The following is a 55,161-nucleotide window of genomic DNA, read 5'->3' on the forward strand; positions in this document are numbered from 1 at the left end:
CCTCTTCGGCGGGCTGCTCGGCATCGGGCTCGGTGTCTTCCTCGGCTGGGGGATCGGCGAGATCGTCGCCGCGATCGGCATCGACACCTGGACTCTCGTGCTGCCCTGGGGCCGTCTGGCGCTCTTCGTCGCCGTGTCCGCGCTCGTCGGCCTCGTCGCCGCGCTCTGGCCCGCCCGCCGCGCGGCGCGGACCGACGTGCTGACCGCGATCAGCGCCGAGTAGCTATCCGTCCGCGTCGTCGACGAGCCCCGCCTGGTACGCCAGCACCGCGGCCTGCACCCGGTTTCTCAGCTCCAGCCGGCTCAGCATCGCGCTCACGTACACCTTCACCGTGCCCTCCACCAGGAACAGGCGCTCGGCGATCTCCGCGTTGGACAGGCCGGCGCCGACCAGGGCGAGCACGTCCCGCTCCCGTGGGGTCAGCGTCGCGGCCCGCTCCCGGGCCGCCGCCTCGCGGGTCATCACGCCACCGCTCAGCCGCCGGATCACGTGGTGGGCGACCTGCGGTGACAGGAACGCGGCACCCCCGTGCACGGCCCGCACCGCGGCCATCAGCTCGTAGGGATCGCCCGACTTGAGCAGGAAGCCGCTCGCCCCGCTGTCCAGGGCACCGGCGATGTACTCCTCCTCGGAGAAGGTCGTGAGCATCACCACCGAGACCTCGGGGACCGCCCGGCGAAACTCCGCCGCCGCGGCCAACCCGTCGAGCACCGGCATCCGGACGTCCAGCAGCGCCACGTCCGGCCGGCGGGCCCGGGCTAGCTCGATCGCCTCCCGCCCGTCGCCGGCCTCGGCCACCACCTCGATGTCCGGCGCGGCGGCCAGGATCGCCTTCACCCCGGCCCGGACGATCACCTCGTCATCGGCGAGCAGGACCCGGATCACTCCCAAACCGTATCCCGAGTGGCGGGTCGACCGGACCGCGCGCCCGGCCGCGAAATCCGTGTGTCGCGGCGCCTGGGTACGATGTCGCCGAGCACATTCGGGACATTGGCGTCGCGAGGGTACGTCCGAGGATCAATATCGGCTTAGGTGAGCAAACGCCTCCTCATGTCAGGGGATCACGGTAGTGCCGGACGAGGGTGACGACACCGCACAGGGGCCATCCGGTACGGCGGGCGGGGTGCGCCTCGCCGGGCGTTTCCGGGTGGCGAACGGCCAACCGGTCCGGGAGGGGCGCGGCGAGGTCCTCTACGCCGACGACGAGAAGCTGGGCCGGCAGGTCGTCCTCAAGCGGACCAGCCGGGGTGAGGCGCGGGCCTGCGCGCGGGTACGGCACCGCCACATCGTCACCGTCTACGATGTACTGGAGATCGACGACGGGGCATACCGCGGGGTCTGGCTGGTCATGGAGCGACTGCCCGGCGGCAGCCTGTCCGGCCAGCGGTTCGGCGTCCAGCAGGCGGCCAGGATCGGTGAGCAGCTCGCCGATGCGCTGGTCGCCCTGCACAGCGCCGGTCTGGTCCACTGTGATGTGAAGCCGGCCAACGTGGTCCGTGACCGGGACGGCACGGTGAAGCTGGCCGATTTCGACGCCGCGCAGCGGATCGGTGGGATGGACACGATCTCCCCCGATGTCCCGATCGCGTACACCACCAACTACGCCGCGCCGGAGCTGATCAATGGCTTGCCGGTGGCCGCGTGCGACGTGTTCTCCCTCGGTGCCACGGTGCACGCCCTGGTCACCGGCGTGCCGCCGCGCCCGTGGGCGGATGCGAATCCCGACGGTGCCGGGATGGCCGGCCTGGCCGCCCGCCCCGACGGTATCCAGATCCACGACGCGGCCGGCCCGCTGCGCCCGATACTGGAAAAGCTACTCAAAGCCGCGCGGCAGGACCGCCCGACCGCCGAAGAGGCCAGGCGGATGCTCGCCGAGTTCGCGCAGACCTCGGGCGCACTCCCTCTGCCGGCGCCGGCACCGCCGCCGGCCGATGGACCGGACGCGGGCAGCCCGCCGGCTTCCGCCCCACGATCGCCCGCGCCGGTCGGCGAGGCCGTCACGCCCCTGTCGCCGGCCCAGGCCGGCGAGATGTCGACGGTCCGCCGACGGGGGCGTGGGCGGGCGCTCACCGCCATCGCGGCCGCTATGGCGGTCGCGCTGATCGTCGGTATCCTCGCGTGGCCCGAAAAGGGCGATGAATCCGGCGCCGGCCCACCGGCCGCGACGCCCAGTCACACCGCGAACGCCAGGCCGGAGGCGAGCCGGACCGCGCCGCCGACGCGCACGGCTACGGCACCGACGGCGACCCCGCGGGCGGCCGGGGCGGTGGGCCAGAACGGCGGACCGGCGAGCAGCCGGGCGGTGCCCGCGCAGGGCGGAAGCACCCGGTCCGGCTCGGGCCAGGGCTCGGGTACCCCGGTTGGGCCCCGAATCGAGGTCTCCGTCGGGCCGCGGACCTCCGCCGACGGCTGCTCGGGAAACTGCTTCTTCGTCGAGTTCCTCGCCACCGGGCTCAAGCCCGACACGGACTACCACTTCGAACCGTGGTCCGACACCTGGGGCCAGGCGAACCCCGGCGTGACCTTGAACTCCGGCGGCGACGGCAGGATCCATTCCGACGACCGCTTCCCGTTCGACGGCGACAACCACCGGGTGTGGGTGATCGGGGAGTCCAAGGACGGCGGCGACCCGTTCAGGTCCAACACGATCACCTGGCCGAGCGACTAGGCCCTGTTTCAAAGAATTGTCGAGGCGAGCCGGAGTCCAGGCGGCGATCCGGCGCCGCCGGTCGTCGTCTGGGCCCGGCGCAGCCCGGCAAGGATTTTCGAAACAGGGGCTAGCTACACCCTATTCGAGGTCATCGATCATCTTGAGGTCGTTGGGGGTGAGTGTCGCGGTCTTGACAGTCAGTTCGACCAGCAGGTTGTGGCTGAGCTTGGTGCCGACCGGCTGATCGACCTCGGCCTCCACCAGGCCGCGAACCCCTTTCGCGTGCAGGTGCAGCCGGACCGGCTCGATGACGTGGTCGATCTTCCGCAAGGTCCACTTCTCGTCCGGCCACAGCTCGTTGAGGTGGTCCACCGTGCCTTGCCTGGTCAGCGGCTGCGGGTCCGGGTCGCCGCTGCGCAGGTAGCGCTGGCCGAGGACGGCCAGGACCCGCCGCTGCCGCGGGGTGAGCGGCCAGACGTGCTGTTCCACTGTGCGCCCGTCCGGGACCGGGTACGGCTGCCGGCCTCCGTGCGGGCCGTTGATGTACAGGTGCAGGATGTGTTTCCGGTCGTTCGACCCGGTGATGACCAGCGTGGTGTGTCCCGGATCCAGCGGATGCTCCTCGTCCGCCTTGTGGATTCGGCGGCCGCCGGAGATCTCGATGGGCAACGATCCGGTGTTTCGCAGCCACCACCACTGCTGTCGATGCACCAGCACACCGTGGGTGCGGCTGACCCGCAGGTCGTCCTCGCCGAGCCGCAGCCCCTCCGTGGCCGGGTCCGGGGCGCGTCCGAAACACAGCCGTGCCCCGGGACCGGCCTCCACGGCCACCGCGCCGTTGAACCCCCGCACGACGAGTGCGTCCGGGCTGGTCCACGGCTCGCCCTGGCGCGGGACACCGCTACCGTCGATGCGCGCGATCGCCATGATCTCCCCTATGACTCCGCACAGTGTACGGAGCGGCATCCCGACCGCGCCCCGCCGGTGAGCTCGTAGAGACGCCGAACCCCGTACCGAGTGGTGCCAGCCGGTCAGCCCGACACCAGGCGCAGCACGGCCGCGCCGTCGGCGGACCAGCCGACCAGCTGCATGTGCTGCGCCCCCGGCTGCGGAGTCGGCCGCACGGGCACGCCAGCGGCCGGACATCCGGTGAAGCCCGCGCCACCGCCGGCCCGGTAGAACGTCACGACGGACCCGCACGTGCCCTTCAACGTGCCGGAGCCTTCGTAGCCGGTGCTGAAGGTCAGCTTGAAGTCCAGCGAGTCGTCGCGCCGCACCTTGGTCACCGCGAGGGTGCCACCGCGCACCTTGATCCGGACCGGCCGCGGCACGTACACCTCGCAGGTGCCGTCCGCGCAAGCCGCGTACCGGCGCCGGTCGGCGGCCGTGGGGCGGGGAGCGGGCGACGGTGAGGCCGTCGCGACGCTGGGGGACGGGCTGGCGGACGCGGCGACCGCGGTCCCCGCCGGCGTCGCGGTCCCGGTCGCGGACGCGCGACCGCCGCCGGACGAGCCGCATCCGGCCACGAAAAGGGCCGCGACCACAGCGGCGGCAGCTCGCCACGGAGCCTTCCGGGGCCGCGCGAGGGTCAACTGGGCAACGGTCATCGGTTCTCCTCCGCACTCGCCGGAGCACTCGCCGGACCCGCACGTTCTAGCGCGAACGTCCTGGGACCCCTCCCGCCGCCGACCGGATACCGTGCGGTCGGGCTGATGGCAGGGGACGCCGTCATGGCCCTCGGCGGCGCGGGGAGGGGACAACTGGCCTTGGACGACGTAGAGGTCACGTACACACCGCCGCCCAGAAGGCTGGACGACGACAAGGCCGGCGCCCTCGGCAAGATACGCCGCTCCATCTACACGCTCTACCGCCGGCTCTCCGCGGCCACAATGGACGGCTACTCCACCAGCGTCGATCCCGGCGATGTCCACCTCGGCGACCGGGAGGATCCGCCGGCCGGGATCGCGCGCATCGTCCGTGCCCTGGTGAAGCATCTCCGGCTGCCGGACACCCGGATGACCGTCGCGATCCAGGCGATGCCGCCTGGCCACGCCGGGCGGGTCACGCTCGGCGCGTGGCAGCGCGACGAGTACTTCGTGGAGATCGACTCGGGGATCGTCGCGCGGCGGCGGGACGTCGGCGCGGTCCTCGCCCACGAGGTGACGCACGTCTTCCTTCAGTACCACGACCTCCGGTACGAAGACGAGATCCTCACCGACACCGCCGCCGTGTACCTCGGCGTGGGCTGGCCCCTACTCAACGCCCACCGCACCGATTACACCTACTCGTATTCGTATTCACAACGGCTCGGCTACCTCAGCCTGGGGGAGTACGGCTACATCCTGGGCAGGCGGGCCATCCGCTTCGGGGAGGACCCACTGCCGTTGCTGACCGGCCTCCAGGGGCAGCGGGCCTACGAACACGGATACGGCCGTGCGTTGGGCGAGTGGGGCGTACCACCGCTGGCGTCGGCCACCGCGGCCGGCCGGCGCCGGTACGAGAAGGATCGCGACCGCGTGCGGCGCCGCCTGGACCGTGGCGTGCCGCGGCCCTACGACGCGGCCCGCGGCGACGGCTACACCTTCTCCGGCCGCTCCCCGCTCAAGGTCGCGTTTGCCTGCCCGGGGTGCGGCGTGCACGTCCGGCTGCCGGCCTACACGAGCGTGGAGGTCCGGTGCGAGGTTTGTGACAGCCTCCTCGACTGCGACGCGTAGGGGTACCGGGCCGTTACCCTCGTCGACGTGCTCGTCTCCCTTCTCGCCAGCGGTTCGCCGGCTGGTGACCGGCTGCGGGACTCGCCATGACCGCGGCGGAACACGACCGGCCGGCCGCGTCGGTCGGGCAGCTTCGGGCCCTGGCCCATCCGCTGCGGCTGCGGATCCTGCGGCTGTGCCGTGACCGTGAGCTGACCAACAAGGAGCTCGCCGACGCGCTGGGGATCGCTCCCGGTACCGCGTTGCGGCATGTGCGGGAGCTGGTTCAGGCCGGGTTCCTGGTCGCGGGCGAGGCCCGTACCGGCAACCGGGGCGCCCGGGAGCGGCCGTACCGGTCTACCGGCATCTCGACCGCCCTGGCCGTGCACCACGTCGGTCACGCCGAGCTGTCCCGCCAGGTCGAGTTGGCCACCGTCGCCGCGTACCACGCCGAGCTCGCCGCGGCACCGCCCGAGGCCATCCGCAGCCACCTGCGATGGACTCTGCGCCTGCCGCCGGCCGCGCTGGCCGAGATGACCGAACGGATCGAGGCCATCCTTGGCGAGTACGCCGACCTCGCCGATCGCCACGGCGGCGGCGAGGCGATCACCACCAACCTGCTGTGGAGCCTGCACGACGTACCGCCGCCACCGTGACCACCCGACCGGCCGGGCGTTACCCACGCTGTCCACTGTGGACGAGTTTGCCGTCCTGGTGGACCGAGACGATGCGGTCGGCGAGAGTGGCGACGTCGAGCGGGTCGCCGTCGACGACGACGAGGTCGGCGCGTTTGCCCGGTTCGACGGTGCCCAGATCGGCGTCGAGCCCCATCAGCTCGGCCGCCGACCGGGTCGCCGACCGGAGCGCCTGCGCCGGCGTCATGCCGCAGTCGACCAGGAGCCCGAGCTCCTCCAGGTTACGGCCGTGGGCGGTGACCCCCGAGTCGGTGCCGAACGCGATCCGGATCCCGGCGGCTATCGCGCGGCGTACCGATCGGGTCTGGCTCTCGTGGAGCACGCGTGCCTTCTCCAGCATGTGCTCGGGGTAGGAGATGCCGTGCGCGGCGGCGGTGAGCACGCCGCTGTTGGCCATCAGGGTGGGCACCAGCCAGGTGCCCCTGGCGAGCATCAGGTCGATCGCCTCGTCGTCGAGGAGGTCGCCGTGCTCGATCGACCTGACCCCGTTTCGGACCGCGACCTTGATGCCCTCGGTCGACCGGGCGTGGGACATCACCGAGATGCCGGCCGCGGTCGCCTCCTCGACCATGACGGCGATCTCGGCGTCCCGGAAGTGACCCAGCAGCGGGTTGGCCCGCGCCGGCGACACAACCCCGCCACTGGTGGCCACCTTGATGACGTCGGCACCGGCCCGGATCAGCTCCCGGACCTTGACCCGAACCGCGTCCGGGCCGTCCACCACGCACGCCGGCCGGCCCGGATGCGGGGTGAACACGCCGGTCGGGCAGCAGCCGGACGGCTCCCAGTGATCGCCCTGGCCACCGGTCTGGCTTACCTGCCCGATCGAGACGTGCACCCGCGGCCCGGGGATCATGCCGCGCCGCTGCGCCTCCTTCACCCCCAGGTCCGCGCCGCAGGCATCGCGCACGGTGGTGATGCCGACCCCGAGGGTGGTGCGCATGTTCAGCGCTGCCCGGTAGAACTGGATCGAGAACGGCTCGTGCAACTGGGCCGCCTGGTCGTACGGCCCGACAATCAGGTGAACGTGGCAGTCGAACAGGCCCGGCAACACCGCACGGCCGGCGCAGTCGACGACCTCGTCGCCGTCCAGGCCGGTGCCGACCGCGACGATCCGGCCGGCCTCCACCGCCACGTCCGCCGGTGCCGGCGCGGCACCCGTCCCGTCGAACACCTGCCCGCCCGCGAACACCACCCTCGCCACGCCAGGAGTCAACCAACTGATTGCAGAAAACGCAATGAGTTGGTGGCTGGCCAGCGTCGTCCCAGGGCCTCGAGTTCGCGGCAACCCCTTGCCGGCCGCGGCCGGCGCCGCACACATGGTCCACAGGACCGTGGCAGGATTTCCCGATGGCCCCACACCGCCGAGGACTCCTGGGATCGGATCGTGAGCTGGCTGTGCCACCACGCGCCCGTATCCGCAGCCCACATCGGCCAGCCGGCGACCCAGGACGACATCGCCGTTGTGGAAGCCCTGTTGGACCGACCACTGCCTGCCGACCTGGTGGCATGGTGGCGTCGATCCTGTGGCGCGACCGGATTTGTGCAAGGACGGCTGATACCGGGTTACACCCCATGCACCGTCGACCAGGCGGTGGATCACCGTGAGCTGATGCTGGACATCGCCTCCTGTCAGGACAGGGCGGAAACCGCGACACTCGTCGCCACGCCCGCCGGCTCTCCCCGCACCCCGTACTGGTTGCCGGTGTGGCTGCCCATCGCGCACGACGGCGGCGGCTGCAACCTGTTCATCGACCTGCGCCCCGGCCCGCTGCACGGATGCGTCATGCAATGGGACAAGTACGAAGCCGCCGGCCTGAAGCCACGCTGGCCGAGCGTCGCGACGATGCTCGCCGAGATCGCCCACGCACTCCAGCACCACACGGACGTCGACGGCTACCAGCCCGAAGCCCTCGACGACGGCACTCTCGACTGGGTCTGACCACAGCAGAGTTCGAACCGATACGTTCAGGAACATTCAGGCTCGAACACGAGTAGCGGCGATGTGCGATGAGTCGCCACAAGGCGGATGCGACGGCTGCCAGAGATCGGCGATGGTCGACGGGTTGACAGTCCGGCCTGTTATCGCTAACACTCCTCCGTAACACCAAATTAACGGGCGATCACAAGCGGCGGCGCCGACACCACCGGTACGCGGCTTTGCGGTTGATCGCTGCCACCCGTGGTGGCTTCCGTGGGCGCACGTCGCGGCCCCATCCACGCATTGATCCCAACTCGGGGAAGGCGGCTAGGAATGTTAGCGTTCACATTTTCTCGCTCCGGCGCAGATCCCCATGAAAGGAACCCGATGTTCGTGAAACGCAGGCTGAAAACGGCGCGACGGCTGCTCGTCGTCGCCGCCGTCGCCGTGCTCGCCTCGGTCCCGGGCGTAGCCATCCCCGCCGCGCCGGCGCTCGCGGCGCCCGGACCGTCGTTCACCAACCCCCTCGTCGGCACGCCCAACAGCGCGGATCCCTCCATCGTGTACAGCGGCGGCAACTGGTACTACATGGCCACGACCTGGTCCTCGAGAATCGTCATGCGCACATCGTCCACTATGGCCGGTCTGAAGACCGCGCCGGAGCGGACGGTGTTCACCCTGACCGCCGGACCTGGCTGCTGCACGATGTGGGCACCGGATCTGCAATGGATCAACAACCGGTGGTACATCTACTTCTCGGCAGAGCCGTCGCCGGGCCAGGGCCAGCGCCGGACCGGCGTGCTGGAGAGCTCCGGCACCGACCCGCTCGGGCCGTACACCTATCGGGGCATTCTCAACCTGGAACCCAACGGTGGGTGGGCGATCGACGGCAGCGTGGTCCGGTTCAACGGCTGGGTGAACCACTTCGTCTACTCCGCGTTCCGCGGCGGGGAGCAAGGGCTGTTCATCGCCCCGATGTCGTCGCCGGTACAGGTTTCCCGCAACGGGGTTCGGATCTCGTCGCCGACGCTGTCGTGGGAGCGGCAGGGCGGTGCGGTCAACGAGGGCCCGTACGCCGTGTACAACGGCGGGAGGACGTTCCTGACGTACTCGGCCAGTTCCTGCAACACGCCTGACTACAAGCTTGGCACGCTGACCTGGACCGGTGGCGACCCGATGTCGGCCAGTTCGTGGACGAAGAGGTCGACCCCCATCTTCCAGCGCAGTGACGCCAACGGCGTCTACGGCCCGGGCCACGCCTCCTTCGTCAGGTCGCCGGACGGGGCCGAGACGTGGATTGTCTACCACGCCAACTCCTCCACCAGCCAGGGCTGCGGCACCACCCGCACGACGCGGGCCCAGAAGATCGGCTGGAACTCCGACGGCACGCCCAACCCGGGCGTCCCGGTGCGCACCGGGACCTCGATCGCCGGCCCCTCCGGCGACTCGTGAAGACTCCTGACCGGCTCGGCCTCGCGAGGCCGGGGCTCGCACGCATGGAACGGACGCCGGTGAGGTTCAGCTCCGCTTGGTTTCCCAGAAGATTTTCGAGCTCTCGTCGATCTTCGTGAGCGGTTGCTCGGCGACGGCCGGGCCGGCGGAGCCCTTGGCGCCGCCGGCGCCGGCCAGCTCGGTGGCCTCGTTGGAGAGCGCCTGCTACCGGGGGTACCGCCGGGTTGCGAGCCCCCTCGGCCGACCGGCGGCCGCGTCGTGGGGCGAAGACGCCGTGACCTCAGCCCGCCTCGACGAGGTCGGTGGCGACGGTGAGGTCGGTGATGAGCACGTTGACCCGCTTGCCGAGCAGCGCGCCGCGGATCGCGGTGGTCTTTTCCGGACCGCCGGCGACGGCGATCCGGCGCGGGATGGCCTGTAGCTCTTCCGGGCTGACGCCGAGGATGCGGTCGTCCAGGGGAGTGTTGACCGCTTGGCCGGCCGCGTCGAAGAAGCGGAGGCAGACGTCGCCGACGGCGCCGCCGTTGTTGAGGGCGTCGCGGTCGGCCTCGGCGATGGCGTTGCCGCTCTCGCGCAGCAGGGGGGAGGGCTCGAGGCTGCCGATGCCGACGAGCGCCATGGTCAGTTTCGGCCAGGTCTGGACGACCTCGGCGACGGTCGGGTCGCGCAGGAGGGCGTCGCGGGCCGCCGGGGTGCCGAGCATGGCGGGTGCGGGCATGAAGAGCGGGTCGGCCCCGGTCATGCTGGCGAACCGGCTGATCAGGTTGTTGGCCCGGATCTGGACGCGCGGGTTGCCGACGCCGCCGACGATCTGGACGACCTGGTCGACGACGCGGTTGCGGGACGGTCGCATCCGCTCGACCGCGGCCAGGAGGCTGGCGCTCCAGGAGGAGATGCCGACGCTGTCGCCGCCGGTGAGGGTGGTCTCCAGGTAGTCGGCCGCGGCGGCGCCGAGGGCGGGGAGCAGGTCGTCCACCCCGGCGGCGTCCACCACGACGGCCTCGCGCAGGTCGAACCGCTTCTCCAGGGCCTCTTCCAGGTCGGTGTGCACGCCGGGGGGCAGGGAGACCGTGGTGCGCACGATGCCGATCTCGGTGGCGCGCTTGAGCAGGCGGGACACGCGCGCCTGGGAGATGTGCAGCTCCTCGGCGATGGTGGTCTGCCGCAGGTTGCGCTCGTGGTACATGCGCGCGACCTTGGCGACGAGCCGGATCTGGTCGTCGCTGTACGCCGGTCGTCGGGTCGTGCCGACGTTGTCGTCTTCGACCACGGCTATGGTCACGCCTCCGCGTAATTCTTCGTCATTGGCTACCTATTCCAGGATGAGATCCTAACGCCGGGTGGCCAACCGCCGGGGTGACCCGCGTGGCCACCCCGGTGCCGCGTTCAGCGGCCCAGCGCGAGGCGGGCCGCCTCGACGATGCCGGCGGCGGAGATGTGGAAGTGCTCCAGCAGCCACCGCGCCGAGCCGGTGGGCGCGAACACGTCGGGTACGCCGACGAACCGGACCGGTACCGGATGGTGCTGGACCACCGTCTCGGCGACCGCCCCGCCGAGCCCGCCGGTGGTGAGCGCCTCCTCGACGGTGACGATGGCGGCGGTCTCGCGCGCGGCGGCCACGACGGCCTCGACGTCGAGCGGCTTCACGGTGGGCATCGACAGCACGCGGGCGGTGATGCCGAGGTGGGACAGCTCGTGCGCGGCGTCCAGGGCGGGCGCGACCACGGTGCCGTTGGCGACGATGGTGACGTCGTCGCCGTCGCGCAGGGTGGTGGCCCGGCCGGGGGCGAACCGGTACCCGGCCGGGTTGACGTCGGGCACGCCCATGCGGCTGACCCGGACGAAGACCGGCCCGGAGTGGTCGGCCGCCCACCGGATGGCCTGCGCGGTCTCGGCCGGGTCGCTGGGCACGACCACCGTGAGGTTGGGGATCACCCGCAGCCAGGCCAGGTCCTCGATGGAGTGGTGGGTGGGGCCGAGCTCGCCGTACGCCATGCCGGGGCTCATGCCGCAGAGCGTGATGTTGTGGTTGGAGTACGCGGCGTCGACCTTGATCTGCTCCATGGCGCGGGCGGTCAGGAAGCACGACGCGGCCGACACGAAGGGGATCTTGCCGCCGTTGGCGAGGCCGGCGGCGACACCGACCATGTCCTGCTCGGCGATGCCGACGTTGATCAGCCGGTCCGGGAAGCGGCGCTTGAACTCGCCGAGCTTGCTGGAGCCGACCGAGTCGTTGACGACCACGACCACCCGCGGGTCGGCCTGGGCCAGCTCGATCAGCGTCGCGGCGTACGCGTCGCGGCAGTCGTGCAGGACGGGTTGGGTGGTGCTGGTGGTCACGGGGTCTCCAGTTCGGCGAGCGCGGCGGCCACTTCGTCGGTGTTGGGCACCTTGTGGTGCCAGGCGACTTCGTCGCTCATGAAGGAGATCGGGTGGCCCTTGACGGTGTGCGCGATGACGAAGGTGGGGGTGCCGGGTACCGGCGGGCGGGTGAAGGTGTCCAGCAGCGCGCCGTGGTCGTGCCCGTCGACCTCGACCACGTGCCAGCCGAACGCGCGTGCCTTGTCGGCCAGCGGGTCGAGGTCGTTGGTCTCGGCGACCCGGGCGCCCTGCTGCAGCCGGTTGCGGTCGACCACGGCGGTGAGGTGCTCCAGCCGGTGGTGGGCGGCGGTCATCAGCGCCTCCCAGTTGGAGCCCTCCTGCAGTTCGCCGTCGCCGAGCACGACGAAGGTCCGCCGGCGCGAGCCGTCGAGCTTGCCGGCCAGCGCGGTGCCGACCGCGACCGGCAGGCCGTGCCCGAGCGGGCCGGTGTTGGCCTCCACGCCCGGCACCTTCGTGCGGTCCGGGTGCCCGTTGAGCTTGGACAGCGGCCGCATGAACGTGTCGAGCGCGGCCGGGTCGAGCAGGCCGGCGGCGGCGAGGGTGGCGTAGAGGGCACCGGCCGCGTGCCCCTTGGAGAGGATCAGCCGGTCCCGCTCGGGGTCGTCGAGCCGGCCCGCGCTGATCTCCAGCACGTGCAGGTAGAGCGTGGCGAGGATGTCGATGACGGAGAACTCGCCGCCGACGTGCCCCAGCCCGGCCGAGTGGATCATGGCGATGTCGCGGCGGCGGATCAGCCGGGCGCCCTCGCGGATGTGCGCGACGACGGCCTCCCGCCCGGCCTCCGCGCCGATCCGGCCGAGAACGGGCAGCGCCGTGCCGGGCGTGGTGATCGGGGCCGCGCTCACCGGTCCACCGCCATCGAGCGCAGCAGCGCGTCCTGGACCAGCCGCTGCGCGGTCAGCGCGTCCTGCCGCTCCTGGGCCGCCTGCAGCGCCGGGATGTCGAGCAGGTCCAGCCCCCGGTGTACGGCCTTGAGGAACCGGATGGAGAGCCGGGCCGCCTCGACGCTGTCCTCGCGGAATGGGAACTGGTCGAGCTGCCACACCCCGTTCCAGTCATTGATCTTGAGGGTGTAGAAGAACTCGAAGATCTCGGTGAGGTGGACGGTGCCCACCACCAGGTCGTCGTCCCAGCCGCGCAGGTTGTCGTTGACGTCCATGCCGAACAGGCGGCCGTGGTCGATGAGCAGCTGGGCGGCGTCGGCGGGCGACTCGCCGCCGTAGAGGGAGTGGCCGAAGTCGAGCAGCACGCCGACGTTGTCCAGGCCGATCTGCTGGATGCCCAGCAGCGCGCGGGCGGCCGAGTCCCAGGTCATGTGCACCCGCGGCTCGCGTGGCTTGTACTCGATCGCGAAGCGCAGGTCGGGGTGGGCGGCGGCGAGCTCGCGCATGCCGTCGACGGCGAGCGACCACAGCCGCCGGTGGTTGACCTGGAACGGGTAGTCCCAGCCGTCCTGGCCGGGCCAGATCTTGACGTAGTCGGCGCCGAGCTCGCGGACCACGCCGGCGGCCTCGTGCATCAGGTCGAGGGCGGCGGCGCGGGCGGCCGGGTCGGGGTTGGTGAACGCGCCCTTGGCGAACCGCCGCAGGTAGATCTCCGGGGTGATGCCGATCGCGCTGAGGCCGGCGGCGGCGAGCGCGTCCTTGACCTCGGACAGGCCGACACCGGGGGTGAACGGGTAGTTCAGGTCGACCACGGAGAGCTCGCCGACCTCGCCGGCGCGGGCGATCGCCTCCAGCGTGGTGACGGCGGGACCGTAGCCGTCCACGGCGTACCGGTCGACGTAGCTGGCGAAGTGCCACAGTCCGGCACCGAACCTCGGTTCGCTTGACATATCTATTCAACTCCGAAATCTGATTCAAGTGAAGCTTATCAGAACCCGGTGGGGGCGCAAGATCGTGTCCCGCGCCCCCACCCGGGGCCCGCGGCTACTTGAGGGCGAACAGCGTGTACGAGTCCGCGTTGTCCTTGTTGATCAAGGCGCAGTCGATCGACTGCTTCTCCGGCTGGGTCGCCTTGCCGGTGCGGATCACCTCGTCGGCCTGGGTCACCGCCGTCTCGGCGATGAGCACGGCCGGTTGCAGGCCGGTGGCGAGCAGCTCACCGGTCTTGATCGCGGCGACCGCGTCCGGGCTGCCGTCGAACCCGGCGATGATCACCTTGCCGGACAGGCCGGCGGCCTTGACCGCGGCCAGCGCGCCGAGCGCCATCGTGTCGTTCCCGGCGATGATCCCCTTGATGCTCTTGTTCTTCTGCAGGATCGTCTCGGTCTTGGTGAACGCCTCCTGCTGGTCCCAGTTCGCGGTCTCCTTCGCCGCCACCTTCAGGTCCGGGTACTGGGAGATCACGCTGGCGAAGGCGCTGGAGCGCACGCCGGCGTTGGTGTCGGAGGCCTTGCCGGTCAGCTCGACGTAGCTGCCCGCGTTGCCCATCGCCTTGACGAACTCCTCGGCCACCAGCGAGGCGCCCTGGGAGTTGTTGGCCACGATCTGGGCGGTGGCCACACCGGTCTCGTTGATCTCCCGGTCGATCAGGAACACCTTGACGCCGGCGTCCACCGCCTTGCGGATCGGGCCGATCGAGGCGTCGGCGCCGGCGTTGTCCAGGATGATCGCCTTGGCCCCGGCGGTGATCGCTGAGTCGATCAGCTCGGACTGCTTGTTGGGGTCGTCGTCGTGCGACGTCGACGTGGTGGTGTACCCGAGCGACTTGGCCTTGGCGTCGGCGGCGTCCGCCTCGGCCTTGAAGAAGGGGTTGTCGTGCGACGGGGTGATGATGGCGATCAGGCCGCCGGCGGCCGAGCCGCTGGCGTCGCCACCGGCCGGTTCGTCACCGTCGTCGCTGCCGCACGCCGCCAGGGCGAGCGCCCCGGCGACCAGCACGGCGGCCATTCTCCATCTGGGGGGACGTGACATCGGTGGTGCCTCCTTAATCGGGGACTTTCTCGGGGTGGGGTGCCGGCGACGGCGGTGGCGGGCCGGTGCGGGCCGCTGCCGCGGTCGCCGCCGAGGAGCGTTTGAGGCGCTGCTGGCCCTGGTCCAGCAGCACGGCGAAGATGATCACCGCGCCCTTGATCACGATCTGCCAGAACGTGGAGACGCCGACCATCACCAGGCCGTCGGAGAGGAACCCGATCACGAACGCGCCGACCAGGGCGCCGCGGACGGTGCCCCGGCCGCCGGCCAGCGACGCGCCGCCGATCACCACGGCGGCGATCGCGTTGAGCTCGAAGGTCTCGCCGGTCTGCGGCGCGGCGGAGGTCAGCTCCGAGGCGATGATCAGGCCGACCATCGCGGCGCAGAAGCCGGAGAGCATGTAGACCCACATCTTGACCCGGCGGATCGGCACGCCGGAGAGCTCGGCGGCCCGTTCGTTGCCGCCGACGCTGTACAGCCAGCGGCCGAACGGCATCCGGCGGATCAGGACGGTGGCCAGGGCGGCGAGCAACACCATGATCCAGATCGAGGTGGGTATGCCGACGATCCGGCCGCCGCCGAGAAACCCGAAGCCGGTGTTGCCCAGCTCCGGGCTGCCGGACAGGCGCGGGAACGTGGAGCCGTTGGAGATCAGCAGGGCGATGCCCCGGGCCACGTAGAGCATGCCGAGCGTGGTGATGAACGGGGCCAGCTTGAACCGCGACACGAGCAGGCCGTTGATCGCGCCGACCACCATGCCGACCGCGAGCGAGATGACGATGACCGCCCACACCTGGGGGTACAGCACGACGTCGAGGGAGTTGATCTGCCAGCCCTGCAGCAGGACGCCGGCGACGACGCCGGAGAGCCCGACGATCGACCCGACCGACAGGTCGATGCCGCCGGTGAGGATGACCAGCAGCATGCCCAGCGCGAGGATCGCGTTGATCGCCACGTGCCGGGTCATCGTGATGAGGTTGCTGCTGGTCAGGTACGTGTCGGAGAGCGAGGCGAAGACGACGACGATCACCGCGAGGGCGATGAACGCGCGAAGTTCCAGCGCCGCGTCGCCCAGCCGCCGGGTCCACGCCGGGCGGGGCCGGGCCGCGGGCTCGGACGCGCCGGCCGCGGCCGGTCGGCTGGTACGGGTACTGGTCCCGGTCATGCGGTGGCTCCGTTCGCGGGTGGGGTCGGCTCGGCTTCGCCGGAGACCGCCATGAGCTGTTCCTTGCTGGTCGTGGCCGGGTCGAGCAGCTGCATCACCCGGCCGCGGTACATCACCACCACGTGGGTGGCCGCGTTCAGCGCCTCGCTCAGCTCCGAGGTGGCGAACAGCACCGCGACGCCGCGCCGGGCCTGCTCGGCCATCAGCGCGAAGATGTCGGCCTTGGCGCCGACGTCGATGCCGCGGGTCGGCTCGTCCAGCAGCAGCGCGCGGGGCTCGGTGAGCAGCGCCTTGCCGATGACGACCTTCTGCTGGTTGCCGCCGGAGAGCGAGGTGATCGGCGCGGTCGGGCCGGCCGCCTTGACCGTGACGTCGGCGCTGACCCGGTCGATCGCCGCGGACTCGCGCCGGCCGGCGACGAACGGGCCGAACAGGAACCGCCCGATCGAGGCCAGCGAGAGGTTGTCGCCGACCGACATGGTCTGCACCAGGCCGTCGCGCTGGCGGTCCTCGGGCACCAGCACCAGGCCGAGGCCGATCCGCTCGCCGACGCTCGCCCCGGTGACGTCCCGGCCGTCGACCCGGACGGTACCGGCGCGTGCCGGCAGGCGGCCGGCGAGCGCCTCGAGCAGCTCGGTGCGGCCGGCGCCCATGAGGCCGTACAGGCAGACGATCTGTCCGGCCCGGACGGTGAGGCTGAGCTCCTCGACGGCGAGCCGGGCCGGGTTGGTCGGGTCGACCACGCTCAGCCCCTCGATCTCCAGGACCGGGTCGCCGGCCGGCAGCTCCAGCCGCGGGTACAGGTCGTCGGGGCTGCGCCCGACCATGTTCGCCACGATCCAGGCCAGGTCGACCTCGGCGGCCCGCCCGGTGGCGACCAGCGCGCCGTCGCGCAGCACCGCCACGTCGTCGGCGATCTCCAGCGCCTCCTCCAGGTGGTGGGAGATGTAGACGACCGCCACGCCGTTGCCGGTCAGCTCGTGGATCACCCGGAAGAGCACCTCGACCTCGGAGGCGCTCAGCGCGGAGGTGGGCTCGTCCATGATGAGCACCCGGGCGTCCAACGAGATGGCCCGCGCGATCTCGACGATCTGCTGCTGGCCCAGGCGCAGGTCGCCGACGAGGGCGTCCGGGTCGATCGGCTCCTCCAGCCGCTCCAGCAGCGCGGCCGTCGCCTGCCGCTGGGCGCGCGAGCTGACCAGGCCACCGCGGCCGGTGCGCTCGCGCCCGAGGAAGACGTTGTCGGTGACGCTGAGGTTGGGGCAGAGGTTGAGCTCCTGGTGGATGATCGCCACGCCGTGGGCGACCGCGTCCGCCGCCGATCGGAACGCGACCGGCTCGCCGTCCAGCTCGATCGTGCCGGTGGAGGGCTGCTCGACGCCGGCCAGGATCTTCATCAGCGTGGACTTGCCCGCGCCGTTCTCGCCGAACAGGGCGGTGACCGCCCCGGCGCGGACGCTGAAGTCGACGCCCTTGAGCGCGTGCGTGCCGCCGTACACCTTCGCGACCGCGCTGGCCCGCATGACCACCGGCCGGCCCGCGGCCGGGCTCATGGCGCGATCTCCAGGCGGATCGGGGTGACCTGGATCAGCTTCGGGTTGCCGCCGTACGTGAACGCGCCGACGAACGACACCTGGCTGCCCTCCGCGCCGGCGGCGTCCACTCCGGCCAGTACCTTCGCCTTGACCTGGTTGTTGAGCTCGGTCGACGCGTCGGCGTACTCGAGCTGGTTGAGGAACTGGTCGAACGTGATCAGCCCGGTCGCGTCGCGCAGGGCGGTGCCGTTGATCGCCGGCCCGATCTGGAGGCTGACCCGCACGCCCTCGGGCAGGCCGGCGATCTCCAGCGGCAGCAGCGTGCCGGAGACCTTCCCGGCCACGCCGGTGCCGGAGGCGGCGAACGCGTACCGGGCGTTCGGGCCGTCCCGGTGCCCGTACCGCTCACCGGCGGCCTGCGGGTCGGCGGCGATCGCGGTCAGCAGCTCGGCGATCGCGGTCGCGTTCTTCTCGATCGCGGGCACGACCTCCGAGTCGTACCGCTCGGTGGCGTACTCGGTGGCGTCGAAACGGTGGCCGCCCGCGGACGCCGCCTCGTCCGTGTCGACCACCTTGGTGGTCGCGGCGATCGCGACCGCCAGCGCCAGCAGCAGCACGCCGGCGATCAGCGACGGGCGTCGCAGCAGGGTCACGGCGGCGGGTCGGGCTCGTTGGGTCATCGCGGGGTCGTCCTCTCCTGAGGTGGGTCAGCGGCCGGTGCCGGGGGATTCGGCCAAGGGGGTGCGGACCCGCGACCGGGCGACCGCACCGGACCAGGCCGCCCGCCGGGCGGCCCGCACGCCGGCGGCGAGCGCCGGCTCGACCAGCGTCCCAGCGGCCGCCGGCGCCGCCTCAACGCCGGGGGAACCGGCCGGAACGGGCGAAGCGGTCAGGCCCAGGGCCTGCCGGGCGAGCGTGGCCGCGCCGAGCGCCGACGCGTCCGGCAGGTCGGTCACCCGCACCGGCCGGCCGAGCAGGTCGGCCTGGATCCGCATCAGCCGCCGGCTGGCCGTGGCCGCGCCGTCCGCGTGCAGCACCTCGATGGCGGCCCCGGGGCTCGCCTCGATCGCCTCGACCACGTCGGCGACCTGGTGCGCGACGCTCTCCAGCGCGGCCAGCGCCAGGTGCGCGCGCTCGGTGCCGCCGGTGACGCCGGTGAGCAGGCCGGTCGCGGACCGGTCCCAGTACGGCGCGCCGAGCCCGGAGAAGGCCGGCACGAAATGCACGCCGCCGGTGTCGTCCACCGCCTCGGCGGCCTTGTCCAGATGGGTGGCGTCGGGCAGGTCGAGGGTGCGGGCCATCCACGCCAGCGCGGCGCCGGAGGCGATGATGTTGCCCTCCCGGGCGTACGTCGGCCGGCCGGTCAGCCAGGCGAGCGTCGTGGCGACCCCGGCCGGCGGGTCGTCCAGCCGGGCCACCGGCGCCATCACCGACGAACCCGTGCCGTAGGTCGACTTGCCGCTCCCGGGCAGCCGGCAGCCGTGCTGGTACAGGGCGGCGTGCGAGTCGGCCAGCACGGCGGCCACCGGCAGCGCGGGCGGCAGGAACCCCAGGTCGGCGGTGACCCCGAAACCGGCGTCCGAGGCGCGGACCTCCGGCAGGACGGCGCGCGGCACGCCGAACGCGTCGAGCAGCTCGTCGTGCCAGTCCAGCGTGGCCAGGTCGAACAGCAGCGTGCGGGAGGCGTTGCCGGCCTCGCAGGCGAACACCGCCCCGCCGGTCAGCCGCCACACCAGCCAGGCGTCGACCGTACCGAGCGCGACGCCGGCCCCGCCCGGCCCCGCCGCCCCCAGCAGCCAGGCCATCTTGGGCGCGGAGAACATCGGGTCCAGCGGCAGGCCGGTGCGCCGGCGTACGGCCCCGCCGAGCCCCGCCCTCGCCAGCTCGTCGCACCGGTCGGCGGCCCGGGCGTCCTGCCAGCCCAGCACCGGACCGATCGGCCGGCCGGTGCCCCGGTCCCAGGCCACGACCGACTCCCGCTGGTTCGACACGGCGACCGCCGCCGGCGTCACGCCTGCGGCGGCGGCCAGGCAGTCGCGCACGGCCAGCTCGACGCTGCGCCAGATGTCGGCGGCGTCCTGCTCGACCCAGCCGGGACGCGGAAACGCGACGCCGACCGGGGCGGAGCCGCGCGCCAGGACCGTACCGCCGGCGTCGACGAGCAGCGCCTTGGTGTTCGTCGTGCCCTGGTCGACCGACAAGACCGCGTCCATCACCCACCCGCTAGCGAATATCCATTCGACCTTGAATCAACTAGCGATCAGGTTACGGCTCGTTGGCGGCGGCGTGTCAAGGGCTGGTTGCGTACTCGTTACCGGTTCGGGCGTCCCGCGTGCTCCCGCCCATGATCATCACCCACCGGAACTCCTTGACGGCGGATTGCCGGCCCGTTACGGTGCCGTTGCATAGTTCATCCATAGTGAATTTCTATTCACGTGAGCCGCCTTTCAGCACGGGGGAGACGCCGCAAAAGGAGAAGCGATGAGCGGGCAAGTACCGGTGGCCGGGTCCGGCCGCTGGAAGAGGTACGCGAGAGTCTGCCTGTCGATGGCCGTGGTACTCGCGCTGCCGGCGACGGTCGGCGCCGCCCAGGCCAGCGCCGAGCCGCGGGCGACCGACCGCGGAGGCTCGCACGGCGACGGCGACCGGCGCGACAAGCCACGCACGATCGTCACCACTGACATCGAGACCGACGACTACAACTCGGTGATCCGCTACCTGCTCTACACCAACGAGGTCGACACGGAGGCGATCGTCTACACGAGCTCCCGGTTCCACTTCGCCGGCGACGGCAAGGGCACGCCGTTCTTCCTGCCCGGCCGCGAGTACACGGAGCCGGTCACCTCCTGGCGGTGGACCGGCACCGAGCACATCCAGAACCTCATCGCCGAGTACGCCAAGGGGTACCGCAACCTGCTCAAGCACGACCGCGGCTACCCGACGCCCCAGCACCTGCTCAGCCTCGTGAAGGTCGGCAACATCAACTTCGAGGGCGACATGGCCGCCGACACCGAAGGCTCGGACGCCATCAAGAAGGTCCTGCTGGACAACAAGGGCGGGCCGGTCTACCTGCAGGTGTGGGGCGGCAGCAACACCATCGCCCGCGCGCTGCTCTCCATCGAGGAGCAGTACCGCGACACGCCACAGTGGACGAAGATCTACGAGAAGGTCTCCGCGAAGGCCGTCATCACCATGCAGGGCAAGCAGGACACCACCTACGACCAGTACATCAGCGTCAAGTGGCCGAAGATCCTGACCACCAACGTCGGCTCCGGCACCTGGGGCTTCTACGGCAAGAACTCCACCAAGCCGGTGGACCCCGAGGCGCTCAAGTACTTCGACGGCCGGTGGATCGCGGCGAACATTCTGGAGAACGGCCCGCTCGGCGACAAGTACCGGGTCTGGGGCGACAAGAAGGCCCTCGCCGGCGACCCGCTCGACATCTTCGGCGACCTGACCAACACCAGCGGCTGGCTGCCGCCGCGGGAACGGTTCGACTTCCTCTCCGAGGGCGACAACCCCGCCTTCATCTACCTGTTCGACACCGGGCTGCGCAGCCTGGAGGACTGGACGTACGGCGGCTGGGGACACCGGGTCGTGCAGAGCACGACCACCCCGAACTACTGGGTCTCCGGGCCGGCGGAGAAGAACAAGGCCGGCGTGGAGGTCCGCGGGTACGGCAGCGGCCGGTGGGCCGAGGCCGAACAGCTCGACTTCGCCGCCCGGCTGGGCTGGATGAGCGCCGACAGCTACGCCGACGCCAACCACCACCCGGTCGTCAGCGTCAAGAGCGGCGTGGACGTCAAGGCCCGGCCGGGCAGCCGGATCACCGTCAGCGACGCCGTCCGCGACCCCGACGGCGACCGGGTCGGCGTCCGGTGGTGGCAGTACCGCGAAGCCGACACCTACGCCGGCGAGGTGGCCATCGCCGACAGCACCGCGCTCCGCACCGCCGTCACCATCCCGGCCGACGCCAAGCCGGGGGAGACCGTGCACCTGATCCTGGAGGCCACGGACACCGGCAAGCCGGCGCTCACCCGGTACCAGCGGGTCATCGTCCACATCGTCTGAGACCGGGAACGTCCACCGGTGGGTGCCGCCCGCGACCTGGCTCGGGGCGGCACCCACCGCCGTCCGGCGCCGCTCTGGCTCCACTAAGGACCTGGCCGTCCTGGCGCGCCGGTCCTCGCCGGCCCCGCTCCGGCTGGCGCGGCGCACGCCGACCGATGAGTTTGGCCTCCTCCGGCGGTCAATAGGAGGTATCGACCTCGATGGGAGGTCGACCGCCCTACTGGGGGACGAGTATGAAGAAGGTGTTTGTGGCACTGGTCGCCGGCCTGCTGGTCGGCGGGTCGGCGACGAGCGCGCCGGCGGAGGCGGCCACGGGCGGCCGGCACAGCTACACCGGCGTGATCGACGGCGCGGAGTATCGGGTGGAGACACCGGCGGACTGGAACGGCACGCTGGTCTTGTTCAGCCACGGCTACTATCCGCCTGACTTCCCGATCCAGGACATACTGGTGGCCAACGCCGAGGAGAGCGAGGAGTGGCTGCTCGACCACGGCTACGCGCTGGCCGCCTCGATGTACCAGGACGACGGCGTCGGCTACCTGGTCGAGGACGCGATCCAGGACCAGTTGGCGCTGCTTGACTGGTTCGAGGCGAATCTGGGTAGACCACATCGGACTGTGGTGACTGGACAGTCGCTCGGCGTCGCGATCTCGACGCTGCTCGTCGAGCGGTACCCGCGGCGGTTCGACGGCCTGCTGACGCTGTGCGGTGCCTATGACCCGTTGAACACGTTCAACACGGCTCTGGACGTCAACTTCGCGGTCAAGACGCTGCTCGCCGCGGGCGAGGACATCGACCTGGTGGGCGCCGCCGATCCGGTCGCCAGCCGCGACGCGATGGTGGCGGCGGTCGACCGGGCGCGGACCACGCCGCAGGGGCAGGCGCGGCTCGCGCTGGCCGCCGCGTTCGGCAATGTCACCGGGTGGTACTTCTCGTTGCAGCCGAAGCCGACCGACCCGGCCGGCTGGATCCAGCAGCAGGTCGAGTGGGTCAAGTGGGCGAAGGTCTACGGCAACGGTCCGGTCGCGTTCGCCGGCATCGCCGAGGTGGCCGGTGGCAATCCACTGTGGAACGCCGGAGTGGACTACGCCCGGCAGCTCACGCGATCCAGCCAGCACGACGCGGTCCGGCGGGCGTACCGGGACGCCGGGCTGGATCTGCGTGCGGACCTGGCCACGCTGGCGGCGGCGCCGCGGATCGCGCCGCGGCCCGGTGCGGTCCGCTACATGTACCAGTACGGGGTGCCGGTCGGGCGTACGCCGGTGCCGGTGCTGTCGTTGCACACCACGGGCGACGGTGGGGCGTCGCCGGACCAGGAGCGGTGGTACGCGCGGCAGGTCCGCCGCGCCGGCGATCCGGGCCAGCTGCGCCAGCTGTACGTGGAGCGGGGCGGCCACTGCTCGTTCAGCGCCGCGGAGGAGGTGACCGCCCTGCGCGCGCTGCTGGCCAAGGTGGAGACGGGCCGGTGGCCGGAGACCAGCCCGGGCCGGCTGAACGCGGCGGCGAACGGGTTCGACCCGCACTTCCATCAGGTGCTGGACCTGGGCACCTTCACCAAGGGCGTGCTGCCGCCCGGGTTCACCCGCTACACCCCGCCCACCACGCCGCGGCCGTCCCGCTGACGCCGCAGGCACGTCTCACCGCTGCCCGCCGTGCCTTGTGTGGTCGCGGCCGGCGGCGGTGAGACCAGTCACGCCGCGGTCGCTCGCGTCGCCGCAGCCGCAGTCGCCGTGGTCGCCGGATGCCCGCGCGGTGCCGAGCAGTTCGTGCATGCCGTCCAGCAGGTCGGCCAGGGACACCTGCTCGGCGGTGACCAGCAGCGGCAGGATCAGGTCGTTCTCCTTGGCCAGGTGCGCGGCGAACAGCGCGGACAGTGCGCGGGCCGCCGCGGCGGCGGTCATCGGCGTGGTCGCGGTCTCCACCTCGCCGACCAGGGCGGTGATCGCCCGGTGTTCGGACATCATGCCGTCCACGAGCAGTTGGCCGCCGGGTTGGGCGGCGGCGCACGGGTACATGGCCGCCTCCTCGGCCGCGGCGTGCGGTAGCAGTTCGGCGTGCAGCCAGCCGGTCGGCTGGTCGCGCCGCTGCCAGGTGCGCCGTGAGCTGCCGATCGAGGCCGCCTCGAGCAGCGCCGCCACGTGGTCGGCGAGCGTGGTGGCGAGGGCGGCGTGATGGCGAACGACGGCCCGCGCGGCGCGGCGATCGGCGGCCTGGCGGGTCTGGTCGGCGTGATCTGTGTTCGGCTGTGACATGGCACCCCGTCCCTATTTTTGAGGTCGTTCGACGTTATAACGTTAGTCGACATGGAAACTGTGGGGACAGGCCCTTCGGGCGAGACGATCGACACCCCCCGGCACCGGGCGCTCGGCTCGGCCAGCCGGGTGACGATCCTGCGCCTGGTCGGCACCGCCGACGCCGGCCTGACCGCCGGCGACGTCGCCGAGCGGACCGGTCTGCACTTCTCGACGGTGCGTGCCCACCTGGACCGGCTGGTCGAGGCGGGTCTGCTGGTCAAGGCGCGGGCCAGCGGCGGGACACCCGGCCGGCCCGCGTGGCGGTACCGGGCCGCCGCCGCCGAGCCGGCCCCGGCTCCGTACCGGACCCTGGCGGCGGCGCTGCTGGCGCACCTGGCCACCGCCGGCGGCGGCCGCCCGGCCGCGGTCGCGGCGGGGCGGGCGTGGGGCAACCAGCTCGCGGCCGGCGAGGCCGGCGCCGCCGGCCCGGTCGAGACGGCGGTGGCTGTGCTGGACCGGCTGGGGTTCGACCCCCGGCGCGAACCGGGGACGGCCGAAGGCGAGGTGGAGGTGCACCTGCGCACGTGCCCGTTCCTGGAGTTGGTCGGGCAGCAGCCCGACGTGATGTGCGCCCTGCACGCCGGCATGATCAGCGGGGTCCTGCGGCGCGCCGGCGCACCGGACGGCGAGGCCGTCCTGGAGCCGTTCGCCGCGCCGAACGCCTGCGTCGCCCGGCTGCGCGGCCCCGACCCATCGGCGGGGGCGGGGTCACGATGATCCGGTCCGACCGATCCGTGAACCCGACATGGCGGCGAGCGCGGGTTCCTGGCCACCTGAAGGGCGCGCCATGACCACGCCGCCGACCACCCCACGCCGCCCAACGGCGCCGCGCCGGCGCAGGCTGCGCCGGTACATCCCGCCCCAGCACGGGGCCTGGGCCATGCTGCTGCTGCCCTGGCTGGCCGGGGTCCTCACCACCGGGTTCACCTGGCCGCACCTGCCACTGCTCGGCGCCTGGCTGGCCGGCTACCTGTTCAGCTACTACCTGCTGCAAGCCGTCAAGACCCGCCGGCCCGGACGGGTCCGCGCCCAGCTGTGCCTCTACGCCGCCCCGACCGCGCTGCTCGCCGCGCCGGTGCTGGCCCTGCGGCCGCAACTGCTCTGGTACGCCCCGGCCTACGCGACCCTGCTCGCGATCAACCTCGGCTACGCCGCCCGCCGTAACGAGCGCGCCCTCCTCAACGACCTCGCCTCCGTGGCGCAGAGCTGCCTCATGGTCTTCGTCTGCGCCACGACCAGCACAGCACCACCGGCCGAGGCGCTGCCCGCGTTCCTCGTCGTGACCGGGTACCTCGCCGGCACCGTGCCCTACGTCAAAACCATGATCCGCGAGCGGGGCCACACCGGCTACTACCGCGCCTCCGTCGCCTACCACCTGGCGATCCTCGCCGCGGCGGCCTGGTGGCACCAGCCGATCGCGATCCTGTTCGCCCTGCTGCTGGCCCGCGCGACGGTCTTCCCCAAACGACCCATGGCCCCGAAACAGGTCGGCATCATCGAGATCGCCGCCTCGCTCCTCCTCCTGCTGATCCTCGCGGTCACCTGATCGCCCCGTGCCCGGGGCCGCGTCTTGTCCGCCGCCGCCGGGCGAGCGGGCGTCGGCGTGGCTGGCGGCGGTCGCACCGTGGAGGGTCAAGGGCCCATGGTCCCGAGCCGCGGTGACGTGCGGCGCTACCGACGCCCCTACCAGGGTGGAAAGGCTGGGCGTCGGCCATGTTCGACGTGCGGAAGAGGTGCCGGGTGACGGCTGGTGACGTACGGGGCGGCCGCCTCGTGTGGGGTGGCCGGGACCTGCCGGCCATCGTCCAGGGCGGCATGGGCGTCGGCGTCTCCGGCTGGCCGCTGGCTCGCGCGGTCGCGCGGGCCGGCCAGTTGGGTGTGGTGTCCGGGGTGGCGCTGGACGCGTTGCTGACCCGCCGGTTGCAGCGCGGCGACCCGGGCGGCCACCTGCGCCGGGCGCTCGACCGCTTCCCGGACCGCGCGCTCGCCCAGCAGATCCTGGACCGGTTCTTCGTGCCCGGCGGGATACCGGAGGGCCAGCCGTTCCGGCCGATCCAGCACATCGGCGTCTCGCCGCGGCGGCAGGCGCAGCAGCTGGCCGTGGTGGGCAACTTCGTCGAGGTGTTCCTGGCCAAGGAAGGCCACCACGGTCCGGTCGGCATCAACTACCTGGAGAAGATCCAGCTGGCCACCCCGGCGGCGCTGTACGGGGCCATGCTGGCCGGCGTCGACGCCGTCCTGATGGGTGCCGGGCTGCCCACCGAGATCCCGCGACTGCTCGACGCGCTCGCCCGGCACGCGCCGGCCACGCTGCCGATCGCGGTGGACGGCGCCCCGGCCGGCGAGCGGCACACCGTCCACATCGAACCGGCCGCGCTGCTCGGCGCGGTGCCGCCGCCGCTGCACCGGCCGCGGCTGCTGGCGATCGTCTCCTCCGCCGCCCTGGTCGGCTACCTGACCAGGGACCCCGCGACCCGCCCGGACGGGTTCGTGCTGGAGACCCCGGTGGCCGGCGGGCACAGCGCCCGCCCCCGCGGACGGCTCACCCTGACCGGGGCCGGCGAGCCGATCTACGGACCCCGCGACCAGATCGACGTGGCGAAGGTCCGGGCCGCCGGCCTGCCGTTCTGGCTCGCCGGCGGGTACGCCACTCCGGCCCGGCTGGCCGAGGCCCGCGCGGCGGGCGCCGCTGGGGTACAGGTGGGCACGGCGTTCGCGCTGTGCCGCCAATCGGGCCTGGACCCGCGGATCCGGCAGCGGCTGCTGGCCGCCGCGGCCGGCGGCACCCTGACGGTGCGCAACCACCCCGCCGCCTCACCGACCGGCTTCCCGTTCAAGGTCGCCCACCTGCCCGGCACCGTGTCCGAGCAGGACGTGTACGCCGCCCGGCCGCGCCGCTGCGACCTCGGCTACCTGCGCGGCCCCTACCGCAAGCCGGACGGGAAGATCGGCTACCGCTGCCCGGCCGAGCCGATCGAGACGTTCGCGCGCAAGGGTGGCGACCCGGCCGACGCGGTCACCGCCCGATGCCTGTGCAACGGGCTGACCGCCACCATCGGGCTGGGCCAGCACCGCGCCGACGGCTACCGCGAGCCGCCGCTGGTCACGCTCGGCCAGGATCTGGCGTTCCTACCCCACGTGCTGCGCGACGGGGGCTACGACGCCGTGGACGTCATCGAGTACCTCCTCAGCGCCGGTTGACGCCAGGCCGACCGGCGGCTCGCGTCCTGTCGGTTCGCTTCCGCGACCCCGCCGCGGTGGCGGCCGTGACCTGGGCGCTGCGTGTCTGGTACCGAGGTGGCCAGGCCGGGACTGATCCGCGGGCGTCGATGGTGCGGATATGAAGAGAGAGACCCCGCACAGGAGGGACATCGGCATGCTTTCGACAGCGCGCCGCCGCATCCGTTCGGCGGTCACCGGCGTGGTCGTGCTTTCGGCGGTCACGGTGAGCGCGGCCGGCGCCGCCGCGCGGCAGACCCCGGCAGCGGCTCCGGGCGACCGGGTGGCCCGGCTCGGCGCCAGCGGCGGCCTCGGCGTCGTTGCCCGTCTCGGCCAGGGCGCCGGCCCGTCTTCGCCGTTCCCGGGCTTCGTGCTGGAGCGGGGGCGCTACACCGGCTTCGACCCGCCGCCGGCCGCCACGGGATTCCTCGCCGCCGGCATCAACGACAGTGGCCAGATCAGCGGCGAGTACTTCGGGCCGAGCAGCGAGTCCGGGTTCCTGCGGGACCGGCGCGGCGCGATTACCAAGATCGACATTCCGGGCGCGACGGCCACCGAGGTCGTCAAGATCAACGATCGTGGTGTGGTCGCCGGCGCGTACAGCCGGACCGTCTCGTTCCTGAGCGACCCCGACGGGATGGCGCACGGGTTCCTGCTCGACCGCGGCAAGGTCACCACGATCGACGTACCCGGTGCGGCCCAGACCGAGGCGTCCAGCGTCAACGACCGCGGGCAGGTGGTGGGCATCTACGTCTCCGGCGCCGGCGACCAGCACGGCTTCCGCTGGGACAAGGGCCGGTTCACCACGCTCGACGTCCCCGGCGCCGCCTTCACCGAGCCCATCGACATCAACGACCGCGGGCAGGTCGTCGGCATCTACGGCCGGCCGGGCGCGGCGGCGATCCACGGCTTCCTCTGGGACAGAGGCAGGTACACCACCGTCGACATCCCCGGCGCCTCGATCACCATCCTCTTCGGCATCAACGACCACGGCCAGATCGTGGCCAGCACCCTCACCGACGCGCCCACCCTGGCCGGCGCCCGCGGGTTCCTGTTCGGTCGGGGCGCCCTCGGCCCGGTCACCCCGATCCGCTTCCCGGGCGCGCCCAGAACCCTGGCGACCGGCATCAACGACCGCGGCCAGATCGTCGGCGCCTACGAGAACCCCGACGCGTCCGGCTCGGAGTCCTGAAGGGACGGCCGTCGTGGCCGGCGGCACCCCGCTACGGCTCGGGCGCCGCTATCCAGGCGGCGTTCTGGGCGCGGGAGTCGACGCCGAGCTTGTTGAGGATGCTGGTCGATATCGGCCCACGCTGCGGCCACCTACTCCGGCGAGCGCCGGTGAGCGCGCACCGCCGACACGGCCGCGGCGGAGAGGAGGAACGAGATGACGACACCGAATTCCCTCGCGAGGACCGCGGGGGTGCTCTACCTACTCATGGTGATCGCGGGCGCGTTCGGGGTGATCGTGTTCGCCGCCGTCGTCGAACCCGGCGACGCCGCCGCCACCGCGGACAACATCCGCGCCTCGGCCGGGCTGTTCCGCGCCGGCTTCCTCAGCTACCTGCTGGGCGGGCCGTGCTTCGTGCTCGCCGGGATCGTCCTGTACGGGCTGCTCAAGCACGTCGACCGGCTCGCCGCGATCGCGATGGTCACGCTCAACGCGATCGGCACCGCGACCGCCTGCCTCAGCCTGCTCAACTGGTACACCGCGATCGCCGTCGCCACCGGCGACACCTACCCGCGGACCTTCGGCGAGGCCGGCGCGGACGCGCTGACCCTGCACTACCTCGACATGTACGACACCGGGGTCGGCATCGCGTTCGTCTTCGACAGCCTGTGGCTGGTACCGCTGGGATACCTGATGATCAGGTCCGGCTACTTCCCCAAGGCGCTGGGCGTCGCGCTGATCGTGGGCTGCGCCGGCTACCTCGTCAACGACGTCTTCATCGCGTTCCTCGCAACGGAGGCCGCGAGCACCACCGGCATCGGCCTGCTGCTGACCGCGGTCGCCGGGCTCTCGGAGATCGCGTTCGTGGCCTGGCTGCTGGCCAAGGGGGTGCGGACGCCCACACCCGCCCGCGGTCCCGCGGTCGCCGCCGCCACCGCGTCATGACGGCTGGGCTCGACCGGCGCCACGGGCCAGGGCAGGCCGTGGCGGAGCCGGTGTCCGGCCGTCCGCCGGGGCAGACTGGCGGGCATGGCTGACATGGGCGACCCGAAGACCGTGCTGCACCACTACCTCCAGGCGACCCGCGACGCCCTGATCTGGAAGCTCGACGGGCTGGGCGAACGCGATGCCAGACTGCCCCGCACCCCGACCGGCAACAACCTGCTCGGCCTGATCAAGCATTGCCTCAACGTCGAAGCCGGCTACCTCGGGCCCACCTTCGGGCGCGAGTTCCCGACGCCCGAGGAGCTGGTCCCTTCGGACGCGTACGACGAGGATCCCCAAGCGGACTGGTACGCGCGGGAGGACGAGACGAAAGACGGGCTGATCGACCTCTACCGGCGGGTCGCGGCCTTCGCGGACGAGACGATCGAGCGGCTACCGCTCGACGCCCCGGGGCGGGTGCCGTGGTGGCGGCCCGACAGCCAGGACGTGACCCTGCGACGGATAATCGTCCACGTGATCTACGACCTCACCCGTCACGCGGGCCAGGCCGACATCATGCGCGAGCAGCACGACGGGGCGGTCGGCTTGCGGCGGGAGAACACCAACGTGCCCGACGACCAGGACTGGCCGGCGTACGTCGCGAAGCTGACCGCGCTCGCCGACCGGTTCGGGTAGCCGCGGGTCTCGCCGATACGGTGGCGGTGCCTTTCGGGCCCACCGCCGTAGCCGTCTGTCGCGTCGCCGTGGGCTCAGGACAGCACGCGGTAGGTCACGTGCGTGACCAGGCGCGCCGCCCGCGACTTCACCTGTTCGAGCCGCAGCGGCGGGACGCCCTCGAAGATCCGCGTACCGGCGCCGAGCGTGAGCGGCACGATGTGCAGCCGCAGTTCGTCGATCAGGCCGGCCGCGAGGTACTGGTTGATCGTGGTCGCGCCGCCCATGATCGCGACATCGCCGTCGCCGGCCGCCGCGCGGGCCTGGGCCAGTGCGGACTCGATCCCGTCGGTGACGAAGTGGAACGTGGTGCCCCCCTTCATCGGCTGCGGCTCGCGCGCGTGGTGGGTGAGCACGAAGACCGGCGCGTGGTACGGCGGATCCTCGCCCCACCAGCCGTTCCACTGCCGATCCCACCCGCCCCGCACCGGGCCGAACATGTTGCGGCCCATGATGAACGCCTTGGCCGCGGTCATCTCGTCGATCTCGGCCTGGTTCTCCTCGGGTGTGTCGGCGTACCAGGCGTGCAGCTTGTCGCCCCAGCCGTCGCCGCCGTCGTCGCCGAACGGGCGTTCCTCGGACTGGTTGAGCCCGGCCGAGTACCCGTCGGCCGAGATCGTGATGCCGCACACCACCCTGCCCGTGGGTTCGCTCATCGCTCTCTCCTTACCCTCAGCGCGATCGCCCGCTCGACCGTACCGACCCGTGCACGCCGCGGTGCCGGCCGGGCGGGCTCGGCCGGGTGCCGAGCCCGCCGTCGCGGGTCGCTAGCGTTGCAGGGTCAGCAGGCCCGGCCGGTAGGGCAGTAGCCCGTAGTCGCCGCCGGAGCTGGGGGAGCGTCCCTGGTAGAGCAGCCGCAGGTCGCAGGGGTCGACGGTCATGGTCTGGTCGGCGTTGGCGCGGATCAGTTCGCCGTGGCTGATGTCGTTGGTCCAGGTGGCGCCGCTGTTGGCCTTCCCGGCGAACGGGTTGCTCTCGGTCGCGGCCTGTGGCGTCCACGATCCGTTCAGGCTGGTGGCCGTGAAGGAGCGGAAGTAGCGGCCCTGGGCGCCGATCGCCTCGACGAGCATGAGGTACCGGTTTTGCCCCTGGAGCTTGTAGACCTGGACCGCCTCGAACAGGTTGTTGGTGCTGTCGCTCATGATCACGGTCGAGGAGGAGCCGAAGCTGCCGGGGAAGTTGCCGATGGGCATGCTGGCCCGGTAGATCTTGCCGTTGTCGCCGGCGAAGAACAGGTACATGGTCGTGTCGTCGCCGATGAGTGCCTGGTCGATGGGTCCGGTGCTGGAGCCGGTGATGCTGCCGGTGAAGAGTGTCTGATGGGCTGACCAGGAGCTCACGTTGGTGGGGTCGCTGGAGGTCCGGTAGGAGAAGGCGGGGCCGCCCCACTGGTACGCGAGCACCCAGACGTTGCGCGGGGCGAAGTAGAACAGCGACGGGGCGACGGCGGAGAACGGCATCTGGTTCTGGCTGGCCGAGGCCATGTCGGACCAGTTGGTGAAGAGGCCGAAGTTCATCGAACCCCACGACGTGCCGGTGTCGTGCGTCGTGGCGTAGACCAACTGCCTTCCGTTGTACGGGGCGTGGGTGAAGTCCTTGAGCGAAACCCACCCCGACCTCGGCTGCGCCAGCGCACCCGTCGACGTCCACCGGTAGCTCGACGGAAGCGAGCACGTGCCGGTCGGCGGCGGTGTGGTCGGCGGTGCGGTGGTCGGTGCCGGGCTACCGGTACACGCGGTGCCGTTCAGCGCGAACTGGGTGGGCACCGGGTTCGAGCCGTTCCAGGAGCCGTTGAACCCGAAGGCGGTGGTGCCGTTGGTGGGGATGCCGCCGTTGTAGCTGGCGTTGGTGACCGTGACCTGAGCACCGGACTGGGTGACCGAGCCGTTCCAGAGCTGGGTGACGGTCTGCCCGGCGGCGAACGACCAGGTGAGCCGCCAGCCGTTGACGGGGTCGCCGAGGTTGGTGATGGTGACGTTGGCGCCGAAGCCACCCTGCCAGGAACTGGCGATGGCGTAGTCGACGCGGCAGCCGGCGGCCGCCTGGGCGGTGTTGGCGGTCAGCACCGCGGTGGCCCCGGCCACGGTCAGGCCGACGGTACAGACGGCGACCAGCCGGGACCGGATACGGGGGAACTTCATCGGGATCCTCCATAGGGGACGGAGCTTGTTCACGTTCACATGTCATTTCCGGGCGCGCGATGCGCCTCGCGGTGGGCTTCAGAGCGTGAACACGACCGTGGAGACGCTGCGTGCGCCGACGTTCACGGTGACCTGTCCCGCGTTCACGGTGGTCGGCTGGCTGGCCGCGTTGGCGTTCCGCGAGGTGAGGTAGTGCTCGGCGCGGGTGACGTTCCGCGGAGCCTGGATCACCGCGTGGTCGACCGCGCTGGTCGACCGGTTGAGGATCACCAGCGTGATCTTGCCGCCGCCCTGGTAGGCGGTCACTTCGAGCGGCGAGGCCTTGGAACTCTTGGTGAGGGCGACCCGCTGATAGCCGGGGCGGACGTACTTGGCGTACTGGGAGAACGCGTACCCGCGCTTGAGCGGAGCCCCCGCGGTGGTGCCGTAGGCCGCCTCACCGTCGCCGATGAAGGAGTAGAAACGCTTGCCGTACCACCAGATGTAGGCGCTCCAGTTGGATTCCATCGACTTGTGCACGGTGCGCATGATGTCGTCGAGCGTCTCGTCCCAGACCGCCTGGTTGCCGGGGTCGCCCCAGATGTTGGAGCCGCTGCCGTCGGCCTCGTGGTGGTTCCATTCGGTCATCCACACCGGCTTGTCGTTTTGGGCGGCCAGCGGGTACGGCGCCAGCCGGCCGGCGCTCTCGGTGCCGTAGAGGTGGCCGCCGATGTAGCCGATGTTGTTTCGAGCGGTCGCGTCGTTCAGGGTCGGATCGGTGTAGCCGTAGTTCAGGTTCACCGCCTCGGCGACCATCAGCCTGGTGTTCTGCACCCGCGCGCCCTGGTCGCGTACGAAGTCGCGCAGCTCGGTGCCGCTCCAGTCCATCGAGTCGTAGTCCGGGTGCCAGTCCGGCTCGTTCTGCACGGAGGTGACGTCGACCGTCACACCCTGGTTACGCATGTACTGGACATAGCTGTTCAGGTGGTTCGCGTAGTCGTCGTAGTAGTCGGTCCTCAGCTTGCCGCCGTTGGTCCGGCTGTTGTTCGTCTTCCACGCCGCCGGTGCCGTCCAGGGCGACGCCAGGATCTTCACGTCCGATCCGTAGGACTTCGCCGTCCTCAAGGCGTCCGCGTGGGTGGACCACTCACTGGATACCGGCGAGATGCCGGTGCGCACGATCGACAGGCCCAGCTGGTTGGCGCCGAGCCCGACCAGCGTCTGCGTCTCGGCCGTCGACCAGGCGCCGCCCCAGATCGCCGTCGCGGCCCCGAACCCGTCGATCGTCTGGTACCGGGTGGCGCTGTTCACCGTGATGTCCGCCGCCGCGGTGGGAGGCACGGTGGTCGGGCCCGTGGTGGGAGGTGCGGTGGGCGGGCCGGTGGTCGGAGGTGCGGTGGTCGGTGCCACCCCGCCGGTACACGCCACACCGTTCAGCGCGAAGCCGGTCGGAGCGGGGTTGCTGCCGGTCCACGAGCCGTTGAAGCCGAACGAGGCCGTGCCGCCGGTCGCGATCGACCCGTTGTAACCGACGTTCCGCGCGGTGACCGCGGCGCCGCTCTGGGCCAGCGCGGTGTTCCAGGCCTGCGTGACGGTCTGGCCGGCACTGTAGGACCAGGTCAGCGTCCAGCTCGTGACCGGGTCACCGAGGTTGGTGATGGTGACGTTGGCGCCGAAGCCACCCTGCCACTGCGACGACACGGTGTAGTTCACCGAGCAGCCGGCGGCCGCGGCCCGGGCCGGAAGCGCCGCGGCGACCGCGGTCGATGCCAGCGCGACCGCGCCGGCCGACACCAGCGCCGCCGTTGTCACTCTGGGTCTCTTCATGGAACGTCTCCTGAAATAGGGTGTTCGGATAGCGCTTGGCGGCCGCGGCGGTCAATTGGCGCGGGCGATCACACATTCTGCTCGGCGAATGGATATTTTCGACAGACTCTCTTTCAGCGGTATTCACCGTCGTCCAGGAAGCGAGAAGGATGCACGGCCTGTTCGGTGGGGGCGGCCGGCTCTGGCATAGGCGGTCGTGGGTGCCCTTTCCCTGACCGCGCCCGACTCCAGATAGTTGGAAGTATCGATCGAACGGGCTGGAGTTGACAAGAGTTGGCAATGATTGTCGCCGTGGAGCCGCACCGCGTTGACGCATGGAGCTACGACAATGTCGAATGCCGGCTTTCGAGCGAGCCCGCCAGCGCCGGGCGGGTGGCTCCACGGCGTTCGGCGCGTGGAGCCGCCACACCGCGGCGGCCGGCACGCGTTTGGCGTAGGCGCGGCCGGGAATGTGGCTCTTCCGCCAGGACAGGCCGTGGGAGGGCGTACGAGATGAGCGACGACGCTGGTCGGGACGGCGCGGCGGCGACCCCCGCCCCGGGCGCGGTGACGGTCGTGCGCCTCGGCAGCCTGCGGCGTACCGTCGCGGCGACCGCGGTCGGCAACATGATCGAGTGGTACGACTTCGGGGTCTTCAGCTTCAGCGCCGTGACGATCGGGCAGGTGTTCTTTCCCGAGGCCAGCCGGTCGGCGCAGCTCATCTCGGCGCTCGCGACCTTCGCCGCGGCCTTCGTCGTCCGGCCTCTGGGCGGCATCTTCTTCGGCCCGCTCAGCGACCGGATCGGGCGCAAGCGGGTGCTCGTGCTGACCGTGATCACGATGGCGTTCGGCACGTTCGCCGTCGGGCTGCTCCCCGGCTATGCCCAGATCGGCGTGTGGGCCCCGGTGCTGCTGCTGGTGGCCCGGCTCATCCAGGGCTTCTCCACCGGGGGTGAGTACGGGTCGGCGATGACGTTCATCGCCGAGCACTCACCCGACCGCCGGCGGGGCTTCGTGGCCAGCTGGCTGGAGTTCGGCACGCTGGCCGGTTTCGTGCTGGGTGCCGCGCTGGTGACCGTCCTGACCACCGTGCTGTCCAGCGGCGCCCTCGACTCCTGGGGCTGGCGGATCCCGTTCCTCGTCGCCGGCCCGCTCGGCCTCGTCGGCCTGTACCTGCGGCTGCGGCTGGCCGAGACGCCCGCCTTCGAGCACCTGGAGAACCGGGCGCCGGCGCGCCCCACCGGGCTGCGCAAGGAGGTCGCCGACCTGGCCCGCAACCAGCGCCGCCCGGTGCTGATCTGTCTCGGCCTCGTCCTCGTGCTGAACGTGAACAGCTACATCCTCACCGCGTACATGCCCAACTACCTGTCGGCGCAGCTCGGCTTCTCCCAGACCAGGTCGCTGGTCGTGGTGCTGGTCGTGCTGGCGATCCTCATGGTGCTGCTGCAGTTCGCCGGGCGGCTCTCCGACCGTATCGGGCGCCGGCCGGTCATGATGACCGGCTGCGTCCTGCTCGTCGCCCTCTCCGTGCCGGCCTTCCTGATCATCCAGCAGCGCACGCTGGCCGCCGTACTCGTCGGCACGCTGCTGATCGGCCTGATGTACCTCTGCTTCGACAGCACCGAGCCGGGTACCTTGCCGACGCTGTTCCCCACCCCGGTACGGGCCGGCGCGCTCTCCATCACGTACAACGTCTCCACCTCGCTGTTCGGCGGTACGACGCCGGTGATCGCCGCGACCCTGGTCGACGCCACCGGCAGCCTGCTCGCGCCCGGCTTCCTGCTGGCCGCCGCCGGGCTGCTGGGCGGGATCGCGGTGTACCTCGCGCCGGAGACCGCCCGCCGGCCCATGCCGGCCGCGCCGCCGGTGGCCGTGAGCGAACAGGAGGCGGCCGCGATCCGGCACGGCTCACCGGCATCGTGACCCGGTCCCCGGCGCCCTCAGCCAGGACCGGACTCCCGTGCCCTGCCGGCCTGTATGGCGCGGATGGTCTCGACCACGGACGCGGGTGTCGCCTCGCCGGTCACTCGCCGCCAGGCGGCGTGAAGCGCGTCCCACCCGAGCTTTTCGGTGAGCTGGGCCAGGTTCCAGGGGGCAGGCCCCGCGGCGCGGTGGGGGAACGACGGGAACAGCGCGGCGCACCGGATCGTCCATTCCAACGCGACGACCGGCGCATCCCGCCGCAGGGCGAGCAGCCCGAGCTGCCCGTAGGTCATCGCCAGGCGCGGCACGTCCGCGAGCTGCTCCCGGATCGCTCGGGCGCGCTCCAGCCGCTCTCCGGCCGCGTCCAGCTCACCGCGGTCCTGGGCCACGATGCCGAGATGGTGATGGTAGGCGGCGGTGCTGGCCTGGTCGCCGCGGCGCTCGGCGGTGGTCAGGCCACGCTGATACCAGTGTTCGGCGGCGTCCAGATCCCCCCTGGCATGGGCGACGAAGCCGAGTTGGAAGCAGCTGATGTCGACGTCGGTCTGGTCGTCGAGCTGCTCGGCACCGGCCAGCGCGCGCTGGTACCACTGTTCAGCGGTGTCCAGATCCCCTTGGGCCTGGGCGGCGAGACCGAGCTGGTGGTACCTGGCAACCGAACGGTGCTGGTCGTCGAGCGGCTCGTTGACGGTCATGAATCGTCGATACCACCGTCCGGTCGCCGTCACAAATGCCAGCCGGCCGGCGACCACGTCGACGGCGGCAAACGGTGATGCGGGCCAACCTCACGCTCGCGCCGTAGCGACCCGGTCGGTGCCGGGTGAGGGGGCGCGAGACGGCATCGCGGGTGGCGCGGTGCTTTCCCGGACGATGAGGGTGGTGGCGACCTCGACGCGGTCGTGGCCGAGCGGTTGGCCGGCGGCGATCGTCAGCACCAGTCTGGCCGCGGTGGCGCCCATTTTCGGTGAAGGGCTGGCGCACGGTGGTCATGGCTGGGCCGCACCAGAGGGTGGGGGCGATGTCGTCGAAGCCGACGACGCTGAGGTCGTCCGGGATCCGGCGGCCGGCTTGGCGGGCCGCCTCGTAGACGCCGAGCGCTTGCAGGTCGTTGCCGCAGAGGACGGCGGTGGGCGGGTCGGCGAGGCGCAGCAGCTCGCGTCCGTGGTTGAGGCCGTCTTCGTAGGCGAACCACAGTCCGGTGCGGACCAGTCGCTGGTCCAGCGGCACCCCTTCGGCGTCCAGCGCGGCGCGGATGCCGTCGAGGCGGGCGCGGGCGCAGAGCCGGTCCGGTGGCCCGGTGATGACGCCGATGTGGCGGTGGCCGAGGTCGAGCAGGTGCCGGGTGGCGGCCAGCGCGCCGTTCCAGTCGGTGGCGCCGACCGAGGGGACCGGGTGTTGGGGTTCGCCGGTGGGGTCGAGCGCGACGAGTGGGATGGCGCTGGCGGTCAGCAGCGCGTGCGGCTCGGTGGGGGAGCTCAGGTGGACGGTGACGACGCCGGTGGGGCGCCGGGCCAGCAGGTCCTGCGCCCAGGAGCGGTGGGTGGACAGTTGGAGCACGTCGGTGAAGCCGACCGAGAGGTGGTGGGCGCGGGCGATCTGTTCCACGCCGTGCAGCACGGCGACGGCCAGGTGGCTGAGCATGCCGTAGAAGACGACCTCGATGCTCGCCGTCCGGGCGGGCGTATCGGGCCGGCGGTAGCGGTGCTCGCGGAGCACGGTCTCCACCCGGCGGCGGGTCTCGGCCGCCACGCCGGACCGTCCGTTGAGCACTTTGGAGACCGTCGCGGTGGAGACGCCGGCGAGCCGTGCGATCGTGGCCCCGGTCAGGTCACCGCCGCCGCGCTGGCCGGTGGCGGTGGGCGTGGCCGCGGTGTCGCCGGGCGGCGCGGGTGGGCGCGGTGCGGTGCGGCCGGCCCGGTGCGCGTCGACCGCGCGCACCAGGCGGGCGCGGACGGCCTCGGCGTCCATCGCCGCGGTCGGGCCGGCCGGCACCGTCTCCACCAGGTAGCGGCGCTTTCGGGTGACCGGGTCGACGCCGGCGTAGACCCGCACCCGCAGCGAACCACTGGGCAGCTTTTCGATCTCGCCGCGCGGGCCGGGGTATCCCGCGGTCGGGTCAGGCATGGAGCCACGATACCAAAGAAGTAGCTCCATATAGCCATAAGTCTATAGATGCGGCGTGGACACCGCGGGGCCGGCGGTCGTGGGTCCTGCCTCGGCCAGGATTTCGGTCGACACCGCTAACCGTTTCCGGCGAGCGGCAGGCGGACCGCACGCGCGGGTGCTTTCCCGCGGGCACCGCCCCGCGGGTCGGCGAGCTGGCGCTCGCCGAAGACGGCCCGCCGGCTCCCCGCAGGGGCCGGGGTGAGATCGCGCCCCGCGGCCGGTGAGGCCGCGGGAGCAACGGTCCGGACCACGGCGGACGTCGCGGTAGCCCACATTCCTTCGCTGCTACTGGCGGGGCGGGGCGACTGTCGCCTCCAGGGTGTGCGTGCAGGGCACCAGGACCTGCCGCTCGTAGTCGCCGTCCGGGTCGGTGAGCAGCGCGGTCAGCAGCCGTACCGCTCGGCGGCCCATCGGGTTGCGCGGGATGTGCAGCGACGCCCACGGACCCGGGCCGATCTCGCTGCCCGGGTCGTCGACGAGCAGCACCACGGAGAGGTCGGCCGGGATCGAGAGGCCGCGCAGCTTGACCATCGCGGCCAGTACGCGCAGCAGGTTGACCGACTCGACGAGGATCGCGGTGGTCCCCTCGGCGAGGGTGCTGTCCAGCCACTGCGCGGTCAGGTCCTCGGGCCGGACGCAGGCGGGTGCCGGCACGGCCAGGCCGAAGCGGTCGAGCGCGGCGGAGAAGCCCTCCCACCGGTCGACCTCCGGCTCGTGGCGCGTCGCCTCGCCGAGGTACGCGAAGCCGCGGTGACCGAGCGCGACCAGGTCGTCGACGATCCGTCCGGTCGCCGCGCGGTAGTCGCCGCCGACGTAGCAGATTTCGGTGCCGGGCACCTCGCGGTGTCCGATGTAGACGAAGGCGTGCCCGTCGTCGGCCAGCCGGGTCAGGTCGTCGAGGTTGGCGTGGCGAGCTTCCCCACCGACTCGTGGCTCAACACCGTCTACAACGGAGGGATCTTCGCGATCCCGATCCCGCGGGCCGTCGTGGGCACCATCATGTTCGCCCGGCAGGACATCATCCGCCAGCGCGGCCTGCCGGCGGCGCCGGCCAGCTACGCCGAGTTTCACGAGCTGGCCCGCGGCCTGTCCGACGCCAGGTCCAACCGGTGGGCGTTCGGCCAGGTGAAGCAGGTCATCGTGTACATCGGGAACATGCTCGACGTGCCGAACGTGTGGCGCGAGCAGGGCGGCAGGTTCACCCACGAGATCGAGACGCCCGAGCGCAAGCGGGCGGTGGGCCTGGCCGCCGACATGTTCAAGGAAGGGCTCTTCCACCCCGACGCGCCCGGCAACAAGCTCCAGTACCGCGACCTCTTCGGCGCCGGCACCATCTCGCTCGTCCCGGACGGGTACGCGGCCTGGGACATCCTCGCCAACACGTACCCGGAGGCGGAGGTGGGCGGCATTCCCGAGCCCGGCTTCGACGGCGGGCAGGGCAGCCACCGGGCCGGCACCACCTCGTTCGGGCTGACCGCGTTCAAGAAGACGGACAAGGCGCGGCTGGAGGGCCTGCTGCGGCTCTGCGACTGGCTGGCCGCGCCGCTGGGCACCAGCGAGTACCTGTTCCGCAAGTACGGCGTCGAGGGTGTGGACTTCACCTGGGTGGACGGCAAGCCGAAGCGGGACGCCGGCGCCACCCAGCCGGACGACGGCGGCACCGTCTTCGCCGTCGCCGGCGTCGCCCCCGGCCGGGGGCGACGCCCGGACCCCAACCGCGGCGACCGGGCCGGGGGGGGCTGGCGGGGCACCGGCGCCGAGGACGACTCCGGCCGCCTGCGGGCCGCGGTCGCCGCGCTCCCCGCCGGCGGGATCGTCGAGGTCGGCCCGGGCAAGGTGCGGATCCAGAGCACGGTGCGGGTCGAGCGGGTCCCGGTCGTCTTCACCGGCGCCGGCGCCACCGACAACCTCGACCCGGGTACGCAGTTCGTCGTCGCCACCGGCGACCAGGACGGCTTCCTGCTGCGCGGCGCGCACGGCGGCGGCTTCCGCGACCTGGCGATGCGGGGCGAAGGGCTCACCGGCGGCAACCTCGTCGCGACCGAGCGGATCGGATCGGCCACAGAGGACGGAAACTACCTGCTCACGTTTCTCAACTGCCGCTTCCGCGACGGGTACAACGGCATCCACCTGCGCGCCTGCAACACGGTACGCTTTCACAACTGCGTCTGGAACGGCTTCAACGGCCAGCAGGTGATCCTCCTCAATGGACTGGACACCGCCAACCGCGCCGACCCGGTCGAGTTCGTGCAGTGCGCGATCGCCGCCGGCACCGCCAACCCGGGCACCGACAACATCGTGATCGACGGGCAGGGCGGCTCCATCAAGTTCATCTCGACCGCCGTCCTCTTCGGACGGCACGGCATCTGGATGCGCAACACCACGGGCGAAGGGCTGCCCAAGTTCCTCTACTTCGAGGGCGGAGGCTTCGAGAACGGCCACGGGGTGCCCGTGCTGCTGGAGGCGGGCGGGCAGGCCCAGTTCGCCAACACGTACATCTCCGGCGACGGCGAGCACGACGACGTGCGGATCGGCGAGGGCTTCACCGGCAACGCCACGTTCACCGCCTGCGTCATCCGGGGCAGCGGCCGCAACGGCATCGACCTCGCCTCCACCCGGATCACCGTCACCGGCTGCGTCATCGGCAACAACGGCCGGACGGCGCACCCGGCCTTCGCCCGCCCGGTCGGCGGCGCGGCGGACAACGGCGCCGGCAAGGTACGCGTCACCACCGCCGTACCGCACGGCTGGGAGACCGACGACCGCATCACAGTGCAGGAGGTCGGCGGGACCACCGAGGCGAACGGCAAGTGGCGGATCGCCGTGGTCTCCCCGACGGCGTTCGACCTTCCCGACGTCGCGTTCGCCCACGCGTACACCGGCGGCGGCACCGCCTGGCGCAACGGCGCGGGCATCAACATCCGCGCCACCGCCTCGCGGGTCGTGGTGGTGGGCAACGCGATCGGTTCGCTGCCGGACGGCGCGGCCCGGCAGGACTACGGCGTCGTGAACGCGGCCGCGGACGTGCTCGTCGCCGACAACGACCTGAGCGGCAACACCGCCGGCCCGTACCTGCTGGCCGGCGAGCAGACCGCGCAGACCCGGTTCACCGCGAACAAGGGCGTCGAACAGGTCGACGGGTGGCTCGGCGCCCGCCTGCCCGGCCCCGTCGCCGACGGGCTGTACGACCTCTCCGGACTGCTCTACGTGGACGGACAGCGCCTCAAAGTCACCCGGGTGGTGCGCAAGGTCGGCGCGGGCACCTGCGACGTGCGGCTGGAGACGGCGGGCTCGGCGGCGCTCTCCGCGACCGCCAATGTGCAGACCACGCGGCTGTCCCGCCCGTACACGGTGGATGGTCTGTCCGCACCGCGGCGGCTGCGGCTGCGGGTGTCGAACGCGGCGTCCGCGAGCGACCTGGAGGTGCAGTTCGGCTACCAGGTCGTGGCCTGAGGCTCCCCGCCGGGCGATCCGGCGGCCGAGCGGTTCGCGCCGGCCACCACGGCTCTCGCTTCACGTCACCTGTCCAGCCGCGCCGGTGGCGCGGCTGGATGTGATGTGGGTCACTTGACGGTGAGAACCGTGGCGGTGGCGGCGGTCGTCTGGATGGGTGTGCGGGCGATGGACGAGGAGCGGCTGCTCGAACGGGTGGCCCGGGGTGACCGGGCGGCGTTCGAGGAGCTGTACCGGCGTACCGCGCCGTGGCTGGCGGTCCGGCTGCGGCGCCGGTGCGCCGACGACGAGCTGGTCGCGGACGTGATGCAGGAGACCTACCTGGCGGTGTGGCGGGCGGCGCCGGCGTTCGCCGGGGTGGCGACCGGGGGGAGCGCGGTCGGCTGGCTGTGGACGATCGCGGCCCGCAGGTTGGTCGACGCGTTCCGGCGCCGGGCGCGGCAGGCGCGGCCGCCGGCGCCCGCGACGCTGCCGCCGATGGTGGCACCGCCCGCCGAGGAGGAGGCGCTGCGGGACGCCGTCGGCGACGAGATCGGCGAGGCGCTGCGCCAGTTGGCGCCCGAGCTGCGGCAGGTGCTCCAGGCCCTCGTGCTGGACGGGTTGACGGTGCGGGAAGCCTCGGTGCTGCTGGGAGTGCCGGAGGGAACGGTCAAGACCCGGGCCCGGCGGGCGCGGATCGCGCTGCGGGAGGCGCTGTCATGAGTACGGGCAAGCCGGCGCCGGGGCATGTGCCGGCGCGGTTGTTGGAGCAGTACGCCGCCGGCTCCCCGGACGGCGCCCTCGTGGACGTGTGGTGGGCGGTCGAGGCGCACCTGGAGTCCTGCGGGTCCTGCCGCGACCGGCTCGCGGCGGCGGTCGCGCGGTGCGCTCCCGCGACGGCTTCGCTGGTGGAGCGGGCCTGGGCCGGTCTGGCCGAGCAGGTGACCGGCGGCCCGGAGGCCGCGGCGCGGCGGGGATGGCGACCGGGCCGGACGGTCCGGTGGGCGGCGCCGCCGGTGCTGCCCCGCCTGGCGGCAACCGTGCTGGTGGTGCTGGCGGCGGTCGGCCTGGATCTGGTGAACCAGGCCGGCACCGGCCGGTTCCCGTCGTTGGTGTTGCTGCTGGCGCCGGTGGCGCCGTTGCTCGCGGTGGCGGCGGCCTGGTCGCGCGGGTTGGACCCGGCGCACGAGGTGGTGGTGGCCAGTCCGCGGGCGGGGCTGGATCTGGTGTTGCGGCGGGCCGTGGCGGTGCTCGCGGTGGTGATCCCGGTGCTGGCCGTCGCGGGTTGGCTGGTCGGTGCGTCACCGGCCGGCTGGCTGTTGCCGTGCCTGGCGTTGACGGCTGGGGCCCTGGCGCTCGGCGGCCTGGTGGGGCTGCACCGGGCGGCGACCGGGCTGGGGCTGGCCTGGATCGCCGTGGTCGCCGGGCCGAGCCTGGTCGTCGGCCGGACCCCGGTGCTGCTGGACCCGGCGGCGGTCGCCGTCTGGGCACCGGCCACGGTCGCGGTGACGGTGCTGGTGGTGGTTCGACGCGGCGCGTACACGGCTTTCCCGAGCGGCCGCTAGCCGGTGGAGGAGAACGCGACATGGTGCGATCGGTGAGCGCCGGCGAGACCGCCCCGACCACGTACGCGTGGGCGGTCCACGCCCAACAGCTGCGGGTACGGGCCGGGCGGCGGATGGCGGTCGACGGGCTGGACCTGGCCCTGGGTGAGGGCGTGCACGGCCTGTTGGGTCCGAACGGGGCCGGCAAGACCACGCTGATGCGGGCACTGGCGACGGTGCTGCGACCGGCCGGTGGGACGCTCAGCGTGCTCGGGCAGCGGGTGAACGGGCGCCTGGACCTGCGGCGGCTGCGCCAGCAGATCGGCTACCTGCCGCAGGACTTCGGCTTCTACCGCCGGTTTCGGGTGCGGGAGTTCGTCGAGTACATCGCCTGGCTGAAGCAGATGCCGGCCCGCGACGTTCCGGGTGCGGTGCAGCGCGCGATCGACCGGGTCGGCCTGACCGACCGGGCCGAGCACCGCATGAGGACGCTCTCCGGCGGCATGCGGCGCCGCGTCGGGGTCGCCCAGGCGATCGTGAACGATCCGCGGGTGCTGCTGCTGGACGAGCCGACCGCCGGGCTGGACCCGGACCAGCGGCTGCAGTTCCGGGCGCTGCTGCGCGAGCTCGCCGCCGACACCTGCGTACTGGTGGCCACTCATCTGGTCGAGGACGTGGCGGCCGCCTGCACCGACGTGGTTCTCCTCGACGAGGGACGGCTGGTGTTCCAGGGCGTGCCGGCGGACCTCGCGGCGGCCGCCGGCGGCGACGGACCGGGGGACAGCCCGACCGAGCGCGGCTACTCGGAGCTCATGCGCCGCCACCGGGAAGGGTTGGCATGACCGGACGGATCCTGCGCGTCGAGCTGTGGCGGTCCAACGCCCGCTGGATGGCGCTGTTGCTGCTGCCCGCGGTGATCGGCGTCGGGGAGGCCGGGCGCGGGCTGACCGTGCTGGCCCTGGATCAGCGGCAGGCACTGTTCGGCGCGTTTCCGCTGGCGATGGGGGTGGCCGCCTGGCACGCCCGGCGGGACCGCCGGTCCGGCGTGGAGGAGTTGCTGGCCACCATGCCGCGGCCGCGGTGGCAGCGGGTCCTGCCGGGCGCGGTGGCCCTCGTGATCGGCGCCTTCGCCGCGTTCCTGCTCACCTGCCTGGTCAACGTCGCGCTGGTCGCGAACGCCGGCGGCTACCTCTCGACCGCCTCGCTGCCGATCGTCGCGGTCGGCGCGGTGGCCCTGCTCGCCCCGGTGGCGTTCGGGCTGGCCGTGGGCCGGTGGCTGCCGTTCATGCTGGTCCCACCGGTCCTGATCCTGTACATGGCGATGAACCTGTTCTTCGGCGACACCGAGGCGTACACCGAAGGTCCGGACGCCTCCGGCGAGCCACCGGGCTGGCTGCTGCTGTGGGGCACGCTGCAGTCGGTGGGCACGGAGTTCGACTTCGCCGCGATCACCGCCCGAACCCACCTCGGCCAGGCGCTGTGGCTGGTCGCACTGGCCGCGGCCGGGATCATCCTGTACGCCACCACGCGGCCGGGTGGCCGTGCCGCCGCCGTCGCCGTGGTGGCGGTGGGTGCGGCGGTCGCCGTGCCGGTGCTGCCCGACCGGTACGCCGAGGCCTACGCCCTCGACCCGGGCGCCACCGCGCCGGTCTGCACCCCGCGGCCGCCCCGCGTCTGCGTGACACGAGCGCACCGGGCCGCCCTGCCCGACCTGTCCGGCCCGGGACGGGAGGCGCTGGCGATCCTGGCGGCGAAGCTGCCCGACCCACCCACCTCGGTGACCGAGATCTCGTACGCCGACCCGCCGGCACCCCGGGCCGACACCGTCCACATCGCACTGTGGGTCGGCGGGGACGGCCGGCTCCGCGGGCCCGTGCTCGGGATCGTGCCGGACATCCGGTGGGAGCTGCTGCTCGGCGCGGGCACGCCAAGCTGCGCGGACCCGCCGCCGGGTACCCCGGAACGGCGCCGGTACGACCTGGCCCGGCTCGTCGCCGCCGCCTGGCTGCTGGACCAGGACCCGCCGCCCGCTGACCCGGGTGATCCGGCGCTGGCGAGCCGGACCGAGTCCCTGGCCGCGTACCAGGCGCTGCGCCGGCTGCCGCCGGACCAGCAGCGGACCCGCGTCGCCCAGCTGCGCCGGGCCGAACTGGCCTGCGACAGCGGCGACCGGCTGGACCTGCTGACCGGCCCGCGGTGAGACCGCTGGTGCTGTACCTGCGGTCCCGGCGGGTGCCGACGGCGGTCGCGGCGGCCGCGGCGAGCGTCGCTCTACTGTGGTCGCTCGACCAGACGACCGACCACCGGACGACCGGACTGGTCGCCACGCTGGCCGTGGTCGCCGCCACCGCGGCCTTCGGCACCGGCCTGGCCGGGCACGACCGCGACCTCGACCGGAGCGCCGCGCTCGCCTGGCCGCCCTGGCGCGCCGCCCACGTCGTGGCCGCCGGCGCCATCGTGGTCGGCCTCGTCGCCGCCACCACCGTTACCGGCGAACGGCTCGCCACGGCCAGCCACGTCATCCGCGACACGGCGGGGATGACCGGACTGCTCGCGCTCGGCGCGGCGGCACTCGGCGCCGGCCGGGCCTGGATCCTCCCGCTGACCGCCGCCCTGCTCGGCGAGACCGTCGCGCCGCGGCTCGGGCCGCCACCGCTGGACGGGTACCAGCAGGCACTGACCTGGACACACCAGCCCACCACGTCGACGACGGCCGCCGTCACCGCCGCGGCCCTCGGCGCGACCGGCGTGCTCGTCTACGCCATCGCCGGCCCGCGAACCTAGCCGCTTGGCCGCCGGCGTCGCCGTAGGTACCCCGGCTACCCGGGCGGCCCGCCGCGCGGGCAGCGCCTCGCGACCGGGCTGTGCGCGGGGCCCTTCGGGCAGGCCGTTCTGGTGGTCAGCGCCGGCTGCCGTGCCGGCCGTCCTGGCGGGCCTGGTCGGTGTCGCGGGCGACGTCCGCGACGCGGGCGGCGAGGCCCTCGTGCGTCACCGGCAGGTGCTCGCGGGTGGCGGCCAGCAGCGGGATGAGCGCGGCGGGATCCTCGGTGCCCAGCGCGTCGTGCAGCCGGTCGAGGCTGGGCTGGGCGGCCGGGTCGAGGTCGGTCAGCGCGCTCACCTGGCCGGCGAGCTGGCGCAGGTCGGCGCCGTGCGCGCGGGCCCAGGCGGTGACCGCCCGGTCTCCGGCGCGGCGGTCACGCACGGCCTGCACCCGCTGGTCCTGGGTCGTGCCGGCGTCCGCGTCGGTGCGGTGCAGGCGCAGGTAGCGGCGCTCGGCCGCCTGCCGGCTGGCCACGCCGAGGACCGGTGCGAGCTCGGTCCAGCTCGCACCGGCCGTACGAGCGACGCCGATCAGCTGCGGCTCCCACTCGTCGAGCAGCTTGCGCAGCTCGTGCAGCGCCACCAGGGCCTGCAGCACAGGTTCACGGGCCGGCACCGCCGCACCACCTCCCGGAAGTCATCGCTGCGACGACATAGGGCTTGTCATCGTTCCGATGACATGTTAGAACATTGAGGAGCGCATTGACACCGTCCGTTCGTCGCGTAGGAGGTGGCTTGTCATGTTGATGCGCACCGACCCGTTCCACACCCTGGACCGGATCACCCAGCAGTTCCTCGGCCTCAACGCCCCCGGCACCTGGTCGCGGCCCGCGTCGATGCCGATCGACACATACCGCGCCGGTGACGAGTTCCTGGTCGCCTTCGACCTGCCCGGCGTCAGCCCCGACGCGATCGAGATCGACGTCGAGCGCAATGTGCTGACCGTCCGCGCCGAGCGACGCCCACCCGAGCTCGGCGAGGGTGCGCAGCTCCAGTTCTCCGAGCGCCCGCTGGGTGTCTTCTCCCGGCAGCTGTTGCTCGGCGAGGCCCTCGACAGCGACCACGTCCAGGCCAGCTACGACAACGGCGTGCTGCTGGTTCGCATCCCGATCGCCGAAAAGGCCAAGCCGCGCAAGGTCGCCGTCTCCGTCACCGGCGACCGCAAGGCGATCAACGCCTGATTCCCCCGCGGGCCGGGACGAGCGGTTCGCTCGCCCGGCCCACCACGGTCGCGAGGTGGCGGCGATGTCCGCCGCGACCCGCACCGCGAGCCCTCCCCGAACCCGCGGACCGGCCGCCACCAACCGGCTACCGCGCCACGGCGGCCGGCCCGCCGGCGCCGGGCTGGCCGGCCGCGCCCCGCATCTGGCCGGCCCGGCAACGGTCTCCGCCCGCACACCCGGGAAAGGCAGGTGAGCCATCTCGAACGACACACACCACGACATCGCCGAATCCACGGGTCCCAGCCGGCACGGGCTGGGACCCGTCTGATTCGCCTGGCGCGGCGAGCCCGCACGGGCCGGCCGGGCCCCGGACACCGGCGGACCCGGCGGCGCCGGTGGGGCTGCCTAGCTCGTCAGACTCCGCCGGGGCGGCACGGCGATCACCGCCTACGTGTTTTCCCGGGCCGCGCTGATGTCGGCCAGAACGGAGCCGGAATCCCGCTCGATGGCCACGTCACCCAGCGACAACACCCCCATCAGCTCGCCACCGTCGATGACCGGAATCCGGCGTACCGCTCGCTCGCGCATCACGTCCACGGCCTCGTCGGTGTCGTCCTCCGGCCCGAGGACGGCCAGATCGGGGCTGCACACCTCACCGAGCGTGGTCGCACCGGCGTCCCGGTCGTCGGCCAGGGCGCGCACGACGATGTCCCGGTCGGTGACGATGCCGCGCAACCGCCCGTCGCCGCCGACCACCAGCACGTCTCCGATGTCTTTGGCGCGCATCTGCTTGGCCGCCTCGACCAGCGAGGCGTCCGGCGGCAGCGTCACGGGGTGCGGGGTCATCAGGTCGCGCACTTTCTGCGCCATGGCACACCTCCAGCTAGCGTGAAGACCTCAGCTCGGCGTACCCCAGGGCGGTGGCATGAAACCGGGCGCCGGCGGCGGCGAGTACGTCCGGTCGCGTGGTGCTCACCGAGCGGGCGGCCTGACGGACCCCCCTGGTGCGGTGGCCACCAACCTTTGCCGGCTTCGCCCGGCCCGGGTGACCAGCTGCCGAAGGCCGCCGGTCACCCGGTGAACGTCACGGGCCACCGCACCGGAGAACATCGGGCGGTCGGTGCCGGTCAGTCGGCGATATGGGCGGTGTTGTCGAGCCAGTGCCGGACGAGGTCGGTGTCGCCGTCGACGCTGATGTCCGTGGCCTCGGGGCCGGTGAGGGGGAGTCGTCGGGTCAAGGTCAGCAGCAGCGATCGGGCCGGGCCGGTCACCGTCACGTCGGCCGGCTTGGTCCCGGGCTGCCACGTCGCCCCGTCGGGCCGCCGTTCGACGAACCAGGCGCCCGCGTCGTCCGCGGTGTCGGTGGCCAGCCACTGCAGGGTCTGCCCGGTGCCCCGGATGGCGTGGGCGGACTCGGACCGCAGCATCTCCCACGTCGGTGAGGTGAGCATCGCGAGGTGGTGGCTGATGAGCGCGGCCGCGATGTCCGTGTCGATGTCGGCCGGTCGGCCCGCCGCGTTGGCGGCGTCGAAGCCGTGCACGACCGTCTCGTTGAGGACGTTGGACATCCAGAACCGCGTCCCGGACCGCTCGTCCCCCGCGGCGTTGAACACCGGCGCGTCGAGCGCGTCGTCGGAGAACGCGCTCGCGACCCGCTGCGCGGACTGCGCCAGCCACGCCTGCCACTGGCCGGGGTCGGTGGGCAGTACGGCATAGTCGGTGGGCAGCTGTGTGGGGTCGGTGATGCGCCGCTCGATGATCTCCGCGGTCCAGTGCTGGGTCTGGCCCAGGTGCTCGACCAGGTCGGTGACGGTCCACCGCGGGGTGGTCGGCACGGCGGCGTCAGGTCCGGCCACGGCGGCTGATTCCGCCAGACGCCGGGTGTGTTCGACGATCGCTCGCCGGGCACGTTCCGCGTTCAGCTCGGTCATTGGAATGTCCTCCGTAGGAATCGTTGATGCTGGGTATGACTCGGCGCGCCGGCCGAACTCATCGGTGACTGACCAAGGCCGCCCAGTGGGCCGGCGTCGCCGGGCCGGTCCTCGACGGCCGCGGGCCGCCCGTCCATGTTTCGTCCAGGTTTTGCCCAGGGCCGGTCGGCACGCTGTGCGGGACAGTGTTTCGACTGAGATTCGGGGGTGGTCATGACAGCGCCACGGAGACGTCGCAGGCTCTGGAGCGGGCTCGGCGTCGCGTTGCTGGCGGCGGCGACGCTGGTCGCGGTCTCCGGCTCGGCGGCGAGCGCCGCCGTCCAGGTGGGCGAGCCGTGCACCAGCCGGGGGTACGGGTCGCCGCGGAGTTACCCCTCGACTCCTCCGACGGGTGAGGGGCCGGCGGGCACCGCGTACATCTACTACCGGTCGAACCCGCCGACCAACTGCGCGCTGTTCTACGCCAACCCGCCCGGCACGGAGAACCGGGCCGAGTACATCCAGCTCTGCCTGCAGCGCCAGAGTGACGGCAGGCAGGAGTGCGACCCGCCGGCGCGAGGGTCCGGGCCGTACCACACGTTCGCCGGCCCGGTCTACATCAACGCACCCGGCATGTGCGTGCTGGCGCACGGCTCGATCCGGCTGAGAGGGGACACGCGCGCGGACCGCCTCAACACCGGCTGGGTGAGATGCGGTTAGCCGGCGGCTGAGCGGATCGGGTGTACGGCGGGTGGCGCTCGGGGGGTGCCGCCCGCCCCCGCTGGGTGGGGTTGGCCCCCGCGGTCAGCGGGGCACGCCGGTGAGGACGGCGGCCGGGACCGTGCGGGAGCGGAGCTGGATCTGGGCCACCGCGGCGACCGCCACGTCCAGGCGGTAGCCGGCCGTGCCGGTGCCGGACGTGACCTGGCAGGTGCCGGCCGGGTGGGCGGCGCCGTCGCGGTCGATGGCCAGCGCGTCGTACGCGCCGTCCGCCGGGGCGGCGTCGACGGTGACGAGCAGCCACGACGGGTTGCCCTGGTAGAAGAAGGCGGTGCCGGCCGGCTGGCCGTCCACTGTGGTCATCCGCACCGCCTTGAGGTAGCGCCCGTCGGCCACCTGGAGGGTCTGCCGGTACTGGCGGGCCAGCTCCCGGTCGTCCGCCGACTGCCACCGTACCGCCTGGGCGCCGGCCGCCGCCGCGACCGCGACCGCCGTGGCGAACGCGACCGCGATCCGGAGCCTTGGCACCCTGGGCAGGAGACTCCGCCGTCGCCTCCTGCCCAGGGCCGGCCCGGCGTCCGTGCCCAGCCGGGCCAGCACGCCGCCCTCGAAACCGGGCGGCGGTTCCACCGGCGGCGCCAGCAGCAGCAGGGCGTCGGCGGCGCGGGAGAGCGCGGCCAGCTCGCGCCGGCAGGCCGCGCAGCCCTCCACGTGCGCCAGCGCGGACGCCCGCTCGTCGCCGGCCAGCGCGCCGGTGGCCAACTCGGGCAGCAGCTCCCGGACCCCGGGGCAGCCGTGCGGCTCACTCATCACGCACCTCGAAGTGTTCGCGCAGCCGGGCCATCCCGAGCCTGATCCTGGTCTTCGCGGTGCCCAGCGGCACCCCTTCCCGCTCGGCGATCTCCTTGGCGGTCAGCCCGTAGAAGATCGCCAGCACCACGGCGGTCGCCTGCTCGCGGGAGAGCGCGGCGAGCGCCACCCGGATCCGGTCGGCGTCGGCGACCTCGTCGGCCGCCCACTGCGCGTGGCCCGCCGCCTCGGCCGCGCCGAGGAGCGCGACCAGCACCTCCGGCTGGTACGGCTGGTCGCGCCGCATCCGCACGACGTCGATGGCCGCGTTGCGGGCGATGGCGAGCAGCCAGGGCACGACCGCGCCGCGGCGCGGGTCGTACCCACCGGCAAACCGCCACGCCCGCACGAACGCCTCCTGGGCCACGTCCTCGGCGGTCGCGGGCACGCCGACGATGCTCAGCGCGAGGCCGTACACGCGGGCCTGGAAGCGGCGCACGAAGCCCGCCGCGGCCTGCGCGTCGCCGGTCGCCATGCCGGCCACGAGCGCCTCGTCACTGACCCCCACACCAGGTACTACGCGGCGACGGCCGGCGCGGGATCCATCCGGACGCGATGAATCCCGCGCCGCCGCCGGCCGGGTAGTACCCGTATGGGATCGATGATGATGCGTGCGTCGACGATGATGTGGACCAGGGGAGCCGCCGCGGCGGCCGTGCTGCTGCTGGCCGCCGGGGGCCTGGCGGCCTGCGGCGGGGACGAGGGGACGGACAGCGGCGGCAGCGGTTCCGGGGGCGGGATGACCCTCACCGTCCTCGAACCGGCCGCTGGCGCGGACGTCGCCGTGCCGTTCACGGTGAAGGTGGACTCGAGCGTGCCGCTCGGCCCGTCCGAGTCGGGGCGGCACCACGTGCACATCTGGTTCGACGGCGACGAGGAGAACTACCTGATCGTCGAGTCGGACACCACCCAGGTGGCGGCGGCGCCCACCGGCGAGCACGTCATGCACGTCTCGCTGCGCAACGCCAACCACTCGGCGGCCGGCGTCGAGGCCACCACCCGGCTGGTCGTCGCCGAGGGCGGGGACATGCCGAGCGGCCCGGGGGACGGGTACTGATGCGGCGGACCGTCGAGCGGTACAACCGGCGGGCCCGGTGGTTCCACGCGGCCACGTACCTGGTCGTGCTGGTGCTGCTGGGCACCGGGTGGTGGCTGCTCGCCGGCCGCGAGGGGCGGCCGAGCCCGGCCGCCCGCCTCACCGGCGTCGCCGACACCGACCTGCACCGCTGGGCCGGGTGGGCGCTGACCGCCGTCGCGTTCGCCGCGGTCACGCTCGGCGTCCGCGCCGCCCGGACCTTCGTGCGAGAGTCCATCCGGTACGACCGCGGCGACGCGACCTGGCTGCGACGGTGGCCCGCGGCCGCGCTGACCGGCCGGTTCCCGCGGCACGAGGGGCACTTCGACCCGGGGCAGCGGATCGCCAACGTCCTGCTCGTGCTGCTGCTCCTCGTGCTCGTCGGCAGCGGCGTCGGGCTGGCCCGGGTGGACGGCGGCGCGGCATTCGTGTGGCTGGACCGGGTGCACCGGTGGGCGACGTACCTGATCACGCCGGTGCTGCTCGGGCACATCCTGGTCGCCGCCGGCGTCCTGCCCGGCTACCGGGGCGTGGCCCGCTCGATGCACCTGGGCGGCCGGCTCTCCGTCGACGTCGCCCGCCGGCTCTGGCCCGGCTGGCTCGGCGCCCGCGACGGAGTGCCGGAGCGGGCGGGCCACCAGAAGATCTCTGAAGAAAGTTAGGAAAGAGGGGGTTGAGCGCCGTCCATCCTGGGTACTGCCGCACCGCTGTCAATAAGATTTACGTATTTAGATAGCTGTGTGTGTTCCTCGGTTGGGGGCCCTCATCCTGCTGCTGGTCGCCTCCGGGCACCAGGTCAGCGAGATCGCCGAGATGCTCGCGATCAGCCCGGGCACGGTGGAGAACCACAAGCGCCGGGTGTACGCGAAGCTGAACGCGACCAGCGCCGCGCACGCCGTGGCCCGGGCCGCCTCGCTCGGCATCATCGACAGCACGCCGCCGCAACGCGCCGCCCAGCCGGCCGACCGGCCCTGGCTGGACGGCGGGCACCCGCCGCTCGCGGTCGTGGTCGGCCACGCCAGCGCGGTGCTCGACCGGGTGGTCACCACGCTGATCGGGCAGCGGCTCGCGGTCGTGCGCGAGCACTGTCCACAGTCGGCACCGCAGATCCATTGGCACCGCTCGCACCGCGGCCCGGTCGTACGGGTGCTGGTCGACCCGACCACATGCTGGAGCACGAGGACATGGCCATGATGGCCACGTTCGACGTCCGAGCCGCCTGACCACCACCGTGATCGAAGCTCCCCTCACGTCGCTAGAACGGCTTGAGGGGAGCTTCGATCACTAGCGGGTGACGACGAGCTTGCCGGTGTGGGCGGACCAGGCCGGCGCCGCCTCGTCCCAGGGGACGGTCGCGGCGGTCACCACGCTCGGGTCGAGCCGGCCGGACGCGACCAGCGCGAGCACCCGCGGCAGGTCGGAGCGGGCGTCGGCGCGGGCGGTCACGAACGTCACGCCGCTCAGGTACATCGACCGCAGCGGCAGGCGCACGTCGCCGGGGAAGATGCCGGTGTCGGTGCAGACGCCGCCGCGGGAGGTGGAGCCGAGCGCCAGCCGCAGCCCTTCCGGTGTGGCGTCGGTGCTCACCGTCACCGGGTAGCGGTCGAGGCGCAGGCCGTCGACGTGCTGGATCGGGGTGGCGCCGAGCCGCTCGGCGATGCCGAGGCGGGTCGCGGAGGTGTCCACATAGGTCACCTCGGCGTCGAGCGCGCGGGCGATGGCCACCGCGTACAGCCCGATGGACTGCCGCCCCACCACCAGGACGCGCCGGTCGTCGTCGCGCAGGTGGGGCGCGACCGCCCGCCACGCGTCCGGCAGGTTGTCGAGGCTGGCGACCGCGGCCGGGGCGACGCCGGGCGGGAGCGGCAGGAGCATCCCGTCGGCGAACGGGACGCGGACCAGGTCGGTGAGGGCACCGCCCCACGGACCGCCGAGCGCGCCCAGCCCGTACATCGACGAGGGGGGCACGCTCGCGCAGTCCCGGGTCTGGCGGCGCAGGCAGCGGCCGCACCGCCCGCACGAGATCTGGAACGGCACCGCCACCACGTCGCCCGGCCGCACGCTCCGCACGCCGTCGCCCACCTCGACGACCTCGGCGACGAACTCGTGACCCACCGCGTACGGCAGGTCCATCGGGAAGACGCCCGCGTTGACGGCGGTGTCCAGGTCGCAGGTGGCGACGGCCACCGGGCGCACCAGAGCCTGCTCCTCGCCCTGGAGCCGGGGCGCCGCGACGTCGGTCCAGGCGGCGTCACCGGGCTTGTTGAGCATGAGCTGCGGCATCGTGGCCATCCGCGGCCACCTCCCGTTCTATGACGGTCATCATAACCAGCTCGATCGTCGACTATGATGGTTGTCATAGTCAAGGGAGGTGGCGTGCCAGCCAGGAGCAGCCGGGAGCGCATGGTCCGTGCGGCGGTCGAGCTCTTTCGCGAGCGGGGCTACGCGGCGACCTCGTTCCACGACGTGATCGAGCGGAGCGGGGCGCCGCGCGGCTCGATCTACCACCACTTTCCGGAGGGCAAGCAGCAGCTCGCCCGGGAGGCCATCCAGTGGTACGCGGACCGCTCCCTGCGCGCCCTGGACCGCGCGGTCGCGGCCGGGGCGGCGCTCGAGGCGCTCGACCTCTTCGTGGCCGCGTCCCGCGACAGCCTGGTGGCCAGCGACTTCCTGGCCGGCTGCGCGGTCGCCGGAGTCGCGCTCGACCTGGGGGCGGCCGACGAGCCGCTGCGCTCCTCGGTGGCGGTGGCGTTCGGGCGGTGGCGCGACGCCCTCGCCGACGTCTTCGGCCGGGAGGGTGCCACGCCGGAGCGGGCCCGGCGGCTGGCCCACGTCGTGGTGGCCGCCGTCGAGGGCGCGCTGCTGCTGTCCCGCGCCCAGCGCGACGCCCAGCCGATCGACGACGTCGCGGCCGAGCTCCGCGCCCACGTGCGCGCGGCGCTGGCCCGCTGACAGGTCAGCCCAGCTCGTACCCCGGGGTGAGCACGCCCGCCGGGTCGAACCGCTCCCTGGCCCGCCGCAGCGCCGCCCACGCCGGCCCGAAGTGCTCCGCCCAGTCCGCCGGACCGAACGGGAGCGCGCTGACCGGGTAGAGCACGCCGCCCGCGGCCCGTACCCGCGGGTGCAGCGCCTGGTTTCGGGCGAGCATCGCGGCCCCGGCGCCCGGCGGCGCGAACCGGATGAGGTTGAACGGGTAGACGACCGGCCCGGCCGGCAGCCGCACCAGCGGGGTCGCCATCGCGGCCGTCGCCACCGGGTAGAACGTGACGAGGCCGAGCTCGCCCAGGTCGTCCGGGGTGAGCCCGGCGAGCACGCCGCGGGCGGTCGCCACCGCCGTCGACGCCGGCAGGAAGGTCAGCCACCACGGGTGCGCGGCCGACCAGGCGCCGGTCGAGCGGAGCAGCGCCGTGAAGCGGTCGAACGCCTCCGCGTGCTCGCGGTAGGAGAGCTCCTCGACCACCGCCTCCGCCCGCCGGTCCGCCAGGCCCGGCCGGGGGTCGCGGTCGCCGAAGACCACGATCTCCACCTGGTACCGCCAGCCGCCGCCCTCCGGCCGGACGGTCCCCTGGAGGTGGTCGGCGCGCCCCTCGCGGAGCACGAGCTCCTGGTCGGCGGCGTACGTCTCCAGGTCCGGGTAGGTGAGCGTGTAGCGGCGGACCCGCTCCGGCGCGGGCACCAGCGCCAGCGTCGCCCGGGTGATCACACCGCACTGGCCCAGGCCGGCGCGGACCGCGTCGAACAGGTCCGGGTGCTCCGCCGGGGAGCAGGTGACCACGCTCCCGTCGCCGGTCACCACCTCGAGTTCGAGCA

At 72.6% G+C, this 55,161-nt stretch carries 54 protein-coding genes and 1 pseudogene (2 of these 55 running past the window's edge); 27 read left to right on the plus strand and 28 right to left on the minus strand.

Annotated elements, in window-relative coordinates; translation table 11 throughout:
• A protein-coding gene (locus RB614_RS27515) for an ABC transporter permease (protein ID WP_308715551.1) crosses the window boundary here: on the plus strand, nt 1–223 show its final stretch. It extends 2,294 nt beyond the left edge of the window; 223 of the gene's 2,517 nt are visible here — the last part of the coding sequence; the start codon falls outside the window, past its left edge; its stop codon occupies nt 221–223.
• Here RB614_RS27515 and RB614_RS27520 read toward each other — a convergent pair whose 3' ends face one another.
• The gene (locus RB614_RS27520; protein ID WP_308715552.1) at nt 224–886 is read right to left on the minus strand and encodes a response regulator; all 663 of its coding nucleotides are present in this window, start codon (nt 884–886) and stop codon (nt 224–226) included. It abuts the gene before it with no gap.
• Between the two features lie 184 nt (nt 887–1,070).
• Between RB614_RS27520 and RB614_RS27525 the strand changes: the two genes are divergently transcribed.
• Nucleotides 1,071–2,669, plus strand: a complete 1,599-nt coding sequence (locus RB614_RS27525) for a serine/threonine-protein kinase (protein WP_308715553.1) — start codon at nt 1,071–1,073, stop codon at nt 2,667–2,669.
• A 120-nt stretch (nt 2,670–2,789) separates the two neighbouring features.
• Here RB614_RS27525 and RB614_RS27530 read toward each other — a convergent pair whose 3' ends face one another.
• Together RB614_RS27530 and RB614_RS27535 are read right to left on the minus strand one after the other, a co-directional pair.
• Entirely contained in the window at nt 2,790–3,578 is a 789-nt protein-coding gene (locus RB614_RS27530) for an FHA domain-containing protein (RefSeq protein ID WP_308715554.1), read from the minus strand.
• A 104-nt stretch (nt 3,579–3,682) separates the two neighbouring features.
• A complete protein-coding gene (locus RB614_RS27535) occupies nt 3,683–4,258 on the minus strand; it encodes a hypothetical protein (protein ID WP_308715555.1) in 576 nt (191 codons plus the stop codon).
• A gap of 105 nt (nt 4,259–4,363) precedes the next feature.
• On the opposite strand from RB614_RS27535, the gene RB614_RS27540 reads away from it, so the two are divergent.
• Nucleotides 4,364–5,365, plus strand: coding sequence for a hypothetical protein (locus RB614_RS27540; RefSeq protein WP_308715556.1), 1,002 nt, complete (start codon nt 4,364–4,366; stop codon nt 5,363–5,365).
• 86 nt (nt 5,366–5,451) lie between these two features.
• Nucleotides 5,452–6,000: a helix-turn-helix domain-containing protein gene (locus tag RB614_RS27545; RefSeq protein WP_308715557.1), complete on the plus strand. Its 549-nt coding sequence runs from the start codon at nt 5,452–5,454 to the stop codon at nt 5,998–6,000.
• A gap of 19 nt (nt 6,001–6,019) precedes the next feature.
• Here the strand turns inward: RB614_RS27545 and RB614_RS27550 are convergent, their stop codons facing one another.
• Nucleotides 6,020–7,243, minus strand: a complete 1,224-nt coding sequence (locus RB614_RS27550) for a metal-dependent hydrolase family protein (protein WP_308715558.1) — start codon at nt 7,241–7,243, stop codon at nt 6,020–6,022.
• A gap of 183 nt (nt 7,244–7,426) precedes the next feature.
• Here RB614_RS27550 and RB614_RS27555 point away from each other — a divergent pair, with 183 nt between their 5' ends.
• Together RB614_RS27555 and RB614_RS27560 are read left to right on the plus strand one after the other, a co-directional pair.
• Complete coding sequence (locus RB614_RS27555) at nt 7,427–7,981, plus strand: SMI1/KNR4 family protein (RefSeq protein WP_308715559.1); 555 nt, start codon at nt 7,427–7,429, stop codon at nt 7,979–7,981.
• A gap of 372 nt (nt 7,982–8,353) precedes the next feature.
• The gene (locus tag RB614_RS27560; protein WP_308715560.1) at nt 8,354–9,412 is read left to right on the plus strand and encodes a glycoside hydrolase family 43 protein; all 1,059 of its coding nucleotides are present in this window, start codon (nt 8,354–8,356) and stop codon (nt 9,410–9,412) included.
• Nucleotides 9,413–9,478: 66 nt separating this feature from the next.
• On the opposite strand, the pseudogene RB614_RS27565 reads toward RB614_RS27560, so the two are convergent.
• The 10 genes and pseudogenes from RB614_RS27565 to RB614_RS27610 all read right to left on the minus strand — a co-directional run.
• A pseudogene (locus tag RB614_RS27565) lies at nt 9,479–9,610 on the minus strand (superoxide dismutase, Ni); the annotation flags it as partial.
• An 82-nt stretch (nt 9,611–9,692) separates the two neighbouring features.
• Nucleotides 9,693–10,694, minus strand: a complete 1,002-nt coding sequence (locus RB614_RS27570) for a sugar-binding transcriptional regulator (protein ID WP_308715561.1) — start codon at nt 10,692–10,694, stop codon at nt 9,693–9,695.
• A 104-nt stretch (nt 10,695–10,798) separates the two neighbouring features.
• Entirely contained in the window at nt 10,799–11,752 is a 954-nt protein-coding gene (locus RB614_RS27575; protein WP_308715562.1) for a transketolase family protein, read from the minus strand.
• Nucleotides 11,749–12,639, minus strand: coding sequence for a transketolase (locus tag RB614_RS27580; RefSeq protein ID WP_308715563.1), 891 nt, complete (start codon nt 12,637–12,639; stop codon nt 11,749–11,751). Before RB614_RS27580 ends, RB614_RS27575 begins: the two co-directional genes overlap by 4 nt.
• A complete protein-coding gene (locus RB614_RS27585) occupies nt 12,636–13,628 on the minus strand; it encodes a sugar phosphate isomerase/epimerase family protein (RefSeq protein WP_308715564.1) in 993 nt (330 codons plus the stop codon). The genes RB614_RS27580 and RB614_RS27585 overlap by 4 nt, the downstream gene beginning before the upstream one ends.
• Nucleotides 13,629–13,722: 94 nt before the next feature.
• Nucleotides 13,723–14,709 carry a D-ribose ABC transporter substrate-binding protein gene (locus RB614_RS27590; protein ID WP_308715565.1) on the minus strand — a complete coding sequence of 329 codons (987 nt, stop codon included), beginning with the start codon at nt 14,707–14,709 and terminating at the stop codon, nt 13,723–13,725.
• Between the two features lie 13 nt (nt 14,710–14,722).
• Complete coding sequence (locus RB614_RS27595; protein WP_308715566.1) at nt 14,723–15,874, minus strand: ABC transporter permease; 1,152 nt, start codon at nt 15,872–15,874, stop codon at nt 14,723–14,725.
• Nucleotides 15,871–17,427: a sugar ABC transporter ATP-binding protein gene (locus tag RB614_RS27600; RefSeq protein WP_308715567.1), complete on the minus strand. Its 1,557-nt coding sequence runs from the start codon at nt 17,425–17,427 to the stop codon at nt 15,871–15,873. The genes RB614_RS27595 and RB614_RS27600 overlap by 4 nt, the downstream gene beginning before the upstream one ends.
• Nucleotides 17,424–18,089, minus strand: coding sequence for a DUF2291 family protein (locus tag RB614_RS27605; RefSeq protein ID WP_308715568.1), 666 nt, complete (start codon nt 18,087–18,089; stop codon nt 17,424–17,426). The genes RB614_RS27600 and RB614_RS27605 overlap by 4 nt, the downstream gene beginning before the upstream one ends.
• A gap of 27 nt (nt 18,090–18,116) precedes the next feature.
• Nucleotides 18,117–19,622, minus strand: a complete 1,506-nt coding sequence (locus RB614_RS27610; RefSeq protein ID WP_308715569.1) for an FGGY-family carbohydrate kinase — start codon at nt 19,620–19,622, stop codon at nt 18,117–18,119.
• A gap of 268 nt (nt 19,623–19,890) precedes the next feature.
• Here RB614_RS27610 and RB614_RS27615 point away from each other — a divergent pair, with 268 nt between their 5' ends.
• Together RB614_RS27615 and RB614_RS27620 are read left to right on the plus strand one after the other, a co-directional pair.
• Entirely contained in the window at nt 19,891–21,480 is a 1,590-nt protein-coding gene (locus tag RB614_RS27615; RefSeq protein ID WP_308715570.1) for a DUF1593 domain-containing protein, read from the plus strand.
• Nucleotides 21,481–21,713: 233 nt separating this feature from the next.
• Nucleotides 21,714–23,102 carry a hypothetical protein gene (locus RB614_RS27620; protein ID WP_308715571.1) on the plus strand — a complete coding sequence of 463 codons (1,389 nt, stop codon included), beginning with the start codon at nt 21,714–21,716 and terminating at the stop codon, nt 23,100–23,102.
• A 15-nt stretch (nt 23,103–23,117) separates the two neighbouring features.
• Here the strand turns inward: RB614_RS27620 and RB614_RS27625 are convergent, their stop codons facing one another.
• On the minus strand, nt 23,118–23,732 hold the full coding sequence (locus RB614_RS27625; RefSeq protein WP_308715572.1) for a hemerythrin domain-containing protein: 615 nt from the start codon (nt 23,730–23,732) through the stop codon (nt 23,118–23,120).
• Nucleotides 23,733–23,792: 60 nt separating this feature from the next.
• On the opposite strand from RB614_RS27625, the gene RB614_RS27630 reads away from it, so the two are divergent.
• From RB614_RS27630 to RB614_RS27655, 6 genes are all read left to right on the plus strand, one after another.
• The gene (locus tag RB614_RS27630; RefSeq protein WP_308715622.1) at nt 23,793–24,491 is read left to right on the plus strand and encodes a helix-turn-helix transcriptional regulator; all 699 of its coding nucleotides are present in this window, start codon (nt 23,793–23,795) and stop codon (nt 24,489–24,491) included.
• Between the two features lie 28 nt (nt 24,492–24,519).
• The gene (locus tag RB614_RS27635) at nt 24,520–25,320 is read left to right on the plus strand and encodes a YwiC-like family protein (RefSeq protein WP_428983118.1); all 801 of its coding nucleotides are present in this window, start codon (nt 24,520–24,522) and stop codon (nt 25,318–25,320) included.
• A 269-nt stretch (nt 25,321–25,589) separates the two neighbouring features.
• Complete coding sequence (locus RB614_RS27640) at nt 25,590–26,975, plus strand: nitronate monooxygenase (RefSeq protein WP_308715623.1); 1,386 nt, start codon at nt 25,590–25,592, stop codon at nt 26,973–26,975.
• Between the two features lie 175 nt (nt 26,976–27,150).
• Complete coding sequence (locus RB614_RS27645) at nt 27,151–28,185, plus strand: hypothetical protein (protein ID WP_308715574.1); 1,035 nt, start codon at nt 27,151–27,153, stop codon at nt 28,183–28,185.
• Nucleotides 28,186–28,380: 195 nt separating this feature from the next.
• Nucleotides 28,381–29,109, plus strand: coding sequence for a DUF4386 domain-containing protein (locus RB614_RS27650; protein WP_308715575.1), 729 nt, complete (start codon nt 28,381–28,383; stop codon nt 29,107–29,109).
• A gap of 84 nt (nt 29,110–29,193) precedes the next feature.
• Nucleotides 29,194–29,784: a DinB family protein gene (locus RB614_RS27655; RefSeq protein WP_308715576.1), complete on the plus strand. Its 591-nt coding sequence runs from the start codon at nt 29,194–29,196 to the stop codon at nt 29,782–29,784.
• Between the two features lie 74 nt (nt 29,785–29,858).
• On the opposite strand, the gene RB614_RS27660 is transcribed toward RB614_RS27655, so the two are convergent.
• The 3 genes from RB614_RS27660 to RB614_RS27670 all read right to left on the minus strand — a co-directional run bounded on the left by RB614_RS27660 (nt 29,859) and on the right by RB614_RS27670 (nt 33,770).
• Nucleotides 29,859–30,479 (minus strand): dihydrofolate reductase family protein, encoded by a 621-nt coding sequence (locus tag RB614_RS27660; protein WP_308715577.1) that lies wholly within the window; start codon nt 30,477–30,479, stop codon nt 29,859–29,861.
• A 111-nt stretch (nt 30,480–30,590) separates the two neighbouring features.
• Nucleotides 30,591–31,964 carry a non-reducing end alpha-L-arabinofuranosidase family hydrolase gene (locus tag RB614_RS27665; RefSeq protein WP_308715578.1) on the minus strand — a complete coding sequence of 458 codons (1,374 nt, stop codon included), beginning with the start codon at nt 31,962–31,964 and terminating at the stop codon, nt 30,591–30,593.
• A 78-nt stretch (nt 31,965–32,042) separates the two neighbouring features.
• Nucleotides 32,043–33,770: a cellulose binding domain-containing protein gene (locus RB614_RS27670; RefSeq protein WP_308715579.1), complete on the minus strand. Its 1,728-nt coding sequence runs from the start codon at nt 33,768–33,770 to the stop codon at nt 32,043–32,045.
• Between the two features lie 492 nt (nt 33,771–34,262).
• Between RB614_RS27670 and RB614_RS27675 the strand changes: the two genes are divergently transcribed.
• The gene (locus tag RB614_RS27675; protein WP_308715580.1) at nt 34,263–35,672 is read left to right on the plus strand and encodes an MFS transporter; all 1,410 of its coding nucleotides are present in this window, start codon (nt 34,263–34,265) and stop codon (nt 35,670–35,672) included.
• Between the two features lie 17 nt (nt 35,673–35,689).
• Here RB614_RS27675 and RB614_RS27680 read toward each other — a convergent pair whose 3' ends face one another.
• From RB614_RS27680 to RB614_RS27690, 3 genes are all read right to left on the minus strand, one after another.
• Nucleotides 35,690–36,367: a tetratricopeptide repeat protein gene (locus RB614_RS27680; RefSeq protein ID WP_308715581.1), complete on the minus strand. Its 678-nt coding sequence runs from the start codon at nt 36,365–36,367 to the stop codon at nt 35,690–35,692.
• Nucleotides 36,267–37,796: a LacI family DNA-binding transcriptional regulator gene (locus RB614_RS27685; protein WP_308715582.1), complete on the minus strand. Its 1,530-nt coding sequence runs from the start codon at nt 37,794–37,796 to the stop codon at nt 36,267–36,269. The genes RB614_RS27680 and RB614_RS27685 overlap by 101 nt, the downstream gene beginning before the upstream one ends.
• A gap of 327 nt (nt 37,797–38,123) precedes the next feature.
• On the minus strand, nt 38,124–38,675 hold the full coding sequence (locus RB614_RS27690) for a substrate-binding domain-containing protein (protein WP_308715583.1): 552 nt from the start codon (nt 38,673–38,675) through the stop codon (nt 38,124–38,126).
• 6 nt (nt 38,676–38,681) lie between these two features.
• Here RB614_RS27690 and RB614_RS27695 point away from each other — a divergent pair, with 6 nt between their 5' ends.
• The 6 genes from RB614_RS27695 (at nt 38,682) to RB614_RS27720 (ending at nt 45,598) form a co-directional block, all read left to right on the plus strand.
• On the plus strand, nt 38,682–41,291 hold the full coding sequence (locus tag RB614_RS27695; RefSeq protein WP_308715584.1) for a ubiquitin-activating E1 FCCH domain-containing protein: 2,610 nt from the start codon (nt 38,682–38,684) through the stop codon (nt 41,289–41,291).
• Nucleotides 41,292–41,444: 153 nt separating this feature from the next.
• On the plus strand, nt 41,445–41,993 hold the full coding sequence (locus RB614_RS27700) for an RNA polymerase sigma factor (protein ID WP_308715624.1): 549 nt from the start codon (nt 41,445–41,447) through the stop codon (nt 41,991–41,993).
• Nucleotides 41,990–42,835: a zf-HC2 domain-containing protein gene (locus RB614_RS27705; protein ID WP_308715585.1), complete on the plus strand. Its 846-nt coding sequence runs from the start codon at nt 41,990–41,992 to the stop codon at nt 42,833–42,835. The genes RB614_RS27700 and RB614_RS27705 overlap by 4 nt, the downstream gene beginning before the upstream one ends.
• Nucleotides 42,836–42,855: 20 nt before the next feature.
• Entirely contained in the window at nt 42,856–43,656 is an 801-nt protein-coding gene (locus tag RB614_RS27710) for an ABC transporter ATP-binding protein (protein ID WP_308715586.1), read from the plus strand.
• Entirely contained in the window at nt 43,653–45,014 is a 1,362-nt protein-coding gene (locus RB614_RS27715) for an ABC transporter permease (protein WP_308715587.1), read from the plus strand. Before RB614_RS27710 ends, RB614_RS27715 begins: the two co-directional genes overlap by 4 nt.
• Nucleotides 45,011–45,598 (plus strand): hypothetical protein, encoded by a 588-nt coding sequence (locus tag RB614_RS27720; protein ID WP_308715588.1) that lies wholly within the window; start codon nt 45,011–45,013, stop codon nt 45,596–45,598. Before RB614_RS27715 ends, RB614_RS27720 begins: the two co-directional genes overlap by 4 nt.
• 115 nt (nt 45,599–45,713) lie before the next feature.
• On the opposite strand, the gene RB614_RS27725 is transcribed toward RB614_RS27720, so the two are convergent.
• Nucleotides 45,714–46,250, minus strand: a complete 537-nt coding sequence (locus RB614_RS27725; protein WP_308715589.1) for a hypothetical protein — start codon at nt 46,248–46,250, stop codon at nt 45,714–45,716.
• Between the two features lie 124 nt (nt 46,251–46,374).
• On the opposite strand from RB614_RS27725, the gene RB614_RS27730 reads away from it, so the two are divergent.
• A complete protein-coding gene (locus RB614_RS27730; RefSeq protein ID WP_308715590.1) occupies nt 46,375–46,815 on the plus strand; it encodes an Hsp20/alpha crystallin family protein in 441 nt (146 codons plus the stop codon).
• A 429-nt stretch (nt 46,816–47,244) separates the two neighbouring features.
• On the opposite strand, the gene RB614_RS27735 is transcribed toward RB614_RS27730, so the two are convergent.
• The gene (locus RB614_RS27735; RefSeq protein WP_308715591.1) at nt 47,245–47,667 is read right to left on the minus strand and encodes a CBS domain-containing protein; all 423 of its coding nucleotides are present in this window, start codon (nt 47,665–47,667) and stop codon (nt 47,245–47,247) included.
• A gap of 257 nt (nt 47,668–47,924) precedes the next feature.
• Nucleotides 47,925–48,728, minus strand: coding sequence for a maleylpyruvate isomerase family mycothiol-dependent enzyme (locus tag RB614_RS27740; RefSeq protein WP_308715592.1), 804 nt, complete (start codon nt 48,726–48,728; stop codon nt 47,925–47,927).
• Nucleotides 48,729–48,941: 213 nt separating this feature from the next.
• Between RB614_RS27740 and RB614_RS27745 the strand changes: the two genes are divergently transcribed.
• Nucleotides 48,942–49,427, plus strand: a complete 486-nt coding sequence (locus RB614_RS27745; RefSeq protein ID WP_308715593.1) for a hypothetical protein — start codon at nt 48,942–48,944, stop codon at nt 49,425–49,427.
• A gap of 84 nt (nt 49,428–49,511) precedes the next feature.
• Here RB614_RS27745 and RB614_RS27750 read toward each other — a convergent pair whose 3' ends face one another.
• Together RB614_RS27750 and RB614_RS27755 are read right to left on the minus strand one after the other, a co-directional pair.
• The gene (locus tag RB614_RS27750; protein WP_308715594.1) at nt 49,512–50,237 is read right to left on the minus strand and encodes a zf-HC2 domain-containing protein; all 726 of its coding nucleotides are present in this window, start codon (nt 50,235–50,237) and stop codon (nt 49,512–49,514) included.
• On the minus strand, nt 50,230–50,784 hold the full coding sequence (locus tag RB614_RS27755; protein WP_308715595.1) for an RNA polymerase sigma factor: 555 nt from the start codon (nt 50,782–50,784) through the stop codon (nt 50,230–50,232). Before RB614_RS27755 ends, RB614_RS27750 begins: the two co-directional genes overlap by 8 nt.
• A 99-nt stretch (nt 50,785–50,883) precedes the next feature.
• Between RB614_RS27755 and RB614_RS27760 the strand changes: the two genes are divergently transcribed.
• The 3 genes from RB614_RS27760 (at nt 50,884) to RB614_RS27770 (ending at nt 52,545) form a co-directional block, all read left to right on the plus strand.
• The gene (locus RB614_RS27760) at nt 50,884–51,333 is read left to right on the plus strand and encodes a hypothetical protein (RefSeq protein ID WP_308715597.1); all 450 of its coding nucleotides are present in this window, start codon (nt 50,884–50,886) and stop codon (nt 51,331–51,333) included.
• Nucleotides 51,333–52,013 (plus strand): cytochrome b/b6 domain-containing protein, encoded by a 681-nt coding sequence (locus tag RB614_RS27765; RefSeq protein ID WP_308715598.1) that lies wholly within the window; start codon nt 51,333–51,335, stop codon nt 52,011–52,013. The genes RB614_RS27760 and RB614_RS27765 overlap by 1 nt, the downstream gene beginning before the upstream one ends.
• Before the next feature lie 91 nt (nt 52,014–52,104).
• Nucleotides 52,105–52,545, plus strand: coding sequence for a helix-turn-helix domain-containing protein (locus RB614_RS27770; RefSeq protein WP_308715599.1), 441 nt, complete (start codon nt 52,105–52,107; stop codon nt 52,543–52,545).
• 90 nt (nt 52,546–52,635) lie between these two features.
• On the opposite strand, the gene RB614_RS27775 is transcribed toward RB614_RS27770, so the two are convergent.
• Entirely contained in the window at nt 52,636–53,643 is a 1,008-nt protein-coding gene (locus tag RB614_RS27775) for a zinc-dependent alcohol dehydrogenase (RefSeq protein WP_308715600.1), read from the minus strand.
• A gap of 84 nt (nt 53,644–53,727) precedes the next feature.
• Between RB614_RS27775 and RB614_RS27780 the strand changes: the two genes are divergently transcribed.
• The gene (locus RB614_RS27780) at nt 53,728–54,303 is read left to right on the plus strand and encodes a TetR/AcrR family transcriptional regulator (protein WP_308715601.1); all 576 of its coding nucleotides are present in this window, start codon (nt 53,728–53,730) and stop codon (nt 54,301–54,303) included.
• A gap of 4 nt (nt 54,304–54,307) precedes the next feature.
• On the opposite strand, the gene RB614_RS27785 is transcribed toward RB614_RS27780, so the two are convergent.
• A protein-coding gene (locus RB614_RS27785; protein WP_308715602.1) for an FAD-binding protein crosses the window boundary here: on the minus strand, nt 54,308–55,161 show its 3' portion. Its footprint extends 469 nt past the window's final position; the window shows 854 of its 1,323 coding nt (coding positions 470–1,323); its start codon lies off the right edge, out of view — the gene reads right to left on this strand; it ends in the stop codon at nt 54,308–54,310.

Origin of the sequence: Phytohabitans maris (genome assembly GCF_031085175.1) — a bacterium.
GTDB lineage: Bacteria > Actinomycetota > Actinomycetes > Mycobacteriales > Micromonosporaceae > Phytohabitans > Phytohabitans maris.

Excerpts from the sequence above, each read along its gene's own strand:
- RB614_RS27640 (WP_308715623.1), top strand. The coding sequence starts at position 25,590 with ATGGGCGTCGGCGTCTCCGGCTGGCCGCTGGCTCGCGCGGTCGCGCGG.
- RB614_RS27675 (WP_308715580.1), top strand. The coding sequence starts at position 34,263 with ATGAGCGACGACGCTGGTCGGGACGGCGCGGCGGCGACCCCCGCCCCG.
- RB614_RS27535 (WP_308715555.1), bottom strand. The coding sequence starts at position 4,258 with ATGACCGTTGCCCAGTTGACCCTCGCGCGGCCCCGGAAGGCTCCGTGG.
- RB614_RS27775 (WP_308715600.1), bottom strand. The coding sequence starts at position 53,643 with ATGGCCACGATGCCGCAGCTCATGCTCAACAAGCCCGGTGACGCCGCC.
- RB614_RS27760 (WP_308715597.1), top strand. The coding sequence starts at position 50,884 with ATGCGTGCGTCGACGATGATGTGGACCAGGGGAGCCGCCGCGGCGGCC.
- RB614_RS27730 (WP_308715590.1), top strand. The coding sequence starts at position 46,375 with ATGTTGATGCGCACCGACCCGTTCCACACCCTGGACCGGATCACCCAG.
- RB614_RS27530 (WP_308715554.1), bottom strand. The coding sequence starts at position 3,578 with ATGGCGATCGCGCGCATCGACGGTAGCGGTGTCCCGCGCCAGGGCGAG.
- RB614_RS27615 (WP_308715570.1), top strand. The coding sequence starts at position 19,891 with ATGAGCGGGCAAGTACCGGTGGCCGGGTCCGGCCGCTGGAAGAGGTAC.
- RB614_RS27750 (WP_308715594.1), bottom strand. The coding sequence starts at position 50,237 with ATGAGTGAGCCGCACGGCTGCCCCGGGGTCCGGGAGCTGCTGCCCGAG.
- RB614_RS27650 (WP_308715575.1), top strand. The coding sequence starts at position 28,381 with ATGACGACACCGAATTCCCTCGCGAGGACCGCGGGGGTGCTCTACCTA.
- RB614_RS27600 (WP_308715567.1), bottom strand. The coding sequence starts at position 17,427 with ATGAGCCCGGCCGCGGGCCGGCCGGTGGTCATGCGGGCCAGCGCGGTC.
- RB614_RS27715 (WP_308715587.1), top strand. The coding sequence starts at position 43,653 with ATGACCGGACGGATCCTGCGCGTCGAGCTGTGGCGGTCCAACGCCCGC.
- RB614_RS27745 (WP_308715593.1), top strand. The coding sequence starts at position 48,942 with ATGACAGCGCCACGGAGACGTCGCAGGCTCTGGAGCGGGCTCGGCGTC.
- RB614_RS27680 (WP_308715581.1), bottom strand. The coding sequence starts at position 36,367 with ATGACCGTCAACGAGCCGCTCGACGACCAGCACCGTTCGGTTGCCAGG.
- RB614_RS27710 (WP_308715586.1), top strand. The coding sequence starts at position 42,856 with ATGGTGCGATCGGTGAGCGCCGGCGAGACCGCCCCGACCACGTACGCG.
- RB614_RS27765 (WP_308715598.1), top strand. The coding sequence starts at position 51,333 with ATGCGGCGGACCGTCGAGCGGTACAACCGGCGGGCCCGGTGGTTCCAC.
- RB614_RS27635 (WP_428983118.1), top strand. The coding sequence starts at position 24,520 with ATGGCGGCGAGCGCGGGTTCCTGGCCACCTGAAGGGCGCGCCATGACC.
- RB614_RS27740 (WP_308715592.1), bottom strand. The coding sequence starts at position 48,728 with ATGACCGAGCTGAACGCGGAACGTGCCCGGCGAGCGATCGTCGAACAC.
- RB614_RS27545 (WP_308715557.1), top strand. The coding sequence starts at position 5,452 with ATGACCGCGGCGGAACACGACCGGCCGGCCGCGTCGGTCGGGCAGCTT.
- RB614_RS27660 (WP_308715577.1), bottom strand. The coding sequence starts at position 30,479 with ATGAGCGAACCCACGGGCAGGGTGGTGTGCGGCATCACGATCTCGGCC.
- RB614_RS27605 (WP_308715568.1), bottom strand. The coding sequence starts at position 18,089 with ATGACCCAACGAGCCCGACCCGCCGCCGTGACCCTGCTGCGACGCCCG.
- RB614_RS27625 (WP_308715572.1), bottom strand. The coding sequence starts at position 23,732 with ATGTCACAGCCGAACACAGATCACGCCGACCAGACCCGCCAGGCCGCC.
- RB614_RS27620 (WP_308715571.1), top strand. The coding sequence starts at position 21,714 with ATGAAGAAGGTGTTTGTGGCACTGGTCGCCGGCCTGCTGGTCGGCGGG.
- RB614_RS27665 (WP_308715578.1), bottom strand. The coding sequence starts at position 31,964 with ATGAAGTTCCCCCGTATCCGGTCCCGGCTGGTCGCCGTCTGTACCGTC.
- RB614_RS27595 (WP_308715566.1), bottom strand. The coding sequence starts at position 15,874 with ATGACCGGGACCAGTACCCGTACCAGCCGACCGGCCGCGGCCGGCGCG.
- RB614_RS27645 (WP_308715574.1), top strand. The coding sequence starts at position 27,151 with ATGCTTTCGACAGCGCGCCGCCGCATCCGTTCGGCGGTCACCGGCGTG.
- RB614_RS27735 (WP_308715591.1), bottom strand. The coding sequence starts at position 47,667 with ATGGCGCAGAAAGTGCGCGACCTGATGACCCCGCACCCCGTGACGCTG.
- RB614_RS27685 (WP_308715582.1), bottom strand. The coding sequence starts at position 37,796 with ATGCCTGACCCGACCGCGGGATACCCCGGCCCGCGCGGCGAGATCGAA.
- RB614_RS27700 (WP_308715624.1), top strand. The coding sequence starts at position 41,445 with ATGGGTGTGCGGGCGATGGACGAGGAGCGGCTGCTCGAACGGGTGGCC.
- RB614_RS27585 (WP_308715564.1), bottom strand. The coding sequence starts at position 13,628 with ATGTCAAGCGAACCGAGGTTCGGTGCCGGACTGTGGCACTTCGCCAGC.
- RB614_RS27610 (WP_308715569.1), bottom strand. The coding sequence starts at position 19,622 with ATGGACGCGGTCTTGTCGGTCGACCAGGGCACGACGAACACCAAGGCG.
- RB614_RS27705 (WP_308715585.1), top strand. The coding sequence starts at position 41,990 with ATGAGTACGGGCAAGCCGGCGCCGGGGCATGTGCCGGCGCGGTTGTTG.
- RB614_RS27590 (WP_308715565.1), bottom strand. The coding sequence starts at position 14,709 with ATGTCACGTCCCCCCAGATGGAGAATGGCCGCCGTGCTGGTCGCCGGG.
- RB614_RS27670 (WP_308715579.1), bottom strand. The coding sequence starts at position 33,770 with ATGAAGAGACCCAGAGTGACAACGGCGGCGCTGGTGTCGGCCGGCGCG.
- RB614_RS27540 (WP_308715556.1), top strand. The coding sequence starts at position 4,364 with ATGGCAGGGGACGCCGTCATGGCCCTCGGCGGCGCGGGGAGGGGACAA.
- RB614_RS27655 (WP_308715576.1), top strand. The coding sequence starts at position 29,194 with ATGGCTGACATGGGCGACCCGAAGACCGTGCTGCACCACTACCTCCAG.